The 57,671-nt window shown below is 64.2% G+C and carries 46 protein-coding genes and 4 pseudogenes (2 of these 50 only partly in view); 22 read left to right on the top strand and 28 right to left on the bottom strand.

All coding sequences use genetic code 11. From position 1 onward, the window contains the following. From ACIPR8_RS17015 to ACIPR8_RS16970, 10 genes are all read left to right on the top strand, one after another. On the top strand, positions 1-30 hold the final stretch of the coding sequence (locus ACIPR8_RS17015) for a hypothetical protein (RefSeq protein ID WP_446541786.1). Its footprint begins 165 nt before the window's first position; the window shows 30 of its 195 coding nt (coding positions 166-195); the start codon falls outside the window, past its left edge; the stop codon is at positions 28-30. A gap of 160 nt (positions 31-190) precedes the next feature. After that, on the top strand, positions 191-1,132 hold the full coding sequence (locus ACIPR8_RS17010; RefSeq protein ID WP_446541850.1) for a rolling circle replication-associated protein: 942 nt from the start codon (positions 191-193) through the stop codon (positions 1,130-1,132). Continuing rightward, complete coding sequence (locus ACIPR8_RS17005) at positions 1,129-1,419, top strand: single-stranded DNA-binding protein (protein ID WP_446541785.1); 291 nt, start codon at positions 1,129-1,131, stop codon at positions 1,417-1,419. Before ACIPR8_RS17010 ends, ACIPR8_RS17005 begins: the two co-directional genes overlap by 4 nt. Before the next feature lie 3 nt (positions 1,420-1,422). Further along, positions 1,423-1,668, top strand: a complete 246-nt coding sequence (locus ACIPR8_RS17000) for a hypothetical protein (protein ID WP_446541784.1) — start codon at positions 1,423-1,425, stop codon at positions 1,666-1,668. 24 nt (positions 1,669-1,692) lie between these two features. Then, complete coding sequence (locus tag ACIPR8_RS16995) at positions 1,693-1,830, top strand: capsid protein (protein WP_446541783.1); 138 nt, start codon at positions 1,693-1,695, stop codon at positions 1,828-1,830. 45 nt (positions 1,831-1,875) lie between these two features. Next, positions 1,876-2,034: a capsid protein gene (locus tag ACIPR8_RS16990; RefSeq protein ID WP_446541782.1), complete on the top strand. Its 159-nt coding sequence runs from the start codon at positions 1,876-1,878 to the stop codon at positions 2,032-2,034. A gap of 67 nt (positions 2,035-2,101) precedes the next feature. Then, positions 2,102-3,367: a hypothetical protein gene (locus ACIPR8_RS16985; protein ID WP_446541781.1), complete on the top strand. Its 1,266-nt coding sequence runs from the start codon at positions 2,102-2,104 to the stop codon at positions 3,365-3,367. After that, positions 3,364-3,693: a phage coat protein gene (locus tag ACIPR8_RS16980; RefSeq protein ID WP_446541780.1), complete on the top strand. Its 330-nt coding sequence runs from the start codon at positions 3,364-3,366 to the stop codon at positions 3,691-3,693. The genes ACIPR8_RS16985 and ACIPR8_RS16980 overlap by 4 nt, the downstream gene beginning before the upstream one ends. A 1-nt stretch (position 3,694) precedes the next feature. Beyond that, positions 3,695-5,041, top strand: a complete 1,347-nt coding sequence (locus ACIPR8_RS16975) for a zonular occludens toxin domain-containing protein (protein WP_446541779.1) — start codon at positions 3,695-3,697, stop codon at positions 5,039-5,041. Between the two features lie 71 nt (positions 5,042-5,112). Further along, positions 5,113-5,511, top strand: a complete 399-nt coding sequence (locus tag ACIPR8_RS16970) for a DUF4124 domain-containing protein (RefSeq protein WP_446541778.1) — start codon at positions 5,113-5,115, stop codon at positions 5,509-5,511. Positions 5,512-5,553: 42 nt separating this feature from the next. On the opposite strand, the gene ACIPR8_RS16965 is transcribed toward ACIPR8_RS16970, so the two are convergent. Together ACIPR8_RS16965 and ACIPR8_RS16960 are read right to left on the bottom strand one after the other, a co-directional pair. Continuing rightward, on the bottom strand, positions 5,554-5,805 hold the full coding sequence (locus ACIPR8_RS16965) for a DUF3653 domain-containing protein (protein WP_446541777.1): 252 nt from the start codon (positions 5,803-5,805) through the stop codon (positions 5,554-5,556). Between the two features lie 251 nt (positions 5,806-6,056). After that, the gene (locus ACIPR8_RS16960; RefSeq protein WP_446541776.1) at positions 6,057-6,947 is read right to left on the bottom strand and encodes a DNA-binding protein; all 891 of its coding nucleotides are present in this window, start codon (positions 6,945-6,947) and stop codon (positions 6,057-6,059) included. A 103-nt stretch (positions 6,948-7,050) separates the two neighbouring features. Here ACIPR8_RS16960 and ACIPR8_RS16955 point away from each other — a divergent pair. The 9 genes and pseudogenes from ACIPR8_RS16955 (at position 7,051) to ACIPR8_RS16915 (ending at position 15,817) form a co-directional block, all read left to right on the top strand. Then, a pseudogene (locus ACIPR8_RS16955) lies at positions 7,051-8,135 on the top strand (site-specific integrase). A 295-nt stretch (positions 8,136-8,430) separates the two neighbouring features. Further along, positions 8,431-9,093 carry a hypothetical protein gene (locus tag ACIPR8_RS16950; protein WP_446541775.1) on the top strand — a complete coding sequence of 221 codons (663 nt, stop codon included), beginning with the start codon at positions 8,431-8,433 and terminating at the stop codon, positions 9,091-9,093. Positions 9,094-9,971: 878 nt separating this feature from the next. After that, positions 9,972-10,937, top strand: coding sequence for a CBASS oligonucleotide cyclase (locus tag ACIPR8_RS16945; RefSeq protein ID WP_446541774.1), 966 nt, complete (start codon positions 9,972-9,974; stop codon positions 10,935-10,937). Positions 10,938-10,944: 7 nt separating this feature from the next. Then, the gene (locus ACIPR8_RS16940; RefSeq protein WP_446541773.1) at positions 10,945-11,460 is read left to right on the top strand and encodes an HORMA-1 domain-containing protein; all 516 of its coding nucleotides are present in this window, start codon (positions 10,945-10,947) and stop codon (positions 11,458-11,460) included. Further along, positions 11,460-12,392, top strand: a complete 933-nt coding sequence (locus ACIPR8_RS16935; RefSeq protein ID WP_446541772.1) for an AAA family ATPase — start codon at positions 11,460-11,462, stop codon at positions 12,390-12,392. The genes ACIPR8_RS16940 and ACIPR8_RS16935 overlap by 1 nt, the downstream gene beginning before the upstream one ends. 130 nt (positions 12,393-12,522) lie before the next feature. Beyond that, positions 12,523-13,248 carry a DUF6602 domain-containing protein gene (locus ACIPR8_RS16930; protein WP_446541771.1) on the top strand — a complete coding sequence of 242 codons (726 nt, stop codon included), beginning with the start codon at positions 12,523-12,525 and terminating at the stop codon, positions 13,246-13,248. Between the two features lie 300 nt (positions 13,249-13,548). Then, positions 13,549-13,710, top strand: a pseudogene (locus ACIPR8_RS16925) (integrase); the annotation flags it as partial. A gap of 127 nt (positions 13,711-13,837) precedes the next feature. Next, positions 13,838-14,995: pseudogene (locus ACIPR8_RS16920) on the top strand (IS3 family transposase). A gap of 27 nt (positions 14,996-15,022) precedes the next feature. Further along, the gene (locus ACIPR8_RS16915; protein WP_446541770.1) at positions 15,023-15,817 is read left to right on the top strand and encodes a bacteriophage abortive infection AbiH family protein; all 795 of its coding nucleotides are present in this window, start codon (positions 15,023-15,025) and stop codon (positions 15,815-15,817) included. Positions 15,818-15,846: 29 nt separating this feature from the next. Here the strand turns inward: ACIPR8_RS16915 and ACIPR8_RS16910 are convergent, their stop codons facing one another. From ACIPR8_RS16910 to ACIPR8_RS16870, 9 genes and pseudogenes are all read right to left on the bottom strand, one after another. Beyond that, the gene (locus ACIPR8_RS16910) at positions 15,847-16,530 is read right to left on the bottom strand and encodes a hypothetical protein (RefSeq protein WP_446541769.1); all 684 of its coding nucleotides are present in this window, start codon (positions 16,528-16,530) and stop codon (positions 15,847-15,849) included. A 40-nt stretch (positions 16,531-16,570) separates the two neighbouring features. Continuing rightward, positions 16,571-16,956 (bottom strand): annotated as a pseudogene (locus tag ACIPR8_RS16905) (integrase core domain-containing protein); the annotation flags it as partial. A 234-nt stretch (positions 16,957-17,190) separates the two neighbouring features. Continuing rightward, the gene (locus ACIPR8_RS16900; RefSeq protein ID WP_446541768.1) at positions 17,191-18,192 is read right to left on the bottom strand and encodes a DUF4917 family protein; all 1,002 of its coding nucleotides are present in this window, start codon (positions 18,190-18,192) and stop codon (positions 17,191-17,193) included. A 390-nt stretch (positions 18,193-18,582) separates the two neighbouring features. After that, on the bottom strand, positions 18,583-20,985 hold the full coding sequence (locus ACIPR8_RS16895) for a type I restriction enzyme HsdR N-terminal domain-containing protein (protein WP_446541767.1): 2,403 nt from the start codon (positions 20,983-20,985) through the stop codon (positions 18,583-18,585). Between the two features lie 12 nt (positions 20,986-20,997). After that, the gene (locus ACIPR8_RS16890) at positions 20,998-22,314 is read right to left on the bottom strand and encodes a DUF5623 domain-containing protein (RefSeq protein ID WP_446541766.1); all 1,317 of its coding nucleotides are present in this window, start codon (positions 22,312-22,314) and stop codon (positions 20,998-21,000) included. A 632-nt stretch (positions 22,315-22,946) separates the two neighbouring features. Then, complete coding sequence (locus ACIPR8_RS16885; protein ID WP_446541765.1) at positions 22,947-23,585, bottom strand: SDR family oxidoreductase; 639 nt, start codon at positions 23,583-23,585, stop codon at positions 22,947-22,949. A 19-nt stretch (positions 23,586-23,604) separates the two neighbouring features. Continuing rightward, on the bottom strand, positions 23,605-24,378 hold the full coding sequence (locus ACIPR8_RS16880; RefSeq protein WP_446541764.1) for an SDR family NAD(P)-dependent oxidoreductase: 774 nt from the start codon (positions 24,376-24,378) through the stop codon (positions 23,605-23,607). Positions 24,379-24,419: 41 nt separating this feature from the next. Then, positions 24,420-25,355 carry an alpha/beta hydrolase gene (locus ACIPR8_RS16875; RefSeq protein WP_446541763.1) on the bottom strand — a complete coding sequence of 312 codons (936 nt, stop codon included), beginning with the start codon at positions 25,353-25,355 and terminating at the stop codon, positions 24,420-24,422. 81 nt (positions 25,356-25,436) lie between these two features. Next, a complete protein-coding gene (locus ACIPR8_RS16870) occupies positions 25,437-26,354 on the bottom strand; it encodes an alpha/beta hydrolase (protein WP_446541762.1) in 918 nt (305 codons plus the stop codon). 121 nt (positions 26,355-26,475) lie between these two features. Between ACIPR8_RS16870 and ACIPR8_RS16865 the strand changes: the two genes are divergently transcribed. The 3 genes from ACIPR8_RS16865 to ACIPR8_RS16855 all read left to right on the top strand — a co-directional run bounded on the left by ACIPR8_RS16865 (position 26,476) and on the right by ACIPR8_RS16855 (position 29,653). Next, positions 26,476-27,480 (top strand): LysR family transcriptional regulator, encoded by a 1,005-nt coding sequence (locus tag ACIPR8_RS16865; RefSeq protein WP_446541761.1) that lies wholly within the window; start codon positions 26,476-26,478, stop codon positions 27,478-27,480. A gap of 377 nt (positions 27,481-27,857) precedes the next feature. Then, a complete protein-coding gene (locus tag ACIPR8_RS16860) occupies positions 27,858-28,976 on the top strand; it encodes a serine hydrolase domain-containing protein (protein WP_446541760.1) in 1,119 nt (372 codons plus the stop codon). 131 nt (positions 28,977-29,107) lie between these two features. Next, positions 29,108-29,653 (top strand): hypothetical protein, encoded by a 546-nt coding sequence (locus ACIPR8_RS16855; protein ID WP_446541759.1) that lies wholly within the window; start codon positions 29,108-29,110, stop codon positions 29,651-29,653. A 225-nt stretch (positions 29,654-29,878) separates the two neighbouring features. Here ACIPR8_RS16855 and ACIPR8_RS16850 read toward each other — a convergent pair whose 3' ends face one another. From ACIPR8_RS16850 to ACIPR8_RS16770, 17 genes are all read right to left on the bottom strand, one after another. Next, a complete protein-coding gene (locus ACIPR8_RS16850; RefSeq protein WP_446541758.1) occupies positions 29,879-30,466 on the bottom strand; it encodes an OmpH family outer membrane protein in 588 nt (195 codons plus the stop codon). 60 nt (positions 30,467-30,526) lie between these two features. After that, positions 30,527-31,288 carry a SapC family protein gene (locus tag ACIPR8_RS16845; protein ID WP_313256018.1) on the bottom strand — a complete coding sequence of 254 codons (762 nt, stop codon included), beginning with the start codon at positions 31,286-31,288 and terminating at the stop codon, positions 30,527-30,529. A 230-nt stretch (positions 31,289-31,518) separates the two neighbouring features. Then, positions 31,519-33,237, bottom strand: coding sequence for a putative porin (locus ACIPR8_RS16840; protein ID WP_446541757.1), 1,719 nt, complete (start codon positions 33,235-33,237; stop codon positions 31,519-31,521). Between the two features lie 38 nt (positions 33,238-33,275). Then, positions 33,276-33,974: an energy transducer TonB family protein gene (locus ACIPR8_RS16835; protein ID WP_313256021.1), complete on the bottom strand. Its 699-nt coding sequence runs from the start codon at positions 33,972-33,974 to the stop codon at positions 33,276-33,278. A gap of 6 nt (positions 33,975-33,980) precedes the next feature. Further along, on the bottom strand, positions 33,981-34,391 hold the full coding sequence (locus tag ACIPR8_RS16830) for an ExbD/TolR family protein (RefSeq protein WP_192285713.1): 411 nt from the start codon (positions 34,389-34,391) through the stop codon (positions 33,981-33,983). 10 nt (positions 34,392-34,401) lie between these two features. After that, on the bottom strand, positions 34,402-36,222 hold the full coding sequence (locus tag ACIPR8_RS16825; RefSeq protein ID WP_446541756.1) for a DUF2341 domain-containing protein: 1,821 nt from the start codon (positions 36,220-36,222) through the stop codon (positions 34,402-34,404). Between the two features lie 41 nt (positions 36,223-36,263). Further along, positions 36,264-37,865 carry a ShlB/FhaC/HecB family hemolysin secretion/activation protein gene (locus tag ACIPR8_RS16820; protein WP_446541755.1) on the bottom strand — a complete coding sequence of 534 codons (1,602 nt, stop codon included), beginning with the start codon at positions 37,863-37,865 and terminating at the stop codon, positions 36,264-36,266. 216 nt (positions 37,866-38,081) lie between these two features. After that, on the bottom strand, positions 38,082-38,426 hold the full coding sequence (locus tag ACIPR8_RS16815; RefSeq protein WP_446541754.1) for a hypothetical protein: 345 nt from the start codon (positions 38,424-38,426) through the stop codon (positions 38,082-38,084). Between the two features lie 2 nt (positions 38,427-38,428). Continuing rightward, positions 38,429-38,929 carry a TonB C-terminal domain-containing protein gene (locus ACIPR8_RS16810; protein WP_446541753.1) on the bottom strand — a complete coding sequence of 167 codons (501 nt, stop codon included), beginning with the start codon at positions 38,927-38,929 and terminating at the stop codon, positions 38,429-38,431. A gap of 4 nt (positions 38,930-38,933) precedes the next feature. After that, positions 38,934-51,770, bottom strand: coding sequence for a filamentous haemagglutinin family protein (locus ACIPR8_RS16805; RefSeq protein ID WP_446541752.1), 12,837 nt, complete (start codon positions 51,768-51,770; stop codon positions 38,934-38,936). A gap of 223 nt (positions 51,771-51,993) precedes the next feature. Further along, positions 51,994-52,977, bottom strand: coding sequence for a FecR family protein (locus ACIPR8_RS16800; RefSeq protein ID WP_446541751.1), 984 nt, complete (start codon positions 52,975-52,977; stop codon positions 51,994-51,996). Between the two features lie 112 nt (positions 52,978-53,089). Beyond that, positions 53,090-53,614 carry an RNA polymerase sigma factor gene (locus ACIPR8_RS16795; RefSeq protein WP_446541750.1) on the bottom strand — a complete coding sequence of 175 codons (525 nt, stop codon included), beginning with the start codon at positions 53,612-53,614 and terminating at the stop codon, positions 53,090-53,092. Further along, complete coding sequence (locus tag ACIPR8_RS16790; protein WP_446541749.1) at positions 53,614-54,351, bottom strand: secretin and TonB N-terminal domain-containing protein; 738 nt, start codon at positions 54,349-54,351, stop codon at positions 53,614-53,616. Before ACIPR8_RS16790 ends, ACIPR8_RS16795 begins: the two co-directional genes overlap by 1 nt. Before the next feature lie 170 nt (positions 54,352-54,521). Beyond that, the gene (locus tag ACIPR8_RS16785; RefSeq protein ID WP_446541748.1) at positions 54,522-54,899 is read right to left on the bottom strand and encodes an MmcQ/YjbR family DNA-binding protein; all 378 of its coding nucleotides are present in this window, start codon (positions 54,897-54,899) and stop codon (positions 54,522-54,524) included. A gap of 52 nt (positions 54,900-54,951) precedes the next feature. Continuing rightward, positions 54,952-55,611, bottom strand: coding sequence for a lysoplasmalogenase (locus tag ACIPR8_RS16780; RefSeq protein ID WP_446541747.1), 660 nt, complete (start codon positions 55,609-55,611; stop codon positions 54,952-54,954). Between the two features lie 138 nt (positions 55,612-55,749). Further along, complete coding sequence (locus ACIPR8_RS16775; RefSeq protein ID WP_446541746.1) at positions 55,750-56,361, bottom strand: response regulator transcription factor; 612 nt, start codon at positions 56,359-56,361, stop codon at positions 55,750-55,752. 3 nt (positions 56,362-56,364) lie between these two features. Next, positions 56,365-57,671, bottom strand: partial view of a sensor histidine kinase gene (locus ACIPR8_RS16770; protein WP_446541745.1) — the 3' portion only. Its footprint extends 142 nt past the window's final position; only the last 1,307 of its 1,449 coding nucleotides appear in the window; the start codon falls outside the window, past its right edge; the stop codon is at positions 56,365-56,367.

The following is a 57,671-nucleotide window of genomic DNA, read 5'->3' as shown; positions in this document are numbered from 1 at the left end:
CGTGCGATCAGGGAGGCGCGCCGTGGCTGACGGCTCGCGCGATCGTAGTGCTGAGCGCATCGCCGCTGCACGCGAGGCACGCGGTGACACCGGCTTCATCTATCGCGGCACGTTCTGCGACGTCTGCCACTTGCCTCGAAAGATCGCTACCGATGGCATCTGCGACAAGTGCGGCGCGCATCTGCGCGCCATTCGTAGCGAGCGCGCCAACGCCCAGGCATTCGCGGAGTTCGATCAAGCGATAGGGCATATGCAGGCGCTCGATCGCCGCACGGAAATGGCCTCTGAGGCGCTGCACAAGCAGAAGCGCAGTGGCTCTGCTTCGTTGTCTGAGTACTTCGCAGCGGGTCCGGTTGCATTGACGCCAGAGGGCCAGCGCGAAGCGCTGGCCCTTGGGCTTGTCCATTACAAAACAAGTGGACACGACACGCCGAAACAGGGGCGGGTGTCCATAGAAATTGATCGCGATCTGTCGCGCGCACGACGTCTGCGGAAGAACGTCATTACGAGTGCGAGGTTGCATGATGAAGAAGCGAAAGCCACGGGCTTCCGTGGGGCGTGGTACATGCTCACGCTCACCTACCGAGATGGAAGCCGTTGCAGCCCTCGCGACGTTAGCGAGCTTCTTAGGTTCATGCGGCGCTACTTCAATCGCGCTCGAACCCGCGCCCAACGGTTTGTCGGTCAGGTGTTCCGTTATCTCTGGGTGGGCGAACTCACCCTTGCAGGTCGCCCCCACTATCACCTCCTGATCTGGGTGCCGAAAGGCATGTACTTCGGAAAGGTCGATCAGCGTGGTTGGTGGCCGCACGGCATGTCGCAGATGGAGAAGGCGCGCAACGCTGTTGGCTATCTCGCGAAGTACGCGAGCAAGTTCACAAGCCTCGTAGCAGGCAAGTTTCCGAAGGGCTTTCGCACGTCGGGGTGCGGTGGTCTTAACGATGAATCCAAGCGCGAGTTGCGCTGGTGGAAATCTCCCAGTTCCGCCCGGGAGGTGCTCGGCCCTGATGCCGACATTCGCAAAGCAAAGGGCGGTTGGTTCGACAAGCTCACGGGCGAATTTTGGCCCAGTCCGTGGCGCGTGACTTTTTTCGGGGGCCGAACAATAGCGTGGAAGGTGATAGAGCTATGAAAGTACAGGTGATGACTGAAGCGGTTGAAACCCGCTCGTTTCCGGCTCGCGATGGCAAGCCGGCAGTGAATTTTCGCGAGCAGAAAGCAGCCGTGCTGCGCGACGGTGATTTTCCGCTGCCGTTCAAGCTGACGCTGGATGAAGACCAGCAACCGTACAAGCCGGGCACCTACGAGCTGTGCCCCACGTCGCTGGAATCGAACAAGTACGGCGGCCTTGACTTTGGTCGTCGCATTCGCCTGCTCACGCCGTCGCCCGCGCCGGGCCCGGCACCGGGTAAGGCCTAACCCATGGCCCTGTGCGTAGCCCTCGCCCAGGACGGCATGTTGATCCCAACCGGTCAGCCGGTGGGGGAGTGCACGGGCTACGTGCTGTTGTCCAGCAGCGAACACGCTGTTTACGGGCTCATCAATCAAGCGTTCGCGATGCCCACGCCGGAACAGGCAGGGGGTTGGTTCGTCGGCTCTGCCGGCGCGGTCATCGGATGGTTTGTCGTCGCGCGCATCGCCGGCCGCGTGGCGGGTTTCTTCAAGTAGCCGGCATCAACCAGGAGAAGAGCAATGGATTTTTCGGGCATTTTGGACGGCCTGTCGGCCACCACCGCAACCACCGCGATCATCGGCGCCGCCGCACTGATCGCACTGGTCGGCTTCGCCGGCTGGGCGTCGAAGAAGGTGGCTGGTTTCTTCGGTCGCTGATCCACCGGGGGCGGTTCGCCGCCCCCTTTCTTTTTGGGAGGACGTATGGATTTCCAGAGCATCTACGCGAGCGTGGAACCGGCTGTAGCGGCGCTGGCCGTGCTGGGTGCTGCGGCCATCTATGCGCAGATCAGCTTTTTCCTGTGGGCCGCTCCGAAGGTGGCTCGCTTCTTCACCGCGCGCTACGTCAGGGGGAAGCTGTGATCCTTTGCCTGTTCTGCGGATTCCTGGGCATGGCCTGCGGCGTGGCTGCCGTGAAGGGGCTGGATGCATGATTGCGCGCATTCTGTGTGCTGTCCTGCTCGCCGTTGGCTTGATGGCAATTCCTTCGGGAGAGGCCGCGGCCCAGGACTACTCCGCTTGCTATGACCGGCGGCTTTCCGGTAGCCCTGAGGTGTGTCCTGATCAGGGTACGGCGTATCAGCAAGCGCTCGTCCTGGCTAACTACTTCCTGTCTAGCGGTTGTGCCGGAATTGGTGGGTCGAGTTTGAGCATCGGCAATACGTCAGTCGATGAGTCTGGACGCCTCATCCGTATCTACGTAAAGTGGGTCTCCACCGGCGCGAATGTTTGTTCTGCGGATCGCCGTTGGGTCGCGGGCAAGTCGTGCGCGCAGTCGGCGGACATGGTCAACGTTTCGTATCAGACGACAGCGGGGGGGACATGCTCGGGCGGCTGTGAGTACGTGCCTGTGGTGGGTGCAGGAGAGACGTTCCGAAACGTGACGTTGAAAGGGGTCAGCTTCACCCGTGCCTCGCGAATGGCTCCCAATGGTGGGGTGTGCTCCATAGCGGATTACTCGCCACCTTCGACCGGCGGAGAGGATCAGTGCATTGAGGATGGAACTCTCACTCAGTGCGTCAAGAGCGATGGCACCATTTGCACCGGCAAGAACAAGCAGTTCTGTTTCAAGCCGGGGGAGAGCGGAATCAAGACTTCTGGCAATGAGGCCGCGTCCAATATTCCTGAGGGGAAGGATTCAAAACTGCCTCCTGTGCCACCTGCCAATGGTGGTGATTGGGAGAAGATTGCAGACGCTCTAGTCTCGATATCTGAGACGAAGGGCGGCACCACGACCACGAATAACAGCACCATCAATAATTACAACTCCAGCTACGGGAGCTCGGGCAGCGGCGCGTCTGGCAACGGCGCTTCCGGTGAGAGCAACGGCGGTTCGGGCGATGGCTCCGGCAGTGGTTCTGGCGACGGAGAGGGCGGCGGTGATGGGAATGATCCGGGTGGCGCTGGTTCGGGTGTAGGCACGCTGTACGAGGGCACTGGTGACACGGTTGCCGGCGTGTTTGACCAGTTCAAGGCCCGCGTGGGCAATTCACCGTTGATCGCTGCAACGCGGGATTTCTTTACGGTGCACGGCGGTGGTTCGTGCCCGGTGTTCACGGTTCCTGCTTCCACGTATTGGGAGTCGATGACCTATGACGGTCATTGCTCCGGCGACTTCCTTGCAGCGCTTAAGTCCATTGGCTGGGTGCTGATGGCTATCGCCGCGCTCGCGGCGGCTTACTGGGCACTGTCATGATTCCGATGCATGCAGGGTGGCTGACCGATATCACCAACTGGCTGCGCGAGCTGGTAGAGAAGTTCTGGCAGGCGTTGGAGAAATTCGGCAATGACCTGGTGGTGATCGCGATCGCCAAGGTGCTGGAAGTGGTTGCGCTGGCGTTTGAGTCGCTGCCGGTGCCGGAGTTCATGAGCCAGTACAACATCGGCACGCTCCTGGGCAACGCCGGCCCAACGGTCGGTTGGTTCGTGGAGACGTTCAAGATTTCGGAGTGTATGGCGATTCTCGCCGGGGGCGCGGTGTTCAAGATCACGCGCAAGATCGTTACGTTCGGGAAGTGGTGAGATGCTCGTATTCAACGAAGGCGTGCCGCGCGCCGGCAAGAGCTACGACGCGGTAAAGAGCCATATTCTGCCCAGCCTGAAGAAGGGCCGCAGGGTGTTTGCAAGGCTCAATGGGCTGGATAAGCCCAAGATCGCTGAGTACCTGAAAATGCCGCTGGCGGACGTGGACGCGCTGCTCACGCTGGTGGATACCAAGGATGTGCGGACCATGTTCGCCTGTGTCCAGGACGACACGGGAAAATGGTGTATCCCCGATGAGTTCAAAGACGCATTGGTCGTGATCGATGAGGTCCACGAGTTCTACGTCAATGAGCGCTTGCCGCTGCCGGCACCCATCGAGAATTTTTGGGCGCTGCTGGGCCAGAACGGCGGCGACGCCGTCATCATGACCCAGTGGATCAACCGGGTGCATCAGGCCATCCGGGCTCGCATCGAGCGCAAGAACGTGTTCCAGAAGCTGACCGCGATCGGCTTCAAGAACAAGTACCGCGTCAGCTACTTCCACACCACCAGCCCGGGCAAGTACGAGCGGGTGGGTGGCAAGACTGAAAAGTACGATCCGGCAATCTATCCGCTCTATCACGGGTACGCGCCGGGCTCGGAGAACACCGAGGTCTACGAGGAAGGCGCTACCAACGTGTGGTTGGCGATGCTGCCCAGGGCGGCGATGTTCGGCATTGCCGGCTTGGTCGGTGCGTACTTCTTCCTGAGCTTTTTTTTTGACTTCGGGAAGGGCAAGAAGGAGGAGCCCGCTGCGGCCGCCGCGCAGGCGCAGGCTGAGCCGGTACAAGTCTTTGATGAGAACGGCCAGTACGTGCGCACTGAGGGGCAGGGCGGGGTGGTCGCTGCCGGTGCCAACGCCGTCGAGAAGGTGAAGCCGGATCCTTACGCCGATTTGTCAGCCGAGCAGCGTTACGTGGCCGAGCTGGCTGACAAGGGCCGTGTGCGGCTCGCCAGCCGTGCGGAGATCGGCGAGCGTACCCGTGGCTGGGTGGAGTGGGTGGCGAACGATGGGGAGACGCTGGAATCGCTGGAGGTGGCCGCTGTGGAGGCGCTGGGCTACAGCGTCACCTGGACGATCTACGGCGTGCGCATGTCGGCGGGTAAGCATGTGATCGTTGCCACGCCTTGGCCGCGGGAGATTCGCGTCCGCGAGACCGAGCAGCGGCTCTACAACCTGAGCCCAAGCGGCGGCGCCGCTGGCATTGCGAGCGTAGCGAGTGAGGCCGGCGGTGCTGCTGCGCCGGGTGCAGTGATTGGATACACGGCGGGGAAGCGGGCGGACGTCTTCCCACGTAGCCCGCAGGCCACGATCAGCGGCTACACGCCGCCTACCTCATCCCTTTAAGTGACACGTCACTAAATTATCCCTGAGCCACCATTGGTTATCATCGTGCCCACGTCACCATGGAGCGGGCGATGTACAGGGGATTTTTCGTTTTCACGCTGCTGGCGGTTGCCGGCAGTGTTTCCGCGCAGCAGCAGGTCTACAAGTGCGTTAATGGCAAGCAAGTGTCGTATCAAAGCGATCCTTGTCCAGGGCAAGCGGTAAAGGCGTGGGATGCCACGCCTGAGCCCGTCAGGCCTTATGTCGATCCTCGTTTTGAGCAACGGGCGCAGCCGGAAATGGCCGTATCCATGCCGTCGCGGCGTAGCACGTCGGCACCGGGCGGCCATTCGATTTCCATTGCGCGTGATCGCGATCGATGCGAACAAGCGAGGGCTGGTCGTGCTGCGGCCTATCAGCGTGCTGGTGTGAGCCGGGGGTTTGAGTTGTCGAGCTACTGGGATAACCGTGTCCAGGACGCCTGCAAGTAGCCGGGGTGTAGGGGCATAGCCCCTACGGATACGCTTCACGCCTTACGCGCGTGCAGAACGTTTCAGCGCCGGTAGCATCGGGACCACTGGGCATGGTTCCGCGTTGTGACGCACACCACCTTGCAAACCGCGCTTTTCCTGATCCAGCAGCCGGCGGTATTCCTGGGCAAGTGCAGCGGTCAGCCCGAGCCACGCAAGGTCTTCTGGCAGCAGCTCGCGGCCTTCGGGCGTTACGAGACGGCCACGCTTGAACGAAAAACCGGCCCAAGGGCCGGTTAGTTTGCGATCACGCATGTTGCAGACTCCATGTCCGGGGCCGTCGTCGCAGCAGGAGCCGTGCCACCAGCGCCCGAACAATCCGAACATAATATACATTATGCGAAATGGCATCTTGAGGCGGCTCCGCTGGGTCTGGCTCTGGATCACTTCCTGCGTGCTGTTCACCGCAGAAAACTTAGGGCACTTCGAGCAGAAAAGCTGAGCAACCGACGCAGATGTTTTCGAACAGTTATGTACAGACGTAGACATCTACGGTGCGCGATGAACTATTTTGCCTTTGCCTTCCTAGGGACTGGAAGCTTACGTTTACCACGCAAAGCCGCCTCGATAGCCGCAGGAATCTTGGTCAATTGTTCCTCTAGAACCTGGGATCTCGATCGTTGCCGGTCCATCTCTGTCGCCGCTTCAGTCGCTGCTTTCTGGGCTGCATTCAAAGCACTGGTAAGTGATTGTTCGGTTGTAGTGCGAAGCTTCTCTGCAGAAGCCAATTTGGCCTGCAGCTCTTTGATCTGCTGGCGGGCTTGGTCGATTTCCCTTGCCGCACGATTTTCGACAGATCTGGCATGTTCCATCAGGCTCCCGCGCTCAGATCTGGCCAGTTCCTGAAGCTCCTGTAGTCGGGCTTCCAAGATCCGCCTCGCAGACTCAACTTGCTCCAGTCGCTTATCCCCGGAAGCACGTTGTTGGGCCACCTCCGTGATCTGCGACTGAAGCTGGTCCACGAGTTGCCGAAGCTCCGCCACCTGGGTCAGTGCCAGGCGCTCTGACTGGGCCGAGGCAGTTGCTTTGGCATGGAGCTCGGAAGCCTCCTCGGCAAAGGTCTGCTGTTGCACCCGCAGCTCGTCGTACTCGGCGGCAAGCGTCTGCCTGGCATCAGTGAGCTCCTCGAGAATCGACTCGCGGGCATGTTCCAGCGCCAGTGCCCACCACTGCCCTGCTAACTCGGCCAAGACCGTCGGGGCGTCCTTCAAATCTGGCCGCTTCGGCTGCAGCCGGAGGCCCAGATTTTTCCACCAGGTCTCGAGCCAGCGCGTCACAGTGTTCGGCGAGCCGGTACCCAGATGGGCACGGATGCGCTCCACCGTGGGCCGCTCGCCGTTGGCCACCAGTTCGTCGGCGGCGGTGTGCACATCGGATTCGGTGATGCCGCGGGCCATGAGACGTCTCCTGTATCGGCGCCCTACTCTGTTGATCCTGTACTAGCGATAAGTGATGATTATCGTGGGTATAACATCTATTTCGTAGTATACATTACATAGTATGAAATATAATTCTACGATTCCCGTACTCGCCGCGACGGCTACCTGCTTAGCGCTGCCCGAACAGCTGGCCCGCCAAGCCGCCGACGCGGTCCGCGAACTGCTGGCAGAAGCTGCGGCCGAGAACACCACCCGCAGCTACACCAGTGCCCTGCGCTACTGGGCCGGCTGGCATGCCGCGCGTTATGGGATCGAGCTGAGCTTGCCGGTATCCGAAGCCACCGTGCTGCAATTTGTGGTCGACCACGTGCAGCGCCGCTCGGCCGAGGGCGACTTGGCGTGGGAACTGCCAGCAGCCGTCGACCAGGCCCTGGTGGCTGCTGGCCTCAAGGCCAAGCTCGGTCCGTGGACCTTGGCCACCGTGCGCCATCGCGTTGCCGTGCTGTCCACCGCCACCGACTCAAGCAAGTGCCCAATCCCTGCGAGCAGCCGGCGATCCGCACCGTGCTCAGTCGTGCCGCGCGGGCGGCCGTCAAACGCGGCGAACGGCCGCGTAAGAAGACCGCCATCACCTTGCCCGAACTAGAGGCGATGCTGGCCACCTGCGACGACAGTCTGGAAGGCCTTCGTGACCGCGCCCTGCTCTGCTTCGGGTTTGCCAGCGGTGGCCGTCGGCGCAGCGAGATTGCTGCCGCCGACCTGCGCGACCTCCGCCGCATCGGCGAGGCGGGCTATATCTACCGGCTGGAGCACAGTAAGACCCAGCAGGCGGGCGTCACCGCCACCTCGACGCCGGACAAGCCGCTGCTGGATCGGGCCGCGTTGGCACTGCAGGACTGGTTGGAGGCATCAGACGTCAGCGAGGGGGCTATTTTCCGGCGGCTGTGGAAACAGCACGTGGGCCCTGCCCTGTCCCCGGCCGCCGTCGGCGAAATCGTGCAACGACGGGCACGCCTTGCCGGGCTGGAGGGAGATTTTGGCGGGCACAGCCTGAGGTCGGGGTTCGTGACCGAAGCCAGCCGCCAAGGGGTGGCGCTGCCGGCCATCATGCAACTGACCGAGCACCGGTCGGTATCTAGTGTTGTGGGGTATTTTCAAGCAGGCGTCGCTACTAGTAACCCGGCGGCACGGCTGCTAGAAGATTGATTGCTCAGCAGTTTCTGCAAAAGGCAGAATGCGGGGGGGCCAGCACGGCCAAGAGAAGCGCAATTCCGGCGAGCGGCTACGGAAGGGTCAGGGTAATCATGCTGCGTTCCTTTGATTGAGCCGGCGCAGAGTCACGTCCAGCGCGGCGAGTAGGCCCGTGTTGATCGGCCGGGTCAGAAGCGTCTGGATCACCACCGAATGGCCATGACTCGGAACGATGCATGGAGCGCTTTCCAGGGGCCGGCTAACGGCATGTCGGGCGGGTACGATGACAGAAATCCAACGTGGAAGAACTATGGATATTCGAGGGAAGCAAATTGGCGGATGGGATGCGGTACGAGTGCGGGATGCGCTGCGCGCATTTCTGGATATCGAGACGGTTTTTAGCTTCGAAGGCGGGCAGCTGAGGTGGGATCGTAAGACCGTGAAAGCCGATTTTCTCGCGCAACAGCTGGGTGTGGGGGTGCAACAGGTCGAGGATCTGCTCAATATCCTAATTGCCGACAACTACATCGATGAAGACAAACGGACGCCGACGGAGATGGGCATGGCGCTGGCACATGCTGAAGACCGGAACAGGTTGCCTTTGAGCGAAGCGCACTCGCTCCTCGATCAGTTTCTGGCCGTTGTAAGCCGCGTCAATGCGCGGCCCGGCCTTCGCATGACGATCGACCGCGTCTACGTGTTTGGTAGCTACCACGCCGGCGCCAACACGGTAGGCGACGTCGATCTGCTGATAGAAATGCCAGTCCCTGAAACAGCTGAGGACTTCGACGAGCGCGATACCGTCAGTAAAGAGATCCTGATTTCGGAGTACCTGAGCTTTCACGAAGAAGTCGATGCCGTTGCTGGGCAAGCCGAAAAACGACTGATCTACGAACGAAGCAAAGTAAGCCTACCTCCTGACGGGCTGGAGGATCGTCTGGAATCCTTTACCGGTGCAGACGTGGCGCGATGACTGCACCACCCATGCGAGTCCCGTTCTGCCTTGCTCACCCAGACAATGTCGAAGCCATAGCGCACACGTGAGTTGCGCATCCCATCTAGATGACGTCTCCCGCGCAAAGGCATCATTTGTAAGTTCGCCCGGCTTGTGAATCAGAAGATTTCAGGATCACCTGCCTCCGCGTAGCACATCAACCGACGCATCTCGCGCAGCGACGGAGAGCCGTCGCCACGCGGACGCAAGCTCTTTGGCCAGACATTGCGCCTGCCGCTGCCGGACGCCGCGGTGGTGCAGTTCGTCGTCGACCACCTCGAACGCGACACTGCCGCCGGCGTGCCCTGGGAGCTGCCGCCCGCGCTGGCCCAGGCGTTTGCTGGGCGCGGCCGGCCTGACCGAGGGGGCGCTGTTACGGCGGGTGCGGGGCGATCAGATGGGCGCGGCGCTAAGCGATAGTGCCATTGCCCTGACTATCCAACGCCGTAAGGCGCTGGATTGGCTAGAGGGGGACTTCGGCGGACACAGCCTGCGCTCGAGCTTCATTACCGAGGGGCTCCGCCAGGGCATCGCCCTGCCCGCGCTGATAGCGATGACCGACCATCGCTCCGTAGCCGGCGTGGCGGGGTACTACCAAGGCGGACGTGTGGCAGGTAATCCGGCGGCGCGGCTGCTCGGTGCGGGGGGAGTTCGCGAGGACATGCTCCGTGGGGGTAGCCCTTGATTCTGCAGTGGTCGTCACAACATTGAACCTCAGCTATCCGCTTTCCGGCCCGCGCTCTTCGTAGATCAGTCGCAGCGCCTGCGACAACGTGTCAGCAAGCTAATAGTGGGGATGTCGTACTACCACCTTACCTGTTTGCCGGGCGGTGTGCGCTTGGCTTGGAGATGGATGCATGGGAACGCAGCACGTAGGTCACAGGGAACTTGTCACATTTGCCGAAGATAGGGTCAATCTGCCGCGCGAGATGGCCAATACGCTGCGCGCGCAGGCTCGTGGTCTCCGGGAACGCTTGGAGACCTATCTGGGAGAGCACCCGGATTTCACACTGAGAAAGATGATCCTCTCAGGAAGCTTGGCCAAGGGCACTGCCCTGCGCTCGCTCAACGATATCGATGTGGCCTGCTACATCAGCGGGGCCGATGCCCCCAAGGACATTGGCAGGCTGTTGGAGTACCTGGCCGAGCGCCTCCGGAAGGCCTATCCAAATTTCAAGCCCGAACAGGTCAAGCCCCAGACGTATTCCGTCACGGTCTCGTTCCAAGGTTCTGGGCTGGATGTGGATGTAGTGCCGATCCTCTATGACGGCGATCCTGACTGGTACGGCAATCTGGTCAGCCAGGATGATGGCTCCTTCTTGAAAACCAGCATTCCTCGCCACCTGGAGTTCGCCAAGCGGCGCAAGCAGCTGCAGCCAACTGACTTTGTGCAGGTGGTGCGTTTGGTCAAGTTCTGGGCAAGGCGCATGAAGACGGAGGTTCCCGGCTTTCGCTTCAAGTCCTTCATGATCGAGTTAATTTTGGCAAAACTCTGCGATGAAGGGCGCGATTTCAGTAACTACCCCGAAGCACTACAGCACTTCTTTACTTACGTAGCCCAGAGCGGACTGCGCGAGCAGATTGCGTTCCAAGACTACTACCCGGCATCCCGCATTCCCCCCTTCTCCGAACCTCTGCAGATCATTGACCCGGTTAACGAGGAGAACAATGTCTCCAAGTTGTACCGGCGTGCGCAAGTCGATGCGATTATCGAGGCGGCATTGGACGCAGGCGATGCCATTGATGCGGCACTGGCCGCACCTACCAAACAGGAGACCGTGCGTTATTGGCAAAAGGTCTTTGGCTCTTCTTTCCACGCGTGAGGATCCTATGACTGGCAGCTACACCCTATCCAGCACCAGTACCTTTACGGTCACTCATGCCCGTCACATTGCGGCCAAAGTTGCCGCAGACTTGAAACGCATGCAGCGCTTCTACGGCGTACCTGTCGATGACAAAATCGCTGCCTATGAAGCCGAAGTGGTCGAGCTACTGAAGGCAGGCTACCTCGGCACCGTCACCTATGGCTTCAAGCGAGGTGACAACTGGATCGAGCCGACGTTGCGTTATACGGCTAAAGACTTGGCAGGCATGTCCGGAACGGATGACGATCCAGGCAAGATCCGACCAGGAGCTGATGTGGCCGGGGCTCACTTCTACAACTATTTGACGTACTCCTCCGCCTGGTTCGCGCTATCGCCGACACAGCGGGAGTCGTTTGAGCAAACTCTTCCCTTTCAACGCAGCGGGGCTGCTGAGCCAGGGATAAGCGGAAGCCTTGTCTCAGACCGCAGCTACTCTGCAGGTGGCAAGGGACTCGATCGTTTCAGTGTCAGGAGCTACTGATGAACTCAAAGCCATCCCTCGACGAGTTGTTTGATCAACGTCGTGTCTATCCGGACATCGACGCTCGTACCCGATTGGATCGGTTGATCGGCGTGGACGATCAGAAGGCCCGTTTATCGAAGATTCTTGGCCTGTTGGTCCATCCGGCAGGACTGGAAACATGGGCCAAGCGCCATCATCCAGGAGCCGAGACTGTGCTTGATACAGTGTTGCGCCGCCCACCTTTGGTCATCCTGTCGGGTGACGTAGGATCTGGGAAAACCGAACTGTCTGAGACCATCGGCGATGCAGTGGCACGGCAGGAGAAGATTGATATCACCCTGTTCCCGCTCAGTCTGGCCACCCGGGGTAAGGGCCAGGTCGGCGAGATGACCCAACTACTTACGATCGCTTTCGATTACACGCTTGCGGAAGCAACCAAGCTGCATGCCCGTGGAAAGAGCACTGGCGGGGTCATTTTGCTGGTCGATGAGGCTGATGCGCTCACCCAATCGCGCGAATCGTCGCAGATGCATCACGAGGATCGAGCGGGGGTCAACGCTTTCATCAGAGGGGTCGATCGTCTGGCGCAAGCGAAGGTGCCTGCCGCGGTGATCATGTGCACCAATCGCCTCAATGCGCTGGACCCAGCCGTACGCCGCCGCGCGGCGGACATTCTGACCTTCAGTCGCCCTGGTGCGCCGCAGCGTCGCTATGTATTGGACAATCAGCTGAAGGCGCTTGGTTTTTCCTCTGCGTTGATTGAGAGCTTGGTGGATGCCACTGGAGCGAAGGCGGGTCAAGCATTGGGCTTCACCTACTCTGATCTTACTCAGCGCTTGATACCCTCGATCGTACTGGACGCCTACCCAGACCGCGCCGTTGAGGGCAGGCGGGCGCTTGATATCGCCCACGCAATGAAGCCGACGCCGGCGTTTCAGGATCAAGGCTGAGTAGATTTCTCGGCGGCTGCGATGTCTATTTCTGAGGTCATTGTGTGCCGCCACCGCTGCGTATAGCAAATTCCCGTTCCAGTGTTTGATCAGGCAAGTGCCCGCTGTTACCTGCATGGAGCTCTAGACGATGTCCCAATGGTCGCTTTCCCAATTACTCTCTTCGCTGCATGAAGATGTTCAGCAGCGGCTTGCCACGGTCCGAAAGACGTTCAATCATCCCGGCACGAAGGGGGATGCCAGTGAGAACGTTTGGATAAGCTTGTTGGATACCTATCTTCCCAAGCGCTACCAGGCCGCGAAGGCGCATGTAGTAGATAGTCAAGGAAATTTCAGCCAGCAGATTGATGTGGTGGTCTTTGATCGTCAGTACTCGCCGTTCATCTTCACCTATGAGGGCGAAATCATTGTGCCGGCAGAGAGCGTGTATGCGGTGTTCGAAGCCAAGCAGACCGCGAACGCGGAGTTGGTGGCATACGCACAGCAGAAGGTGGCAAGCGTACGTCAGTTGCATCGCACCAGCCTCCCAATTCCGCATGCGGGTGGCGTCTATCCGCCGAAGGCGTTGATGCCAATCCTCGGAGGGCTGCTGACGTTTGAAAGTGATTGGAGTCCGGCACTTGGAGCGCCGTTGGAAAAGGCGTTGATGGCGGATCTTGACAGCGGGCGCTTGGACCTGGGATGTGTGGCTGCGCATGGACATTTCTACTTGGATCATGCAGTTGAACGCTACTGCTTTCTCAATGAGGCCAAGCCGGCTACAGCATTCTTGTTCAAGCTTATTTCCCAGCTCCAGTATAGTGGGACCGTTCCGATGATCGATGTTGAGGCCTACGGTCAATGGTTAACGAAGTGATACCTTGGCAATTACACTTAGGCGGCTGACCGAAGCGATTGGCCCGCTGGCCTCCACGTCTAATGTCGCGCGTTCAGACTTGGCTGCAACGCCTGATTGCCTCCAAATCCCTCCCGGGACCCGCCAACACGGCCCCATTCCTGAACCAACAGCCGCCCGCATTTCGCTCGCCCCGAGTTATGTCGATCCCGCTTTGTTCAGGGCGATCCTAGACCCAGTGATGACAGATCCTGAAAAGGCGCGACTTACAGTCGCGTTCTTATCCAGTCCTACATGGTGTTACTTAGCCAGCCGTAGCGGCTGGCCACCCGCGACGACACCTTGGAAGGGATTTGTGATCGTGCCCTGCTCTGCTTCGGATTTGCCGGCGGTGGCCGCCGACGCAGCGAGATCGCCGCGGCTAACTTGCGTCGGATCAGTGACCAGGGCTATATCTACCGACTGGAGCACAACAAGGCAAAGTAGGCCGGCGTCGGCGCAAGTTTGATCCCGGACAAGCCGGTGCTGAATCGGGCCGCAGTTGGTACGGGTTCACCCCAGTTTTCACGGACACTTACAAGAAGGCCGATCCAGGCCATGAGGAGTGTTCATGTCAAAGCGTAGGAAGTTCAGTGCTGAGTTCAAACGCGGCGCAGTTGAGCAGGCGAGCCAGCCCGGTGTCACTTGCGCCCAGGTGGCCCGGGAGCTGGGGATTCGCGACACTTTACTGACCCGCTGGAAACGCGAGGCGCAGAGCCCGGGCTCTGTCGCCTTCGGCGGAACCGGGACACCTCGGGATGAAGAGCTGGCCCGCCTCAAACGTGAGCTGGCGCGGGTGAAGAAGGAACGGGATTTTTTGCGAGAAGCGGCGACGTTCTTTGCAAAGGGATCACCCTGAGGTATCAGGTGGTTGAACGTTGCCGCGATGAGTTTCCGATTAGGCTGATGTGCCGCTGCATGAAGGTATCAGCCAGCGGCTACTACGAGTGGAGTAAGCGTCCTGCGAGCGCCCGACAGGTCGACAATGAGCGCCTGGTGGTACGGATGCGCGAACTGCACGAAGACAGCCGCGGTACGTTGGGGGCCGGTCGCATGCGCGAAGACTTGGTTGAGGAAGGCGAGACTGTCAGCCTGAACCGGGTAGCACGCCTGATGGCGGCCGATGGCCTGCAGGGCTGGCCCCGGCGAAAGCGTCGCGGGCAGCGCGGCAGTCCGGCCGTGACGCCGCCGGGCGTGGTTAACCTGCTTGAACGTGATTTTCTCGCGCTGGAGCCGGAAACCAAGTGGGTGACCGATATCACCGAGATCAAGACCCAGCAAGGCAAGCTGTATCTGTGCATCGTGCTGGATCTGTACGACCAGCGCATTGTGGGCTGGTCAATGCACGCTCGGCAGGACCGTCAGATGGTGATACGGGCTGTGCAGATGGCGGTGTGGCAGCGGCAAGGAAGCGATGAGGTAATCCTGCATTCGGATCGTGGCAGTCAGTTCCGCAGCGGTGACTACCAAGGGTATCTCGCGGCTAACGGGCTGATCTGCTCAATGAGCGCTGTGGGGCATTGCGGCGACAACGCGGCATGCGAAGGCTTTTTTTGGGCTGCTGAAGCGCGAGCGCATCTATCGAACGAGCTACCGTACACTGAATGCAGCAAGAGCGGATGTGTTTGACTACATCGAGCGACGCCACAACCCAAGGATGCGGCGAAGGACCGCCAGGCAGGATCAGAAGGTTGCAACTCTTTTAGAACCGTCCGTGATATCGGGGTAGAACCCGGATCGTGATGTCTTCAATGCGGTGGAGCAATATCTCCGCCCAGGCGATGAATGGGCAGACATGGAGGCGGCCTTCGCCGAAATGGATCCAGACGAGATCATCGACGACCTCAGTCACTTTATGGGTTCGTATGGTGATGATGACTGGGGCGACTCAGGACACCACGACTTCCAGTATGAGGTCGGCCTCCTGGTCGAGCGCCTGAGCACGGAACTCCGAAACTTGCTTGGCCTTTGGATCAGACAGTTGCAAATTCCGACTAAACTTCCGGTCCACCAAACCGTCAAGGTGCTGGATCGGACCGGGGCATTTCTTTCGTTCAACTATACGACAACCCTGTATCTTGCCTACGGCATCCCGCGTGAGCAGATCCTCTACATCCACGGTTGTGCAGATCAAGTCGACCAAGACCTGATTCTTGGACACGGTTGGAAGCCGGAAGATCGACGACCTCTCAACGACCGAGCCGATGTGGCCGAGCTGGACACACGCCTGATCGAGGTGAATGACATCTTGGAGAACTATTTTTCCAAGACCTTCAAGCCTTCTTACGAGCTAATCCGTAGGCACGCTGGATTTTTTGACCGGCTTTCATCCGTCCAAGACGTCTATCTGCTGGGCCACTCATTGTCCGATGTCGACGCGCCCTACTTCGAAGCAATGCCTCGAAACCGCTCGGTGCGCCAAGCAAACGTTCACCTAGCGATCCACAACCCTGCGGAAGAGCCTGACCTCGTGGATCAACTGATTGGCTTCGGCGTTCCTAAGACTCAAATCATAACTTATAGCTGGGCGGAGCTGTGCTCACCACTCTAAGTAATCGACAACCTGAGTAGTCCTTAGCGTTAAGGGCCATGCGCGAGCTTTGCTTTTACTTCCAATAGAGCAAAGTCCAATGTCTGATAGACCACACGGACAGCAGCTGCGTAGCCAACTGCGACCACCAACAGCCCGATGAACGAGATTGCGGCAGCGATGGTTGGGAAGAGACTCGTCTCCAAAACATCCTGAGCAATGGTCGGGGAAAGCACGCGTGCCGTGACAAGCCAGAACAAGGCGCCCCAGAGGATGCCAATGAATACGTTGAACCGTGCCATTCGCTCGGTGGTTTGCGTTTTCACGAGCCGCACCCCAGAGGACAAGCGCTCCAACTCCCCTTGATCTTTCACAAGTCCATCGATGGCGCTTACAAGCTCTCCAATGGACTTTGCCGTGACACCAGCAAGGACCGTCCGAGTAGGAAGGCCGAAGTAGACGCTGATAACGCCCAGCGTCAGTGCGACGAGGATCATGACAGGATTGAAAGCCCGCTCGACAAGGAATAGACCAGCGACAATGATCAACGTAAGGACGAAGATCCAGAGCAAACGCTTCCAGATGATGCCGAGACCACTCATGATCAACCACGGGCCGACTAGGAGTTCCTCTGAAAGTGCTCGTAGCACGTCTTCCTTTGTCCGAAGCGGTCGCCGGTTGACGACCGCGTATTCTGCGAGCCTGACCGCTGACCGGATCTTCTCGAACTCCATTCCCCCTCCTTTGAATCGCCCAGGCTTCTGTAGATACTCTTCAGCCGTTTAGTGCGCACTTCCGTTCAAACTCTATCGGGGATAGCCCACCATTGGAACCGTGTCGCTGGGTCGGAGTGTAAAACATCTCGATGTACTGGGAGACATCGGCGCGTGCGTCATCGTGATTGCTGTAGATCCGCCGCATAATACGTTCGCGTTTCAATAGCTTGAAGAGTCTCTCTATTGCTGCGTTGTCGTGGCAGTTTCCCACCGACTCATGCTTCAGACGATGTCGTGCTCGGTCAGAAGGCATTGCCCGCTTTCGCAGGCTAATTGCATTCCTTGGTCAGAGTGCAGAAGCAATCCTGGATCGGGCTTGCGCCCCCATACCGCAGCGAGCAGCCCCTGTAGCACTAGGTTGGTGTGCTGTGTGGGCCGCGATGAGGTTGAGCAGGGTTTCGGCACAAGCCAGCAGCGCAAGACCATGTGCCCCCCCTACCCCCGATAATTCTTCCTAATCTCCACCCCCACGCAATTCCAGCCACAGATCAAAAGTTGACACTCGCCTTTCTGTATACACAGTCTGCTCATGCGGCCCTTTTATTGATGAGGGCAATTGGGCTAGAGACCCGCGGGCTGGGTTCTTCGCAACACATCTAGGAGCAATAGACCCTGACACTACGTGCTCGGGTTATTTAAGCACCCGATACTTTGACTGTCGAAAAAATCTATAGGTACCGCGCCCAGAGCCTCCTGGATGATCGAAGCAACCCGATTACAAAAAATCTGATTTCTGCCATATACGGAGACCGCCACACGGCGGATGCCCGTGCTCCGCATCCGCTGCAGCAGGTGGATGTCCTGATCACCCAAGCCCCAGCCGTAAATGACGAGCGTCTCACGCTCGCAACCCAGCACCTCTCGGTAGACCGTAGAAAGGTAGTAGCTGTTCCTGATCGAACTCACTTTCTGCTCCCAAGTGCCTTCGCTCACAAAAAGCGGCACCACCTCTTCGCTGCGCCAGCGCGTCAGAATTGATTGAAGCAGACCAGAATCTCTATTGTGGATCTTAAACTCCTGCTCGATTCGGTCACGGCACAACGCTAAATTTCCATGCGGATAGAAAAGAAGCGTTGTTGAGCGTTGCCTATAAATGGGCGTTCTAAACCTGCTCCAATCGTCTTGAAATATTCCTCCTGCACCGAAGCAGTCCTTGATGGCATGTTCGTAATCCTGATCATAGCCATACATCAAGGCCCAATAAACGATGAGATCATAGTTCAATGACAAAACAGTATCGAACCGTTTGAGGAACTGATAGATTCCAGGTAGATTCGCTCTGACTTGCTCGAACTCGGGGTGGATTGCCTGAACGCTCTGGATCAGGCAGTCCCTAACCCCTAAATATGCTTCATGCGTTCGACTGTCCTCGATTCCCAATGATTTATTGACGTTGGATGCCTGCCACACGATGCGCAGGATCAACTCGAAGTCCGTCGTCCTAAAAAAATGGAATAGCCGCTCCACGTCCGAAGCGATAAGCTGGCTTGTTCGCGCATGTGCCAACAGCGAACCGTACGAGAAGCTGGGGTTGACCGCAATGCTGGCTCCATTTCCAAGTATAGCGGTTCCATGATAGTGGTTCGCGATATCCGACCACGGCCTAATCACATAAGTCATAAATGTCAATCCGCTGATTTTTTCTATTAGGGCTTACTTCATGCCCTAGTCCGAAGTCGCTGCCTACCGTGGATTAGTACAAAGAACGTGCCCTGCCCTCGACCGGAAGCAGCAATATCTAAGGAGACTATGAATCGCCCATCCTTTCCTAGACTGACCCGCTCGCTGGCCGTACCACTAGCTACTGATTAAGCCGAATTCGAAGGTTACTGCTATGCCTGCGGTTTTTGACCGGTTGCTGGCTGCGAGGCTTACGGGTGGGATGCGACCGCAGCTGCGGTGTGGACCCACATGTTGTAGTCGCGATGCCAATCGGCGATGTGGCCTCCCCCCCGATAAATCTTCCAAATCCATCTGCCCTGAGTCTGCTTTCGACAGGATGCAATAATCTCAATCTGCGTCGTGCGCCGCATCGCTTCCACTGCTGTTCGAGCATTGAATGGAAGCGGTAAGCGTGGGGAGCACGTGCGCCTTGAGCGCCAAGTCAGCCCAATCGGAAAGACCGGGTATGTTGCGCAGTTGCACCGTGCGCAGCGCAATAGTCAAACGATGCAGAAGTGGCAGAGACCCGGTTTCGACCGCGGCATTCACCCACGCATCTGCGTGTGTCCACGTGCGCGAGAATAGATCGGCCATCCCTTGTGTCGCTGCCTCGATGGGGCCTTGATCGTGGCAGAGGACGCGACCGTGATCGCCGAGGTCGTGAACAAGGTGGCCCAGCCCCTCTTCGTTTGCGCGCAGCAACGGGAAAGGACACTGGCCGATGTTCAGCAGAATCCAGGCATCCATGCGTTGGCTGTCGTCGCCAACTATCGCTGTGGGAAGCCTGGCAAGTTGTCCCAGGATCATCCAGGCCGTCGTATTGCCATGCATGTGCGGGCGATCCGCTCCAAGATCCAGAGCTTTGCCGACGACATCGCCGTGGCGATTAGACAGCCAAGCCTTTTCGCCTTCAATCTTCAGATGAATCAACTGACCATCTGGAGCAGCCATCGCAACCAGCGCGTTTCCGATGGGCTCCTCCGTGGGCTCGATGGCGAGAAGGCCGTCGATGATTCCAGAACTGAATCCGCCCGTTTTCTCCGCCATGCTGCGAATCGCCTGCGCACCGATCACGTCCCCGAGATAGATAGCGGCCAAGCGGTGGCCTAGCCAAGTGCCGGCCTCCTGCGGGTCCTCTGCGGCGCGCCGCGCGAGTTCGTCGCCCGTGGCATCGGCAAGCTCTGAAAGGAATGCGGCAGGAATGGTCGGCACGACGATGTCTTCGCCGCCTGCGTGACGGTAGGTGCGCACGGCACCCCTCGATTTAAGTTCGGCTACCGCATCGCGGGCTTCGTCGGAAAGCGCATCTTGTCGCACGACAAACCCGTTGGCTGCTGCGAGGGCTAGTTCGGCAGAACGAGCGCCCTCATCGGCAAGGGTACAACGCGCAAGCATCCGATAGCCGCGAAGCAAGTCTGCCTGATTGGCATAGTTCCGGCGCGCCGCGTCCACAATTTCCATGCCAAGCGCCGGCGGAAGAAGCAACGCGCTGTTTGGGTCTTGGTGCCGTGGGTTACGGGCGGCATCGTCGTAAATCGTCCGAAGCACCCACGGCGCACGGTAGTCCTCCGCGTACTCCGCGCCCCGCTGGAAGTGAATCTTGTGGTTGTCGAGAGTCTGCTGCGCTTTTCTAAACTCCTCTAGCCCCAAAGGAGCGATCTCGATGAACTCTGCCCTTGCTCCCAGTGCTGTCTGCGTGCGACCGTTTGGAGCCTTGACCAGCCGTTCCGAGCGATCGGTGGTCAGGATGACGTTGAGCTTGTTGCCAGGTCGCAAGCTCGCCAGTTCCTCCAGGTCAGCCGCCATTGACGTGCCAGGCTCCACGTCGTCGATGGCAAGCAAAAGTGCTGGCCCCGCAGGCCCGGTAGACATTCGCCGCAGCCACTGGCGGGCATCGTTCGCGGTGAGATTCCACTCAAGCTCGATAGCGAACAAGTTGGCCAGCGACTGAAACAGTCCCGGCCCTGAGCCTCGCAACATCAGGACGGCCAAGTCTTCACTGTCCCGGGTGCGCAAGGAAAGATCGCGCAGACAACTGCTCTTGCCGCTCTGTGCTGCACCTTCGATGATCGTGAAGGTCGTCCCGGCTTGCGCTGATTTGATCGCGGCGAAGGTACTGAGACGAGGAAACAGCAAAAGCTCGGCGAAGGCGCGATCGGACTGGCCGGGTGGGTCAGTCATCTCGGCCAGGAGCCTTTTCGTTGCAGATCGCACGATGGGAACCCAGACTCCGGTTTCCCTCCCCATCAAAGCTTCGGTCGCCCATCGCATATCTGCCGCCGCCAACTTGGCGGCATTGGCAAGCAGACGGGCTACCGCATTCGCGGCATCTTGCTCGCCGGACCAAAGTTGTCCTGTATTGGCGTCGTAGATGCGGGTGTCGCGCCCGTTCGTGACAACGACAAGAGGTGGTCGTGGCGTCAACTGATTCGCGTAGCTTTGCGCTTGCTCATAGTCAGCATGAGTGAGCGCTAGATCCTCGCGCTTGAGTTCCACCACGGCGAGCGGTCGCCCGTCATAAAAGATGAATACATCCGCGCGCCCGCTTTTCTCCCACTGGGCAGCGCTGTCGAAGTCATGTGTCTCGTGACCGAGCCGCACGGTGAAACGCCGCTGTTCGATCAGTTGCTCGCGGGGAATGTTGGGGAAGGCGGCGGACAGCGCCGCTGCCAACCGGCTTTCCAATTCGGCCTCGGGACGAACGGGGGACGAAGGCGGCTGCGCTTGTTGATTTTTTTTTGTGCGAGACATTGCGACGAGCCCTCAATTCCAGTCACGCAAAGACTTGACCGCGGCATCCACCTTTTTCAGCAGCGACCGCAGCGGCGGGCAGTCGGGATAGTGCTCGCCCAGGTGCTTCTTCGCGTGCGCCAAACTCTGCACGTGACGCTCGCGGTCGGCTTCGGCAAGCGTGCGCGCGAATGTCGAACCGGACTCGTGGTAGTACAAGTCGAAGAACTGCTCATTCGGCAGTTCAGCGTGGTTGTACTCGCGCTGCGTCCACTCGTCGAGTTCACAGCGAATCGCGTTGACCCGGTTGTAGACACCCTTGCGGTGGTAGGTGTCCTTGAGCACCGACTTCAGTAGACGGCCGACATGCGCGTGCGCCTCAATCGGCATCCTTCCCTTCGGACGGCGCTGTGGACCAACGAAGGTCTGGACATAGCCGACGGAATTGGGCTGGCCATTTTGCTTACGCGGCGCCTTCGGCTTGTCCTTCGCAGCAGCAGCCTTGGCAATGGTGCCAGGACTCACGAAAAACGGTGTCATTGGTGCGGATTCTCCGTCCCATGCGGCTTCGACAATGGGTGAAGGCAGCTCGTCCAGCGCCGCCGCGAGGGGTTCCAGCGGGATGCCCTTCGTCTCGTCCGCGATCAGGTATAGACGGGAACCGACATCGGGCGCGTACATGCCCGTCCACTCAGGCTTGACGATGACGAAGCCATGTTCCTTCGCCCAGGTCTCGCGCTCCTGCTCCTTACCTTCAACGGCCCTTTCATAGGGCTCGTCCGCAAAGAGGTAGCGCTTCGTCTGACGGTCATACCAGATGCTGTAGTGGTCGCGGCCAGGAACTGCATTGCTCGACCGCCCACCAGGAAAGGCGCGGCTATGGCTCTTGGATGGACGCAGCTTCGTCGCATCCATGAAATGCAGTGCGCGTGCGGCTGCGCAGACCGCCCGTCGCGCCGCCGACTGCGAACTTTGCAGGTGTTCGCGCGCCAGATGGTCAGGCCCCTCGGCACGGAAATCCACCAGTGCGCGATGGTTCTGCAACTGGAGCGCCGTGATGAGATCACCCCATGGAACGGACAGCCAGATGCTCAGCGTTTCGCGTCCGGTCCCGCCACCATCGCGGTCCTTCCAGTAGGAAGTCAGGAAGACACAGTGGCCGGGGCGAGAACGCTCCGTCTTGGGGGCGGCGCGCAGCACATTGCCCGCATGGCGGAAGTTCTGGAATCCCGCTGCCTGCGCGGCGGCATCCAAGGCTTGCGTGTGCTGGATGCCCCGCTCGACCTTGAGCGATTTGGCGAGGCGTTTGATGCCGTCCATCGTGGACGGCCGAATGGCTTCACTCGACATGACAAGTTCTCCGGGTTCATGGCGAAACGTCACCCGTCTGCCGCTTCTCGAACCTGAACATGGCATGCGCAGGAAGAGAGGGAGTTTGCCGGCAGTGCTGTCAACAGCTTTGCTATGACGGGTGGCAGGCTCCTGCCCGAAGCCTTGCCAGCAGCTTATCACGTACCTGAGACGGTTGAGGTGGCCTAAAGCTTCTATCCGCATGCCGCGCCGTAATACAACAAAGTCTCCAGATCCTCGACCAGCAGTACCTTCAAGTTGTGGATTCCCTCAGCATGCATTTGCGTCGGAAGTAGTTCCCTCCGCTACCCCCGATAAACATCCCTAATCTCCTTGTGCGACGGGTATCCGCTTTTGGCCAGCGACGGATACTGCGCAATGCGGATGCGGGCGTACCGCTGGTCAGGGGTTGCAGGCAGCGTACATTGTCACCAGGGGGTTGACGGAGCTTCCCTGTCTCCCCGGCGAAAGCGTGCATCGTTTCCAGCTTGCTCACCGCAACGGTCAACCACTGAGGTATGGGCAATGAGTCATGCCCTATGTTGTCGGCTGAGCAGGTCGCTCGCTGGCGCTGAGCGACCGCCAGCATCGACATGCAAGATGCCCCTAAAGCCGCTCGTTTCCTGTAGCGACTACATGAAGTACGGCTTGTCGCCGTCGCTTCCCGGCTTGTTCACGCCCAGATTTGCGCCAATGTGGCGAGCCGGGTTGACGATGACCTGGCTGATCAGGTCACCCACGCTCCTGCGCGAGACCACGGTGCCCTTGAAGGGCTGGCCCTTCTCCGTGGTCTCGTAGTCCACCTCGTCTTCGTCGGTCAGCCAGGCTGGGCGCAGGATTGTGTAGTCCAGCCCGGAGGCTTCGATGGCATCGGCTGCGCGTCGGAACGGTTTGAGATCCTCGCCAATGATGGCGTTGTTCCATTCGCCGAACTTGCCAGGAACCTCATCGTAGATGCCTAGCGAGAGAACGAAGATCAAACGCTTGACGCCTGTAGCCTTCATGGCCGCGATCACCGCCTGGGCCTGCTTGTCCAGATCTTCGCCCGTCAGGTTGGCGTAGACGATGTCCTGTCCTGCAATTGCGTCCTTGAGCACCTTCTTGTCCAGAACGTCGCCGATGACCACCTTCGCGTTGGCCGGCTCCTTGCCCGTCAGTTTCTTCGGGTCACGTAGAAGCAAGGTCTGCTGAACTTGCGTTTCGGTGGCGAGCGACCTGATGACCCACTGGGCGATCTGGCCACTTGCACCCAGGATGAGAATGTTCTTCATGGCAAAAACTCCTTTGTTGTCAGGCGCCGATGTAGGCGCCGTTGTCCACGACCAGAACCCGGCCGGTTACGGCACGCGATAGATCGCTGGCCAGGTAGAGAATCGCGTTGGCCTGGTCCTCGGGCTGGGTGAACGGCAGGGATTGGTCCGTGTGCTTTGCGATATAGGGAACCATCGTCGATCCCCCCGTGAGCTTGCCTGCAGCCCGGTCGCGGGCCATCGGCGTATCCGTGTTGCCCGGTGCCACCGCATTGCACCGGATACCGGTGCCTGCAAAGCGGACGGCGATGTTGGTGGTCATCGCATTCACCGCTGCCTTCGTTGAGACATAGGCCATCCCGCCCAGTGGCAGCGATCCGTTCACCGACGTGACATTGACGATCGCGCCGGTGCCGCGCGGCATGAAGTGCCCGACTGCCTCGCGGCAGAAGCGGAACACTCCGGCATAGTTCACTTGCACCACTTCGTCGAAGTGCTCGTCGGTGTACTCTTCGATGGACATCATGTCGCCATACCCGGCGTTGTTCACCAGGATGTCGACGTGCCCGAAGGCTTCGATCGCCTTTGCAAACACACGCCCGGGCGCTGCGGGATCGGCCGAGTTCGCCACGATTCCCAGCGCGTGGCCGCCACTGGCCTGGATGTCCTCCACTACGGCATCAAGGCTGGCCTGATCGAGGGCCGTAAGGACGACGCTGGCGCCGTGTTCGACCAACAGCTTGGCTGTGGCCAGCCCGATACCCTTGCTGGCGCCGGTGATGATGGCGGTCTTTCCAGACAGGAGAGCGTTCATGTTCACTTCCTTTGCGTGGCGGTTGGTGGCGTGCCGATCTGTCACAGACGGGCCTTGAAGAACGGAACCACCTGGGCCATCGCAATTGCCACCGGTTCCGGCTTGTCGTACAGGTCGTAGTGCGACCAGCCTTCGGCAACGACGATCTGCTTGTGCTCGGAGGCTGCGCGGCTGTAGATCTCCCAGCCATCACGGTAGGCACCGAAGCCACCAGGCTTGTCACCGATCACCACCATCAGGGGCTGGGTCAGCAGCACCTCGGCGTTGAGGAAGGCATCCCACCCCATCGCCGCGCCGCTGAAGGACATCAGCTGGCTGGTGGCGCCATTGGGCTGCTGGCCGCGAGCGGTCTTGTAGTACTCGGTGGCTTCCAGTACATCGATATCGGTGATGCCTGCAGCCTTGCCCGCTTCAACTGAATCCGGCAACAGGTTGGCTACATCACGCACGGCACCCTGCGCCTGGGCCGTGCGCATACCGGCGATGTTGGCTGCCAGCTCGCGCGGCTTGAACTGTGCGAAACCCTCGCGGATAAGACGGCCGTAGTTCACGCCGGTGATGGATACCAGCGCCTGGATGCGGTGGTCAGTGATGCCCGCATGGATGGTGTAGGCTCCCCCGCCGCAGACGCCGATGGCGCCGATGCGGCCGGCGTCGACATACGGCAGCGACTGCAGGTAGTCGACGGCGAAACGGATATCCGAGACGCGGATCGACGGATCTTCGATGAAGCGCGGCTCGCCGCCGCTGGCACCCTGGAAGCTGGCGTCGTGCACCAGCACCACGAACCCCTGCTCGGCCAGGCCCTTGGCGTAGATGTTGCCTGCCGTCTGTTCCTTGCAGCTGCCGATCGGATGTGTGCTGACGATGGCCGGATACGTCTTGCCTTCGTCGAAATCGGCCGGAAGGTAGAGGTCGGCTGCGATCTGCCACCCCAGGTTCGGATAGCTGACGGTCTTGATGGAAATGGTGCTCATGGTGTTCTCCTGGGTCAGTTGCGGCGCTGTCATATGTGGCGGCAGCGATAGGCCGGCCGGATCAGGCGGCGCACGGGTGGTTCACTTCAGACGGCTCTGGAAGAACGACGCCAGTACCGAAACAGCTTCGTCGACGTAGTTCGGCACGTCGTACAACGACATGTGGTTGGCCCCTTCCACCACGTGCAGTGCCTTGTCCTTGCTTGCGGCCCGCGCCAGCAGGTCATCGCTCATCCACTTGCTGCCCGCCACGCTGCCGGCGACCGCCAGGATCGGCTGGGTCAGGAATGCCTCGGCCTTGTTGTAGGCGTCGTAGGTGATGATCTGGTTGAGGTTGCGGGTCAGCGCGAAGCCCGGGGCGTTGGGATGCTCGGCACGCGGGGTGTGGTAGTACTCCCATGCCTCGCGCAGTTCGGCATTCGGAGCATCTTCTTCGCGCAGCGGTGCCAGCGGGATCGTCGCGAACTCGCCAGAGGCAATGTCGGAGGTGCGCGCATTGGAGCCGAAGTCCAGGTAGCCGACGGCATCGGCGTCCTTGACCGTGTTCTCCCAGCCGTTGCGGAACATCTGGCCGATATTGACCGCGCTCACCATGCCCAGTGCCTTGATGCGGCGGTCGTTGATGGCGGCGTTGGCGCTGTAGCCTGCACCCGCGCAGATGCCCATGGCACCGATCCTGTTCGCGTCCACATACGGCAGCGTGGTCAGGTAATCGATGACCGCGCTCACGTCTTCGGTACTGATGTACGGATTCTCCAACTGACGCGGCTGGCCGGTGCTGGCACCTTGGTAGGAGCGGTCAAACGCGATGGTGACCAGGCCCGCTTCGGCCAGCTTCTTCGCATACAGGCCAGCCGTCTGTTCCTTCACGCCGCCACCCGGGTGGGACACCACGACTGCGGGGTACCTGCTGGATTCGTCAAACCCCTCGGGGAAGTACAGGGTGGCCGCCGTGGTGACGCCTTGGCCATTGAGATTCTTGAACGTGACGTTGCGCATGTGCGTGCTCCGCTATGGGGATGAGGTTGCCGGCGCTTGTGCCGACGAAGCCCATCCTATTGACCACATTGGGCCGGATAAATAATCTTCCGAACACATGAGCCGTAAGTAGAGCTAAACAATGCCCATCGAACCCTCGCTCGTCAGCTCCCTGACCTGGTTCGCCCATATCGCTCGGCACCGCAGCTTTACCAAGGCGGCCACCGAGATGGAGATCACCCGGGCCGCTCTCTCCCAGCACCTGAAAGCACTGGAAGAACGGCTGGACGTCAGGCTGCTGCACCGCACCACCCGCAACATGTCGCTCACCGAGGAGGGGCAACAGCTGCTGGACGTGCTGCAGCCGGCACTGAGCGCGATCGAACGGGCGGTGGAAGAGTTGGGTGAAGTCCATGCGGAACCCTCCGGCGTGATTCGGATGAACTCTTCGCGAATCGCTTCACGCCTGCTGCTGGAACCGCACATGGGGGAGTTCCTGGCGCGTTACCCCAAGCTCCGGCTCGAACTGATCATGGATGACGGCTTCTCCAACCTGGTGGCCAACGGCCTGGACGCCGGTATTCGGTTGGGTGAGAGCCTGGATGAGCACATGGTGGCTGTCCCCGTCACACCGCCTTTGGAGATGGCGATTGTCGGTTCACCTGCCTATTTCGATCGGCACGGCGTACCGGAGAGCCCCGCGGACCTGATCGGTCACAACTGCCTGGCTTACCGGTTCACGTCCAGTGGCACGATCGACCACTGGACATTTGCGGCGCCCGACGGCGAGGAACGCAAGCTGGTGTTCGAGCCGCAGGGCAACGCGGTGTTCAACGACGACGACAGCATGCTGCGCGCCGCGCTGCAGGGGGTGGGACTGATTCGTCACATCGACCTGTGCGTTCGCGAGCACCTCGACAGCGGCGCGCTTGTGCGCGTCCTGGCGCCGTGGTGCCGACCCTTTCCGGGCTTCTTCCTTTACGTGCCATCACGCGCCCAGATGCCAGCGAAGGTCCGGGCGTTGATGGACTTCCTGGTGGAGCGGCGCGAGCAGTTGGCCCCTCCCCAGCCCCGGCGTGTCGCCGCCGAGGACCGTCGCGTGAGGAGACGGCACGGCAGCCGGCGCAAGCCGGTAGCGGGCGACTGAGGAGTACCCGGCTTCGACCAGAAGGCGATAGCCACCCTACCCCCGATATGCATCCCTAAACCCCTACCTTGTTCGAACTTGCCAGGGTTCCACCCTGCTTTCACGGACGCTTGGGTCGATGGTGGCCTCGGAAGTGGGATCGCCACTCGATAGGCTCGTCCCTGGCGAGGTAGCAGTTCACCAATGAATCCAGTAGCCGGCTGATCACCTGGCACGTGTCATCCGGCAAGCTTGATCGAATCTGTGCGGCCTTGCGGCGGGAGTGGTTCATCGCGTGAATGCCAGGAAGATCGACTCGATGCAAAGGAAACGCCAATAGCCGAAGCCACTGGTATCGGTCTACCATCGCCAGCTACGGAACCAACGGCTCACCGCCGATGCAGAACGACCCGACCCGACGCAGCCTGTGTACTGCACTACTCACCGCAGGTGCCGGACTCATCGTGCCTGGCGTGCGAACAGGCAACCGACAGTCGGGGAATCGCCAATCCCTGACTGACCTTCTTGAGGCCGAACACCAGCCGGGATTGGCCGCGGTCGTGGTGGACCGCGGGGAGATAACCGGAATAGGTGCAGTGGGACGGCGCAATGATGCCAGCGATGCGCGGGTCGTGCGGCATACCGTGTTCGAAATTGGTTCCATCACCAAGGTGTTCACCGCCTTGCTGGTATTCCGGCTCCGCCAACGGGGCCTGCTTGATGTGGAAGCCCCCATAGGCCGTTATGTGGCAGCCCTGCCAGCGACATGGGAGGCGATTTCCCTGTCACGGCTGCTGAGCCATACGTCCGGCATTCCGAACTACCTCAACGAGGGCAACTTTCTCGAGGTGATGCCGACCGATCCCGCGCCCAGAGAATTATTGAAGATGGTCGCGCAAGCGCCTCTCGACTTTGCTCCGGGAACACGACATGCCTATTCCAACACCAACTACATCCTGCTCGGACTCGCCATTGAGCAGGTGACGGGCGCGGACTATTGGCAATTCCTGCATGACGAAATCCTGGGTCCGCTGGACATGCGCGATGCCGGGCCTCGCCGCGCCGGCGACCGCCGCAGCGTCGCCCAAGGGCACCTCTACCAGAATGGCCATTGGCTCGATCCACCCATCACCGCGCCGGGCTCCGCGTGGGCGGCCGGTGGACTGCTCGCCAGCATCGAGGACATGGCTCGCTTCGCCATCGCGCTGGACCGGGGCAAGCTGTTGCCCCATGCCCTGTTGCACCAGATGTGGCGCAATACGTTACTTGCCGACGGTACCAAGGCAAGTTGGGGCGCTGGCTGGGAACTGACTGACGGCGGCCAGGTGGTGGGCCATGGCGGCGGAACGGCAGGCTTCACGGGATACCTCCGCCACGTTCCTTCGCTGCGGCGAACCGTTGTGGTGCTCATCAATCGTGCTGGAGACATCAGCCCGCCGGGCATCGCCGAGCGTCTGGATTGGCGTTCGCGCAGATGCAAAGCCAGAGCCGACCGGCTGCTGTCTCACCCTCGATAACACTTCCTGATAAGCGTCGTTAGTTCAATCTGCCACGTCGTGGCCACTACGTTCCTTCTCGAAGCATTGGTGTGATAGAACAAGGGCTTCCCGCGGCCCGGCCGTACCCGGCGAGAAGCACCAGAAGCACGATGACTCCAATCGAACAGTTCCACAAACAGATATGGGCCGCCCTCGGCCCGGTGGACGAGGCTGCCTTCGAGGCGATTGCCGCGCAGCCGCCGAGTGATGCGGAAGTACAAGCGGTTGAGGCTGTGCTCGACGCCACGCTCCCGCCCGAATTCGTCGCCTTCTCGCGGAAGAGCAATGGTTTGCTCGTCGTTGCCCGGACCGAGCTCTGGCCGGAGCCGGAGCTCTACTCAGTCGGCCCTGCCTGGAAGTTCTGGCGCGGCGTCATGCTGTTCGGCTTTGATACCGGGGACCTGCCCGAGTGGGCCAGCCTCACCACGGCGGCGGCGGCGCTGCGCGACCTCGAGGTGAAAGGCGTTGCCCCGGTCTTCAAGGTGCTGGGTGACCACGACCGGATCTGGGGCGTGGACCGCGATGGCGGCGCGGTACTGGTCATGGATGGCGAAGTACAACGTCTGGATGCCCCGATCGTTGAACTTTACGCTGCGGAGATTGCCGAGCTCATGGACCGGCAGCAGGAGTACGTCCGGACAGCCCCGAAGCGGTAGCGTGCGTGGGGCCTGCGGAATGGCCGGCGTTCACAAATGCGGGGTTCCGCGTCGGGCGGGAAACCGCCCTACCCGCTCAACGTTGGATCAGAACGCCCGTGTCGGCGGACACAGCTGCCGGGTGCAGTTCTGTGACGAATCACGAAAAGGCCGTCGTACCTTCCGCCGCCGCGCGCCGGCGTGGCCCGGCGCGCGAGGTATTGCCTTCGGTTGCTACGGGTGCCATCAACGCCCCGCCGGCGCCGCCTCGATGGACACCGGCACGGTGGTGAGCTTGCTGTCCAGGGCCTGCACCACTTCGGCGGTGAGGTCGTTGGCCATGTTGCCACCCAGCACCACGTTGCGATCGAGCAGCAATCCGCAGTTGTGGCGGGCGTAGACCTGCACGATGAGCGGTTGCGCTTCCTCGGAGATGCGCTGCAGGGCCTTCACCCGTGCCTGCTCGATCTGGCGCGCCTGTTCGGCGGCCTTCTGCTGCAGGGCCTGGTGCTTCTGCAGGCCGGCGCGCTGGGCGGCGGTCAACTGCGACTCCTGCACCGGGGCACCGGCCAGGCCCAATGCCTGCAGTTCGGTCGTGAGCGTTGCCTGCTCGGAGCCAAGCTGTTCCTGCGCCCGTGTGGTCAGGCGCTGCAGCTGCTCGGTGACGCTCAGGCCTGCCTTGGCGTTGGCGAAGATGGCCTCACGGCTGATCATGCACACGCCCTGCACTGCCGACCCGCCCAGCGGCGGGGTGGCGGTCTGGGCGTGGCCGGCCAACGGCCACAGGGAGAGCAGCACGACGCCGGGCAGGAGTACGCGCGTGATGGAATTCATGGGATATCGGTTCCTTCGGAAGTAGCGGTCCGGCCAGGCGCTTGCCCGGCCATGTCGGTATCAGTTGCCGCGCAGGTCAGCGAAGCGCGCCAACGACAGCAGGTGCGAATGCACCCGGGCCAGTGCGCCGTTGCGGTGCCAGTCAACCACGGTCTGCTCGGACAGCTGGGCAAACGCCTCGGGCGAGACCACCGAGAAGCCGGTGAGCGTCGATTGCCCCCCCTCCGGCAGGGTGATGTTGGCGGTGCGCTCGATCAGCAGGCCTTCGGCCGCCAGTTGGCCGACGAACGCCTGCGTTGCCGCGCTCTCGCGGGTGAAGGCTTCGCAGAACCGCAGCGCCTGGGTGGTGAGCTCGGTCGGCGTGCTGCCCTCGAACAGTGGCTGCCCTTCCTCACCCCCGGTCGCCACCATCGGCGCTTCGGCGTCGATGGCCAGTGCGTAGCCGCCGGGCTCGTCCACTTCGGCGAACACGAACGGGTAGCGGCGAACGTAGGCCGGCACGTAGGTGTCCTGCCGCCAGGCGTCTCCATCGACGAACTGGTTGCGCTGCTCCAATCCCAGCACGGCCACCGGGGTGTATTCCGGCCCGGCGAAGACGATGGGATAGTGGCGCGCGGCGGCGTCGAACTCGCCGATCATCAACGGCACCGAGTTCGAGCCGGCGGCAAAGGCCACGCCGGCAGGCTTGATCCGCCATTGCGCATGGACGTCGGTACTGAGCAGCTCCGGCTTGCGGTAGAACAACGGCCACGCCGCAGCGTGGGGTGGCTGCGGGCCCGCAGTGGTCGTGGCGGGCTCGCGTTCCTGGACTTCAATCGTCATGACTCTGGATTCCTTGCGTTCGGGCGTCTGCCCATCAATGTCATTGCCCTGCGATCACCTGAGGTGATCCGGCACATGTCGCCGTGCGGGGTTCCTGCCCTTGCCTGCCTGCACGCACCCCGCACAGCCCAACCCGTGCTGTAGCGGATCCTCATCCTGCCCGGATGGCTGCCCGTGCATGGGTGCGTGCAGGCAGGCCCGCTTGCGCCGTGCCTGCTTGCGTGTGGCGGTCAGAACTTCGCGTTGACCTCCAGCTGGAACACATCGATGGCTAGCGGCGGCCCGGATACTTCCTTGGCCGAGAACCAGCTGCCGGTCAGCCAGGCCCGCTTGTCGAACAGCCACGATGCACCCAGGTAATAGCCCTTGGCGTTGGTGCCGCCCAAGTGGAAGTCCGAGTCGTTGTAGCCATCGGGCACTGCATCGGCTTCGACACGGCGGTAACCGAGCCATGCGTTCCAGTTGCCAGGCTGCTTGAGCGCCAAGGTGCCGAAGGTCGCCTGCAGCTGCCATGCGGTGTCGCCGCTGTCGATGTCGCGCGGGCCGGCGATGCCACTGGCCGGGAGGGTCAGGTTGGTGACGATGCCGCCGTTGGCACGCGCCCACATTTCCCCCGGATCGTAGGCAAGGTTGCGGATCCAGTTGCCGTCCAGCTGCAGGCCGTAACCGTTGAACGCCGGCACGGTGTAGCGCAGGTTGACGTCCACCAGCTCGAACTCCGAGGCCAGCCCCACGTACTGCGGCTGCGGCGTGTTGGCCGGGCTCACCGGGTCCAGCGCGATGTTCCGCAGCAGCATCAGCGTGTTGCCCTTCTGCATGAACTGCGGGCGGGTCCAGTCGGTGCTGCAGAAGGTGTCGCCGGCATACAGCGCGCACGGCTCGGAAAGCTGGCCGGTGATGCGGCGGAAATCGTAATAGGCCAGTGCACCGCGCAGGCGATGGTCCTCGTTGAACGCCCACTCCGCGCCCACCTGCAAGCCGTTGAGCCACTTGTCGCGGCTCTTCATCTTCTCGGTGCTGGTGCTCGGGAAGCTGTCGCCGGAGTATTCCAACGGGGTCAGGCCGAGCGTGGCGAATACCGTCAGATCGTCGCTGGCGAAGCGGTCCTGGTACTGCACCGAGACGCCGTCGAAGTTCAGATCGTTCGAGAACAGGGCCTCGGTGGACCAATACGGGTTCTCGAAGCGGCCGCCCACCACGCGCAAGGCATCGATGGGCGTCCATGCAATCCAGGCCTGGTCGATCCAGGCGTCCTTCTTGGCCAACCCGCCCCCGAGGGTCTGGGTGGTGGAGACCGGGCCGTCGTCGTTGCCGGTGGCCAGGCGCACACCGCCCTGCACGTGCTCGCCCAGGTCGGCGGTCAGGCCCAGCCGTGCGCGTATGCGCCAGGAGTTGTTGCGGTCCTGGCGGGTATTGAGCAGCGGCGGGTACGGCAGGTTGGTGTTGCGGTTGACGTCATAGCCGTTGCCGGCATTGATGGCCGCCCAGTTGACCTGGATGTTGCTGTTGCTGTCGGAGTACAGGCGCGACTCGTTGCGTACGCGCACGTCGCCCTCCAGCCGGATCCGCTGCGTCCATTCCGGCACGGCGTCCGGCGCGGCCCAGCGTTCGTCCCTGGCCTGGGCCATGACTTCGGCCTTGACCTCTTCGCGGATCTCGTCGCGCACGGTCTGGGGAATGTACGGAACGCGCACATCGCCCGGCTGTGCCTGCGTCGAGGCGGCGGTCGCCTGCGGCTGTGCCTCGCGACGCGCCTCCTCGATCAGCAGGTCGCCGGCCTCCGCGGTGAGCGCCCCGCTCCCGACCAGGCTGCGGATCAGCTTGACCATGGTGCTGTCGCCGGCGTGTTGTGCCTGCGCATTGCCGGCCAGCAGGGCCAGGCTGATCGCGCCCAGCAGCGCCGTGCGCCGGAGCACGCTGGCGGTGTTGCGTTGTGCTGCAGTTGTCATGAAGGTTCTCGCGATGGGGAATTCTTGGATTGGCGGAGTCATGCCGCTGGCCTCCTGCCCTGCACCAGCACGCGGGCCGGGAAGGTCAGCGACGCCGGTGGCTGCGTGTCGAGCCGGCCATGGCTGCGCACGGCTTCGAGCACGGCCTGGTCGGCCTCGCTGTTGCCACTGCTGCGCACCAGCTCGGCGCGGCTGATCGTGCCGTCGCGCTCCACCCAGACATCCAGGTGCATCTGGAAGGCCTCGCGGCGGACGCGCTCATTGCGCGAGATCGCCTGCTGCAGCACATAGCCCAGGTAACGGCCGTAGCTGGCATTGCCCGCGCCACCGGCACCGGTCCCGGACATGCCGCCGCCGGCGCCCTTCTGGATGCCGAAGTTGTCGGTGCCTGCCTGCGCGTCGGCGTCCATGGTCACCGGGTCGGACGTGTCCGGTTCCGGGGCCTCGTCTTCGGCCGGTGTCGGCGCTTCGTCGAGTGGCTCCGGTTCCGGCAGCGGCTCTTCCTCGGGCTCGGGCGCAGGCTCGGGCTCGGGTTCCGGCGGGGGGGGCGGAGGCGGCGGAAGCATCAGCATCTGCGTGTCCGGCACCGCCCGGCGGGTGGTCGCCGGTTCCTTGAACAGCAGGTACCAGACCAAGCCCGCAAGTACGGCAACCACAACGACGCTGCCCAGCGCCGCCGGCAACCACGCCGGCAATGCCCCTCGCCGTCCATCGGGTTTCTGGGAATGGGTGTTCACTGGCCATCACCCCTGTGGCTTGCCGGTCACCAGGCCGACCTGACGCAGCTCGATCCGGCGCAGCAGGTCCAGGACCTCGACCACACGCGCGTACTGCACCTGCGCGTCGCCGCGCACGATCACCGGGAAGTCCGCGTTGACCGCCTTTTCCTGGCGCAGCCGCTGTTCCAGTTCCGGCAGTGTCACCGGGTAGGCATCCAGGAACACCTGCCCGGCGGTATCGATGGTGATCGCCTTGGTCTGCGGCTTTTCCAGCGGGATGCTGGAGCTGGCCTTGGGCAGGTTCACCTCCAGTCCCGGGATGGTCGCGTTGCTGGTCAGGATGAAGATCACCAGCACCACCAGCAGCACGTCCACGAACGGCGTGACATTGATGCCCTTCTCCCGCTTCTTGATGCCGAATGCCCGCTTGGCCATGACGTCCTCCTCAGCCGCGCGCGGCGGTGGCCAGGGCCAGCTTGCCGTCTTCGGACTCTTCGGCCAGGCGGGCACTGAACTCGTCGACGAAGATCGACATGTCGGCGCCAATCGCTTCGGCGCGCGCCGCCAGCCAGTTGTAGCCAAACAAGGCGGGAATCGCGACGCCCAGGCCGGCGGCGGTACACAGCAGCGCCGCGGCCATGCCCGGTGCTACCGAGTTGATGTCCACCGCACCGGCCATGGCCGCCACCGCGAACACCAGCATGATGCCGATCACCGTGCCGAACAGGCCCACGTACGGTGCGCCCTCGATGGTGGTGGACAGCCAGTTCATGCGCTTGGCCATGCGCTCGGACTGGCGGGTGACTTCGGCATCCAGCGTGGCACGGATGGCACCGATGGCCGAATCGGACAGGCGGGCGGTACCGGTATGGGCCTGGCGTCCCTTCACCTCGTTCAACGCGATGCGGTACAGGCGCCATAGCGTCGAGTTGTCCTGCACGTCGCGGGTGACCTGGCCGGATGCGGCGAGATCGGTCAGGTGCGTGATCGGCTGGCCGGCGGCGCTGCGGTAGTGGTCGGTGAAGGATGCATTGGCCTTTTCGACCGCGCCGAAGTAGCGGCCCTTGCCCAGCATGATGGCCCACGAGGCCAGCAGCATCAGCGACAGCACCGCCACCACCACCCACGCATCGACCGGCATTGCCTTGAGGATGAAGCCGAAATGGCTCACGCCCTCGGACTGTTCGTCCGCGCCGAATGCCACCAGCTTGGCATCGGCCATCTGCCCGGCAACATCGGCCTGGATCAGGCCGGCGCTGCGTGCGACCTTGGACAGGCGCACTTCATCGATCATGCCGGTGAAGGCATTGGCAGGCTGGACCGGCGCCGCATCGGCCGCCAGCGGCACCGCGCCGGCCGGCAATGCGTCGCCACCGACCTGGACGTCGCTGTCGAGGGCCGGCAACGCGGCCTCCAGACGCGCGGCCTCGCTGCCGTTGATGTACAGCACGACCTGGCCGCTGCCGGCCGACAACGCGAAGTGCGTCCGCTGGCCGGCGGTGACGGCGGCGCTGCCACTGGCGCGCACGCCGTTGACGGTGACGAACGGGACACCGGCATCCAGGCCGGCAACCAGGGCGTTCCCGCCGTCGCGTCGTGCATAGACTGCCTGGTTGGCGCCGAGCTGGTCGGGACGGATCCAGGCCGAGAACGTCAGCGCCCCGCCCTGTGCCACCGCCAACGACGGCGACGCCGGGATGGCCAGTGCCTCGCCCTGCAGGCTGGCGGCGCGGCCGATCACGCCGTCGTCCACCAATGCGACGGCATTGCGTGCGTGGTTGCCGTACGCGGTGGTGTCGCGCGGCGCCCCGTCGGCGTCGGCGAAGTGGAACACCGCCACGTAGTCCGGATCGAACGCCAATTGCGCGCTGGCCGGTGCCGGGGCATTGGCATTGCCGTAGTACAGCCAGATGGATTGCGCAGCGCCGGTGCGCAGCGCCGGCACGTCCACCCAGATCGTCGCCATGCCCAGCGCGGCGTCGAACTGTTCGATCTGGTGGTTCAGCACGGTCCTGCCATCGCTGCCGATGAAACGCAGGTCGGCGCCGTCGGGGGCAACGCCGTCGAAGGCGAAGTTGGCGCTGTGCAGGCGCACCAGCACCGTGGCACGGCCTGCGTCGCTGGACAGTTTGGCGGCGGCCAGGTCCAGGGTGATCGGTTTGCGGTACTTCCAGTCGGCCTGCCACCAGGACGACTCTTGGGCGCTGGACGCGCCGGACATGGCAATGCCCAGCAGGAGCAGCAGCAGGGTAAGGACGCGTTGCATGGACGTGGATCTCCGGATCTGGCGGAAAGGAAGGACGGGAATCAGAAGCTCGTACCGATGCTCAGATGCAGCCGGTGCGCGCCTTGCGTGGTGGTCGGGCCATCGCGGAGCGGGTAGCCGTAGTCGAAGCGGAAGCTGAGGTAGTCGAACAGGCGGAAGCTGCTGCCCAGGCCGATGGCGCCGAGCGTGAACGCGTCCTCCTGTTCGGGCATGGGGCTGCGCAGGCGCAGCCACGCGCCATCGAGGTAGGTGTAGATGCGCCAGTCCTGCAAACCCCAGATGCCCAACGGCCGGGTGCGCCATTCCAGCGACGCCAACGCGCCGTAGTCGCCGATGGCTTCGGCCGAGCGGTAGCCGCGCACCGTGTACATGCCACCGGCGGCCATCTGCTCACCCGATACCAGCGGCTGGTCGGTGGCCTGCACCGACAACCGCCCGTGAAGCTGCTCGCCGCCGTCGAAGTTGAACGTGTCGCTGATGTCACCCTTGACCAGCACGAAGCTCGGATCGGCCTTGAAGCGCGCCCAGTCGAACTCGGCCTCGGTACTGCCGTAACCGAGCAGGCTGCGGGTGCCAAACACCACCTGCGCCTCGGTGGAGAGCTGGTGCTTCTCACCCTGGCGGAAGCCGCTGTAGCCCAGGCTGATCGGTGCGTACTTCAGCGGCACGTACTGGACATCCTGGCCCAGCATGCCGATGCGCTCCTCACGGTCGTTGAAGGTGACGCCCAGCGAAAGCCGGTGCCACCAGAGGCCGTTCATCGGCAGCACGCGGTTGAGCTTCACGCCCAGCGCATGACCCTTGCCGGTGACATTGGTATTGCCTTCGGTGAGCACGTTGCTGTCGGAGCTGTAGCCGGACAACTCCAGCGTCCAGTCCGGAGAGCCCAACGGCATTGCATAGGAGCCGGACACGACATTGGCTTCGCCCAGGTCCTCCGGGGCGAAGAACCAGGTCAGCGAGGCCGAGTGTTCCCTGCCCCACAGGTTGTCGTGGCCCACGCTCAGCACCGAGCGCAATGCGCTGGTGTCGGCGCTGTGGTCGTTGTTGAGGGAGGCGCCGAACCGCCAGGGCGACTGGTCCTCGACCTTCAGCTGCACGTCCATGGTGCCCGGCGCGCTGCCCTGCTGCACCAGCGGGATGACCTGGCGCTTGCCGCTGCGGCCGAGCGCACTGAGCTGGGCCTGGGCCTGCGTGAAGTCGGGCACGCTGCCCTCCTGCAACGCCGGCACGCGTGCGCGCAGGGCCTGCGGATCGTTGTGCCGCGCACCCTCCACGGTGACATTGCCCAAGCGGGTTTCGGTGACCTGCAGGAGTACGATGCCGCCGCTGACCTGCTGCTCGGGCAGGTCCACGTACACCGATTGGTAGCCGCCGGACTGGTAGGCCTCCTGCAACGCCGCGCGGGCCGCTTCGATGTCGGCCATGGTCCGGTCCGGGCCAAGGTATGGCGTGACCGCGCGTTCGATCGAACGGGCATCCAGCACGCTGTTGCCGCGCACGATGTACTCGTTGACGTTGACCTTGCGGGTGGACGCGGTGGCCGCCACCGGCTCCTGCGCCGAAGCCACGGCGCAGCACACCGCGAGCATCAGGCCGGTGGCCTGCGCGAGGCAGGCTGGCCTGGTTTTGATTGGGGACATCGGATGGGGTCTCGGATGGCGATATGACAATGATCTGTACGCAAAGCGACAAGCCGATTGCGCAGCGTCTATCCGTAGGACGAATGTCGTGCGCGGAATACCGCAAAGTTTTTTGCGCGACGCGATGAAGCGCATCGTCGACATCGCCGGGTGTGACAGACCGGTGACAGCTGCGGCCACACGCACCGGTCACGTGCATGACGTCCGGGTGCCGGATCAGGGTTTGTGCAACGCCGGCGGCAATGACGTCACGGGGGGCGCTGGGCGCTGCGGCAAGGTGGACTTGCCAAAGGTGTTGCCCATGCGTTGGCGGGTGGCCTCGCGATGCGCCAGGCCCAAGGCCGTCGGTGCGCGCCGGCCCACCGCGTCGGCTTCCAACTGCGGCAGCGGGGCCGCGGGTGTCGTTGCCGGGGTCAGCATCCGCGACAGGCAGGCATAGTCCTCCACGCGCTGGCCGTCGACTTCCACGTCCACGCAGGCCATCGGTGGTCCTCTCTCCTGGGCCACCGCGGTGCCCGCGAGCACCATCGCCAGCAAACCGCAGGCGGGCCAGGCCCCCATCGTCATGGTTCCTGCGTCGCGGCGGGCGCAGGAACGAAGTCGGGATTGGGCTGCAAGCGCAGGCGCAGCACCAGCGGCTGGCGCATGTCCGCCGGTGGCGGCGGCAGCGGTCTGGATGCCAGCAGCGCACGCAGGTCCGCATCGGCCTGCGTACTGCCCAGCGAGTCGAACGCGCTGCGCTCCACCCTGCCCTGCCCGGAGATCCATACCTGCACCATCACCGGTCCCGGCACCGGGTGGTCGGCCGGTTGGGCCAGGTGCGCGTGCAGACGCGTAACCAGTTCGCCGGCGTCTTCACTCAGGCGTGCCTGCAGCGTTGTCCCGGCCTGGCGCGCGTACGCCACCCAATGCTCAGGCGCCACTTCCTGGGCCTGCACCGGCATCACCGCCAGTCCGGCAACGAGCACGGTGCCCGCCAGCCCTCGCGGCCGCGACAGCCGTGCACGCAGTGCGCGTGCCCAAGCCTCCCACCGCTTCTTCCACCTGCGCGGAGATTCGCCCATGGCCTTACTCCTGCCTCAGCAACTGGCGTTGCTCGGGGGTCAACCGCGAAACCACGGTGGGGTCGAGCTCGCCGCCCACGCCAACGAACTGCACCGGATTGGCCGGGTCGTAGGGCATGCGCACGAACTGGCCACCGGACGCGCCGCCGCGCGTGCCGGTGCTGGCCGACGGCGAGCCGAAGCCAAGCACTTCCACGCTGATGACCGACGGGCGCACCTGCTGCGTCTGGCGCTTGACCATGTCCTGCGCCGCCTGCACCGCGCTGTTGGCCGCGGCACTGGCCGAGGTCAACGCACTGATGTTGACCGAGGCGATCGCCGGCAGGCCCACCGACTCGCCCTGCACCTGGATGTTGTCGGCGTTGAGCACCTGCAGTGCGGCCAGGTTGACGTTGCCCGAGACACGGATACCGGCCTCGCCCGCGTCGATGGTGCCCAACGGCGCGATCAGGTCCACGTCGCCCGGTGGCACTTCCGGGATCGGATTGAGGGTGGCGATGCCGGCACCGGAGGATGGCACCTGCGGAGCCAGCATGGCATTGCCCCACTGGTCATAGGTGCGGCGCGGCGGGGTGAACAGCACGGTGGTCTTGGCACCGCGACCGGCGTTGATGTCGCCCTGCTCCGACCAACCCAGGATCGAGCCGCCGAAGGTGGTCATGATGCGCGACAGGCCCAGCGACAGCGACTGCTCGGAGAACAGGGCGATATCGCCGGCGCCCTGCGTCATCACGCCCGCAGAGGCCGGCGGCACTTCACCCTGCACGCCCACCACGATCTGGCCACCCGGTGCCAGCATCTGGATGTCGCCGCCGAAATCGGTGCGCACACCGGCGCCGCCGAACATCACGATGTCGCCGGTACGGGTGATGGTGTCGCCGTCCGCGTCCTGGTCCGGGAACAACGCGGCGATCATCTGCCGCCCCCGCAGGTAGGAGCCGAAGCGGGGGCCATCGGCATCGTTGTACTCGCGGCCACCCTCGCGCAGCTCGGCGTAGTAGACCGAGCGCAGGAAGATCCGCTGTTGCTCCGGCGCCAGTGCGTCGAAGTAGGCCAGTGCCTGTTCGCCGGTACCACTGAAGCCGAAGCGCTCGCCCAGCCAGTCGCCCAGTTCCTTGTCGTAGACCTTGACCACCTTGCCCTCGTTCTGCGGATCGGCCAGCGGTCGGGCCGGATCGGCCAGGTTCCGCGGGTCGAGGTAGCGCGTGCGCACCACGTCCCAGTCCACGTCGGTCATGCCGGCCATCAGCGCCACGCTGGCACCGGCACGCGTGTCGCCGGGAACCACCGGGCCGATCGAGCGGAGGCTGGCCATGTCGTCCTGGCGGATCTGTCCACCGGCGATCAGGTCCAGGTTGCCCGGCCCGGCGAGGGTGACATTGCTCTGCACGATGTCACGACCGGCCTGCAGCAGCGACACATCGGTCACGTGGTTGTTCATCGCCGTCACGTCGACGCCCAGCACGTCGGTGCCGGCGCGCAGCTGCACGGCCTTGGCCATGTCGTACCAGACCGCATCAATCCTGCGCGGCCTGCCGTCCAGCCCGGGTCCGGTGAAGCCGGTCAGCATGCTCCCCACCTGCAGGCGGGTGATATCGCCGTTGACCGCGTAGAACCGCATCGGCTCGGCATCGTCACGGTGCAATGCACGGGTGACGGTGTTCGGCCCGAAGGCGAACAGGTTGTCCAGCCCGTCGTTGGCCCGGTTGGAGAACTGAAGCTCGCCGCGCCAGTTGTTGAACACGAAGGCTGGACGGAACGGCGTGGACAGCACCTCCTGCGACGCGCCGGACATGCTGAACGCATAGCTGATCGTGGAAGAATGGATCGACCCGCCGGCAAGCAGCTCCAACGCGCCGTAAGGCGACGGCGCCAGCAGCAGCGTGGCGTCGTAGCGCTGGCCGTAGACGATCGGCGACTCACTGATGCGGATGTCACCTCCCGGCGCCACCGCACGCAGGATCGACGGGTAGGTGTGGAAATAGCGCGGTCCCACCGACGTGCTGACCTGCGGGGCCAGCAGGTTGCTGCCCAAGACGTTGCCGGCACCGAACGACGCCGGGGCCAGGTCGCCGCCGGCCGAGAACAGGTTGATCGCGGTGCCATCGGTCCACAACGAGAAGCTGCTCTGTCCCTTGCCTTCCAATGCATCCGAGCCGAACGCGTGGGCAATCGTGCCGAACTGGTCAACCAGGCCCGGATTGCCTGCGCCGGACAGCACCAGGTCACCGCGTGTATCCAGCCATGCGGTCGCGTCGCCCAGCATCAGTACCGGCCCGGCGATGGTGTAGGCGTTGCCCATCGCGAACGGATTGCCCGGGCGCAGCCCGCCGCCGTCACCGAAGGTGGGGGTCATGCCACCCATGCCGGCCGCGCTGAACGTCAGCGTGCCGCGCAGGTTGGTCAACACGCCGTTGAGGTCCAGGTTGTCCTGGGTGGCGCCACCGATATCGCTGGCGCTGGCTTGCTGGCTGGCCAGCGCATTGGGATTGAGGCGTCCGCCCAGGCGGATGTCCACGTCGCCACCACCGGTCAGTACCAACTCGTTGCCGACCACGCGACCCGTGGAGCCCACCGCCACCACCAGCCCCTGCGAACGTTCGGCGCGCTGCGTGGTGCGGCGCATGCCCTCGCCCCGGCCATCGACGATGCCCGCGTCGCCGCCGGCCTGGATCGCCACATTGCCGCCCCCCAGCGCGCCAAACCCGGTGAACCCGACCATGCGTGCCGACTTGTCCGTGGTCGAGGCCACCACGTAGGCGCCGAAGTTGATCCACCAGCTGGTGTCGAGCGGGTCCACGCCGGTCGCGCTGCCGGTGCCCTGCCGCCACAGCCAGTTGCCGACGCCACTGCTGGACACCAGCGCGGTGTAGCGGTCCTCGGGTTTGGCCGAGCCTGCCACCGGGCCCATGCTGTCGCCCAGGATGTTGCGGCCTGCCGACACCAGCAGGTTGCCGCCGTGGTCGGGGTACCAGGCCTGCCAAGCGGACAGCGCTGCGTCGTAGGCGCCACCGGCCTGGATGTCGCCCAGCACCTTGCCGTTCTCACCACCGCGCGGCTGGTTGAAGCGGCTGTTGTCGATGCCCTCGATGCTGCGCTGTGTGCCGGCGGTATAGACGCCATAGAGCGAGCGCATGGCGACGTCGCGCCCGGCGACGAGGTTGAGGTCACCGGTCCCGGTGCGCAGCACGCTGTAGGCCGGCGTACCGAACGCGTAGGAGTACTCGCGGATTTCCTTCGGTGGTTCGAACCCGGCCGGTTGGCATTGGCTGGGGTTGGCTGCGCAGAAATCGGGCAGCGTCATCCCGGTCATGTCGGCGAAGGTGGCCGAGTAGGCCTCCATCAACGCGGCGTCCAATGCTGCCGCGGTCAGGCCGACGAAGCGCGCCTCGCCGATCCAGCCCATCGCGCCGTCCATGTTGAGCGTGGGGTTGTCGAACGTACCGGTGCAGTACGGCTCGTTGCCGCTGCTCTTGCAGACGTTGGCCATCGATTCGCCATTGAACGCATAGTCCCAGGACATGCCCCAGTTCTCCTGCATCCAGGTGTCGATCTCCTGCTGCGTCTTGCCCGCCAGCGACGCCTCGCCGAAGTAGGCCAGCGCGCCTTCCTCGTTGAAGGACCAGCTCTTTCCGTCACCAGGTGCCTTGGTCACGCAGCCATCGGGCGCCATGGCGCAGTAGTCGGCCAGCGACATGCCCCAGAAGTCCTCAAAGGAGATGCCCATGTCCGCCATCAGGCGTGCATTCAGTTCCTCCGCGTTGAGGTCGGCATAGGCCGCATCGCCCAGGGCTGCCATGGCACCGTCGGCCGTCAGGACGATGCCACCGCCACCGCTATTGCCTCCCTCGAAACGAATGCTCACCTTGCCGATGGAACCGTAGTGGGTATCGGCCAGCACGATGTCACCGCTGCCCAGCGCATTGCGCATGCGCACGTCGGCCGAGCCCAGGTCGGCGCCGGCCACCAGCGTCAGGTCCCAGCTGGTGGTGCCCTCGGGCAGCATCGGAGCCAGTGCCCAGTTGCGGCCCTGGCGCCCTTCGCTGTCAGCCGGGCGCAGGTTGACCGGCTGGTCGCCCACCAGCTCGACCTTGGTCATCGAGGGAATGAACGCACCACGCGCCAGCGTGGTGTGTTGGCTGGTGGTCAGCGCAACCGGCAGCTTCGCGCCCTTGGGCAGGGTGAACGACCCCACCCCCACCGCATCACGCAGCAGGAAGCCAGCCGCCAGGCGCGCGCCCTGCCCCAGCACCAGCGCGTCGGCCAATACCGTGCCGGCGCGGTACAGGGTGCCGTCGGCGCTGCGCACGTCGGCGGACAGCACCTGCCCGGCCGGCAGCGTCATCGGCCCGGTCAGCGACACCTCGACCGGCACGGTCGCACCGGCCGGCAGGGTCACCGGTTTCACGGTGATCTCGTAGTTCAACACCGCGCCGGCCGGGAACACCGTGCCGGTGTCCAGTACGACGCCATCGATCGGCACCACGATGTCGCCACCGAACGGGGTGTAGCCATTGAAGTAGTAGCTCTCGCGGCCCTCGGTCAGCAACCAGCCCTTGTCGTCCGGCGTGTCGGCCGGCGGGGCGAAGCCGTCGTTGATGCTGCCATGGATGTTCACGTCGCCGGCCGCACGCAGCACCAACATGCCGGGCTCGCCGAAACCCCGGCGGGCCGGATCCACGCGGTTCGCATCCGGGCCATAGCGATAGCCGGACAGGTCGATGTCACCGGCCACGGTCAGGTTGCCGTCCGGGTTGGTGAGCGCGTTGCTGATGACTTCCACGCCGGGACGCAGGCGATACGCCCCCAGGCCCGAAAGCCGCGACGCCAGCGCGGCATTGCCCAGCGCCGCGTCCATGAAGGTGCGGCTGTCGGCGTCGACGCCGTCCAGCCAGGCCTGGGTGACCAACTGCGGGCGCGAGCCGGACACATCCGGCAGCGCCGCCAGCGGGGCATCGTCATAGCGGCGCATGCCGTAGACCGCAAGGGTCTTCGCACCACGCACGTCGACGCTGCCGCGCACATCCACGGCCACATCGTCGTTGCCCACGCGAGGGGCCACGAGCTCCAACGTGCCACGCGCCACGTGGTCGGCGAACACCGACTCGGTGCCGGCACGCAGGTCCACCACCGCACCGCTGCCCAGCACCAGCGCACCTTCGCCGGTCGCCAGCGATACGCTGGCCCGGTTCGGGGCGTCGATGGGCTTGCCGTAACTGTCACGCCGGATGCCGGTGGCATGCGCGTCCAGCGTGCCATGGACGGTGAGGTCACCCTTGGCGGCCAGGCGGATGCTGCCCACCTGTACACCACTGGCGTCGATCCGGCCGTTCACGGTCAGCGCACCACCGTCCAGCGCGATCTGCACGTCGCGTGCCTTCACTTCGTCGCCGATGACCAGGTCGCCCTGCTTGATCTGGACGTGGCGGGCACCGAACACGCCACCCTCGTTGAGCCGTTGGTTGAGGCCCGCGAAGTCTTCAAGTACCTGCGCACGCACGCCGAACCGGCCCGCATCGTAAGGCACCAGCGTGCCGCCCGCGTCGTACAGGCCACTGGCGGTGCCGCGCAGGGTGCCGAGCAGGTCGACGTGACCGGCATTTGCACCCAAGGCAGTCACGTCGATGCTGCCACCGCGGTTGTAGGCGGCCGAGACGTCGATGAGCGAGCCGGCGGCGGCATGCACGTTGCCCTCGCGGCTGTTGATCTGCAGGTCGCCGCCCCAGCTGTAGCGCTTGACGTCGAACAGGGTGATCTCGCGCCCGGCCAGGTCGATCCTGGCGTCATCGCCGAGCGTCACGTCCTGCGCGGCGTCGAGCACCAGCTTGCCGCTGGGCAGCACCACGGCGGTGTCGAGGTGGATGTTGCGGCCGCTGAAGCGCAGTTCCGCACCCAGCTTGTCGCTGGCTGCCGCGCCGCCCGTGCCACCGCTGATGGCGATGTCACCACCGGCGTGCACGGCCAACTTGCCGGCCGAGCCGCCGCTCAACAATGGCGTGGTGATGTTCAGCGCGCCGCCGGAGTAACGCCAGCCCTCGCCTGCGACGTAGCCGTTCTGCTCACGGTAGACATGCAGCGAGCCGTTGTCGGCGTCGGTGGAGATCAGCTTGCCGGCGGTCAGGTTGACCGTATCGAAGCCCAAGGCGATGCGGTCGGAGGGTACCAACCGGACCGGCTGCGCGTTCGGCGCATAACCGAAGCGGATGGTGTCGGCGACGATGTCCAGCGTGCCGCCGCCCAAGCGGTCCAGGATCGCCGCGCCCGGTGGCACGGCGACGGCCTCGCCGGGTCGCGACATGGTGTTCGGGTTGCTCGGGCCGGTGCCGGCCCAGATGAACTCGCCGGTCCGGATCGTGGTGGTATCGCCAGCGGTGCCGTAGCCGTAGATGGCCGGAGCACCGAACACCAGGCGGTCAAGCCGCGACTTGCCGTTGATGTCCAGCGTGTCCAGGGTGACCGAACCGTAGACGTTGAAGCTGTCGCGCACGTTCAACACCAGCGATTGCAGCACCGGCGTGCCTTGCGCGGTGTTGCCGTCGAGCAGGCTCGATAGCAGGTCCTGGTTCAGGGCCATGCCCGGCGGCAGCTGTCCCGCGGCGCCGGCCTGCGCCAGCGCTTGAGCACTACCAAGGTTCACTGCGGAAACCGCCAGCACCAGGTCGCGCGCGCCGTAGCGAACCGAATCACGCAGGGTGAACGCACCGTTGGTGGCCACGCCGAAGGTGCCTTCGGTGAGGATGCGCGTATCACCGCTGCAGGTGTTGCCGGTCGTGCAGCCGCCGATGTCGATGGTCGGCTTCGTCTCACCGTTGGACGGCAGCAGGTTGATCCATCCGTTGGACACCACCAGCGCGCTGTTCGAGGTGCGGAAGTAGTAACCGTCGTCGGAGGAGAACCCCGGCTTGCCCATGCCGACCGTGTCAATGGTCGCGCCCTGTTCCACCAGCACGCCGATGCCACCACTGGCGGCGGTGAGCACCACTTCCGGGGCCCGCAGGCTTGCTCCGTCGCGCACGATGACGCCCTGCGCGCTGCCGGTGATCCCCACTTCCGCCTGCCCGGCGGAGGCGCTGGCCATGTTGCCGCCGATGACCAGGCGGTTGGCATTGAAGGCGTTGAGCTGGCTGGCCTGGATCGCCGCGCCGCTGAGGTTGGCCAGCGGTGCCTGGCCATCGGCCAGGATCTGCAGGTTCGAGGCGCCGGCGCCCTGCGTGCTGACGCTGAGGATGCCGCCAAAGCCCTTGCTGTCCTTGGTCGGGCCGAACAACGCGGTGCCGTCGAAGGTCAGCGCCGGTTGGCTGCCCAAGCCGGCGCCACTGCTGAACGTGAGCGCCAGTCGACGCGCGTCATCGGTCAGCATCCCGCGTGGCGCATTGCGGCGCGCGGCGTCGGCGATGATGAATTCGTTGTAGCTGGTTTCGTTGTAACCACTGTGCCGGCGCACCACATCGGCCGGGGTGAGGATGATCTGGTTGGCCAGCGCGGCGCGGATGTCGGTGTTGGCCGTCCCGAGGTAGCCGGCTGCCACGTAGAAACCGTTGCCGGTGGCACTGACGCCCGGGGGCATTGCCGGCGACGTCGCGCCGATCTCCACGCGGAAGGCTCCGGGCAGCAACGCATAGGACGCTGGCATCAGCGTGTAGGTGCCCGCCGGCAAACCGGGAACACCGTCGCCAAGGGTGACCTGCCGCCCCACCGCCGGTGCGCCCTGCCCCTGGCTGCCGCCGGTCGGCGCATGGCTTCCCGTGTAACCGGGCACCAGCGCGTAGACCGGGTTGCCGGACTGGCTGAAGGTGAAGGCCGGATTGGCATCGGCCAGCGCGGCGTTGAGGATGTCCACCGAACCGCCGCGCCCGCTGACGAAGCCGGCACCCTTCAGGTCGCCGCCGCCGGACATGTCCAATACGGCGCCGGCGTCCACCACGATGCGCTCACCGGCAATCCGCAGTTCGCGCTCGTCGCCAGCGCTCCCACCGCCGATGCTCGGCGGCTTCATCTCCTCGCCGTTCAACACGTACTTGATGCCGTCCACGGTGCCGCCATACGGCATCACCAGGCCTGCACCACTGACCGAGGTCAGGCTGCCGGCCAGGAAATGCACCTCTGGGTTGCGGTAGGCATCACCGATCTCGATCATGCCCAGCGGAGCGCGCAGTACCCCGCCCTGCTCGATCACGCCCGCGTTCACATGCAGCCGGCCGCCCACCGAATACGGCACCGCGGGCGTGGGCCCGCCCCATGAGCGCAGGGTCAACGTGTTGTCCGGGGTGGAGGCCACCTGCACGCCACCATTGGTGTCGCCCACGCCCAGGTAGCCATCGGCACCGCTGGCGGCGTAGATCTGCGCGGCGGTGATGGTCATCCGGCCCGGTGCGAACAGCGTGGTGCGTCCGGAAAGCACCGTGTTCGGCGTGGACAGCAGGCGCAGGTCGCCACGGCTGCTGATCGCCACATCGTTGAAGCCAAGGAACTCGTTGCGGCCGAACACGTCGATGTGCGCGCCGTCCACGCGCAGGCTGTCGCTGCGTCCGTTCAATGCCGGCAGGGCGCCGGCATAGGCGACTTCGGTGCTGCCGTTGGCGGCATACTGGGTCATGCCGAGGGTGAGGTGGGGGGCCGACAGCTGCACCGTGCGGCCGGGCTCGGCGTCGGGGAGCACGCCGAGCGGGCCCCACAACCGCAGGCTCTGCCCCATCCTGAGACTCAGGTCGCCGGGAGTACGCATCGCCGCGTAGATCGACAGATTGTCGAAGCCACCGGCCTGGATCTGCTCCACCGCCAGCGTGGCCTTGCCGTAGGCCAGTGCATCGCCCGGGCGGGTGCCGTCGGCCAGGCTGTCGCCGTCCTTGTCCTGGGTGAGCACCAGCATGCGCGGCGTCAGCACTTCGGCACTGGCCTGGCTGCGGTTGTAGATGCCGCCGTTGTAGGTCAGCGCCAGCGTGCCGCCCGCGGCGCCCTTGCCGCCGGCCTGCGCCTTCAGTGTGCCGTCCAGAAACATGCTGTTGGCCGAACCCAGCACGATGCTGCCGCCATTGCTGGCCACGGTCAGCGCGTTGGACGGGCGACCGTTCTCCGGCGCCGGCTGGTCCAGCACGACGCTGCTGCCGGAGGCATCGAGCACGGCACCGGCGCGGACCACCAGGTGCATGTCGGCGGGACGCCGTTGTACCGGCATGCCGTTCTCCCAATCCAACGCTCCGCCCAGTTGGATGGCGCCGCCGGCCTGGGCAAGCCCGTAGCGTTGTCCCTGTGCATCCAGCGCGCTGTAGGCACGCCCGGCCACGTCCAGCACCGCGTTGTCGCCGATCCAGATCGAGCGGTTGTGCGCTTGCGGCGCGTACAGCGCGGTGTCGGCGCGGATCTCGTCGAGCAGGATCGCGCCGCCCCATGCATTGAGCCGTCCCTCCACGGTCATCTGCATCGGGCTGGCCAGGCGGATCGTCGCACCGGGGTCGACCGAAACCGTCGCGCCCTTGCCGATCTCCACCGCCCCACCCTCACCCAGCCGCTGCGAGCGCAGCGTCAGGTTGGCCCCACCACGCTGCACCAGGCGCCGGCTCTGCGGCAGCTCCTGATGCAACGGCGGCGTCCACAACTCCAGCGCCAACGATGCCGGCGTGCCGGTGGGCGTGCTCAAGCTGGCATCGTTGAACCGATACACCGGTTGCAGCACGTCCAGCGTGGTGCCGTCAGCCACGGTGACGCCGTCCTGGCCATTGATGTCATACGCGGAGAAACCGCTCTGGAAGCGCGTCGTCGCCAGCGCCAACGTGCCGGAGGCCGCTGGCGTTGCATCGCCGATCAGCACCTTGCCGGCAGTGCCCAGCGACAGCTTGCCACCGCCATTGACGCCGTAGCCAAGGACAGCGCCGTCCAGGGTCAGCTGGCCCGGGCGGGCGCTGACCTTTTCGGAACCTGCCACCAGGCTGACACTGCCGCCCTTGCCGCCGCGCGTGCCCAGTTTCGGCAGCACAGCGCCACCCGAGGACACGTCGACCCGGCTGCCTTGCGCAACGCGCACATCCCCGCTGAACTCGATGCCAACCTTGCCGCCATCCAGGTAGGCCAACGTGGACAGGGCTTCCTCACCGTTGTACCAGCGACCGCTGAGATCCAGGACACCGTTTTCCGTGAGATCGAACCGTGCACTGCCATTGCGCAGCAGCGCCTGCAACACCGGCGTCGGCGCGCCGGGCGTGGCATTGACCAGGTTGCCCGCGGTGAACGTGCCGCCATGCGCGGTGAGCGTTGCATCCACGCGGATATCCGCCGCGGCCAGCGATACCGCACCGCCGTCGGCCAGGGTCACATCGCGCGTGATCGCCAACGTGTCGCGCGTGGACAAGTCCAACCGTCCAAGCTGCTGGGCGTTGAGCCAGTCCGCGTCCAGCAACACGGTGCCGGCGCGTCCGGCCGCCAGCGCCTGGCTGGGCGCGGTCATCCCGCCACTGATCGGGGTGAAGCCCCCGATCTCGGTCCGGCTGGCAAACGGCAGATCGAAGCCGACGGTGGCCGCACGGCCCACCACCAGGCCACCGGCACGGGCCACCGCGGTCTGCGCCTGCTTGTAGCCATCGCCCACCGCATCCCGGCCGCGGTTCTGCCCGCTGCCGTTGAACACGCTGGTGTTGATGTCGCCTTCCAGTACCGCGGTCGGCGCACTGACGATCAACGTGCCCGCGTCCCGGCCCACGGTGTAGCCGCTCTCCAGCCGCGACTGCGGCGCGACGAGCGGGTTGTAGAAGTTCTCGGTGACGCCCCAGCGACTGTGGTCCAGGTGATAGCCGGTGTACAGGCCATTGAAAGCCATCCAGGCCGGCGCATCCTTTGCGTTGTAGATCTTGCCGTCGGCACCGCGCAGCCAGGTCTGCGCGACCTGGCCGGTGGCCACGTCCAAGGTGCCGCCGGCAAGGTTGACCTGCGAGCCGCGCTGGGTGATGACCTCGTTGCCGCCCAGCGTGATGGTGCCGCCCTGCGCCGCCCATTCGCCGATGCCATGGCTCTGGTTGGAAACGTAACCGCCCACTTCCAGCAGGCCGCCGGGCAGATACCAGCGATCGGCGTCGTAGCCGCCGGTGCCGGCCGGCACCAGGATCAGGTCGCGGCGGTCCACGGCGATGTTGCTGTTGGCCAGCTTGCCGCTGTCGCGGTTGGCCGGCGAGTCGCGCAACTCGTTGCCCTGCACGTTGACGATGACCGTGTTGGACTCCATCGCCACGTTCACGCCCACCGCACCGGAGACGTCCAGGCGGGCGCCTTCGGCCACGAAGGTGCGGGCGTTGGCTTCCACCGCGACCTGGCCGCCGGTGGCCAGGGTCAGGCTGTCGCCTTCGAAATGCACGTTGCCGCCGGAGACGATTTCCACCCGCGACTGGTCGCCCCGGTCCGACAACCGCGAGAGATTGTCGAAGGCGCCGGCACTGCTGGTCAGGCGCAGCGCGTCCTGCCTGGTCGATGCGGCGATCAGCGCATCGCGCTGGCTGTCCAGTGCCGATGCCGCTGCATCCTTGTCGCTCACGCCCAACGTCCGGGCCAGTTCGCCGTCGTCCTCGATCAGGATGGCGGTGGTGCTGCCCTCGCCCAGGGTGACGCTGCCGCCTGCATCACTGCGTGCGTTGAGCAGGTGCACGGTGCCGCGGTTGTTGACCGTGGTGGTGGCGATGGCCACGCCCTGCTGCTGGACCGTGTGCCCGGCCAACGTGACGTCGCCCTCGCGCGCCACGATCAGGCCGCTGTTGCTTGCCTGCCCGCTGGTGCTGCTGCCGGGGCGACGCACGGCCGCCACTTCATTGCCGCGCGTCGTCGAGGCGGTATTGCCATCGGTGGCCACGCCCTTGCGGATGATGAAGTCGTCGCCCGCGGCCAGCGTTGTCTGGCCCTTGCGGGTGGTGATCTGGCCGGCGTTGTTCACTTCCTGGCCGAGCAGCAGCACGTAACCGCCGCCCTGGGTCACCGATTGCGGCGCGTGGGTCTGGATCAGGGCGCCGGCCTGCACGTCCACCCCGCCCTGCGCCCCGCTGAAGCTGGGTGCGTAGGTGCTGCCGGTCAGCGCCGAGTACAGGCCATTGTCGTTGAACTGGCCATCACTCATGGTCGCGGCGGCCGCGACCAGGTTGCGTACGTTCACCTGCGAGCTGCCACCGAACAGGATGCCGTTGCGGTTGAGGATGAGCACCGTGCCGGGGGCATTGATCTGGCCCTGGATCTCGCTCGGGCGCGCGGTCGGGTCGTTGACCCGGTTCAGCACCGCCCAGTTGGTCTGCTGGTCGAAGTTCAGCGTGGTATTGCGGCCGACATTGAACGTCTCCCAGTTGAGGATGGCCTTGTCGGCGGTCTGCTTGATATCCACGACCACGCGGCCATCCTTCTCCGACTGCACCGGCCCGTTGGCGTTGTGCCAGCCACGGGTCAGAGCGTCATCGTCGATCTGCAGCCCGCCCTGGCCCAGTCCATCGGGAATGCTGGATGCACGCACCAGGGCGGCGTTGCGCGCTTCGCGCTGCAGTGCCTGCTGCAGGGCAATGGCCTGCGCGGCGGTGTTGAGGTTTTCGATCGACGTCTGCAAGCGCTCGCGTGCCGCCTGCGATTGCGGCTGCGGGCCGGTCAGCAGGTTGGCCGGTCGCCCATCCGGCAACAGCCCGGTGCTGGCGGCGGTGCCTTGGGTAGCCCCCTTCTGGTTGAACCATTGCGGGCTGAATGCCTGCTGGGCGCTGGCGCTGCCGATCAATCCGCCCGCAGCCAGGGTCAGCGCGATGGCGTGGGCGATCGGTGCGATCCTGAACCTGCCGGTGGAGGTGGAACTGCTCGCCGTAGGCTTGTCGTTGCGCGCGCGGATGATCATGGGTGTGGTCTGCCGAATGAGTGAGCCGTGGGGGGAGGCCCTGCGCCGGCACGCTCACGCTGCGGCGGGAAGCCCCCTCTGTACGGCTGACGAACGGCGCTGCCCGGATACCGCAAGATTTCTCCACCCCAGGACACCGCCCGCGCCGGCGGCGTCCATGTCACGTCATGGGCGTTTCGGTTTCATGAAACCGCATCGGCCGACGATGCGGGAGCGCCCGTGCTCAGGACAGGATCAACAGCCCCGCCGGCAGGGACCGGGCCTTGAGCTCGAACGATTCCTGCAGCTGCAGCAATGCCAGGTCCAGCGAGGCGATCTCAAAGCGGCCACTTACCGGCCGCTCGCCGGCCGCCTCGTTGATCAGCAGCACGCGGCCGTTGCGGTAGCGGTTGATCTCGTCGATCACCTCGGACAGGCGCGCGTGGTCGAACACCAGCTTGCCGCTGCGCCACGCCGTGGCGGCTTCCAGGCTGACCGCGGCGGTATTGCCGATGGCATCGGCCTCGTACTGCACCTGCTGGCCGGCCATGAGCCCGCGCGTCCCGCCCGGATGCTCCACGGTCACGGCACCAGCCACGCAGGTCACGCAGACCTTGCCATCGAGGTTGCGCACGTCGAAGCGGCCATTGTGGGCGCGGCTGCGGCCGCTACCGGCCAGCACGGTCACGCCCTGCCCGGCGCCGACATGCACCGAGGCTTCACCATTGATCAGTTCGACGGCGGGGCCGTTGCCGGCCTGTCGACGAATGCTGGTACGGGTGTTGAGGGTTACCTCCACGCCGTCGCCGACCGCGACCGTGCGCTGCTGGCCGGCACCAGTGCGCTCATCGGCGCCCCATTCCTGGATCCCCGGCCACATGCCCAGTGGTGGCCGCACCGCGGCGACCGTGGCCACCACCGCGACACTGGCCGCCGCGCCCAGGAACGCACGCCGGTGGTAGAGCGGTACCGGCCGCGGGGGGGCCGGCACGGCGTCGGGGTGCTGCCGCAGCAACTCGCGGGCCGGAGCCTGGAGCTGGTCCCACCGCCGTTTGGCCGCCAGGTAGGCACGACGGTGCGCCGCGCTGGACTGCACCCAGCGCTTGAAGCGCGCGCCATCGATTTCGCGTGCATCACCGGAATGCAGCAGGCGCAGCCACTGCCATGCCTGTGCCTCCAGATCATCACCGGAATGCGGCGCCCCCTGCTCGGGCGGTGGTGTCTTCATCGCGTCATATCCTACGGACAAACTCGGCTGGACGCAGGGTCAAACTGGATGCCTGCGCGTGCGCCCCGGGTCCCTCATGACGAGAGACGAACGGCGCCACCGGAAACCCGCATTATTTCTTTCCATCGTGCGCCGCGGCGTAGGCCGACAGGCGCTGGTGCGCCTTCTGCAGTTCATATTCCACCGTCCGCAGCGACACACCCAGGCGCTGCGCCGCCGCCTTCTGGGTCAGCCCTTCGGCATGCACCAGCAGGGCCACCGCCCGCCGCCGCGCCGGCATGCGGTCCAGCAGTTCCATCAGCCCGGCCAGGTCCGAATGCACCTCGAAGGCGCGTGCCGGCTCCGGCGCCGGGTCGGCTACCCCGTCCAGCAGGGTATCGATCTCGGCCCCGGACAACATGCGGCTGTTGCGGCGCTGCACGTCGATGGCGATGTTCACTGCCATCCGCGTCAGGTAGGACGCCGGGTCACGCACGGCATCGATATCGCCGGCACCGTTGAGGCGCAGCCAGGTGTCATGCAGTGCGTCGCCGGCCAGCTCCCGGTTGCCGAGCCGGCGCACCAGGCGCTGCTTGAGCGCGGCGTAGTTCTGCCCAAAGTAGTCCAGCAGGCTGCCGGTACCCTGTACGTCTTCCATCAGCGTTCCCCCTGTCCAACGTCACATTGCGGGCCACCCGGGTCACTGGGCAGCACCACCATGGTCAAAGCCTCGCGCTGCAGCCGTGCAGGTGCGGTGCCAGGCACCCGCACGCCCATGAGGCGGCGCACCAGCGCGGCATCGCGGGCCGGATTGCCGGTGCCATCCAGCAACGCCGCGTCACTCACCCGGCCGTCCCCATCGATGCGGAATCGCAGCAGCGCCGTGTAACTGCCCGGCCGGGTCAACGGATCGCCGCACAGGCTGCGCCAGATGCTGGCCTGCGCCGCGCCGGCGTAGGCATTGCCGGCAAACAGCGGCGTCCCGATGCTGCGGGTGCCATTGCCCGGCCCTGCAACCGCTTTCAACACGAAGGTGCTGCCGCGTCCCGAACCTCGCCGGACCGCATGGAGCCCGGTACCCTGCAGCAGCATCTGCAGCGCGCTCTCCGGCGCGAACGCCCCCTGCACCGCGCTGGATCTACGCCCCACCAGCAGATCGCTGGGGAAGATCGCCGGGTAGCCGGTGATCTCGGCGTAGCGGTTCAAGGCTTCGTCCAGTGGCAGCGCCGGCAGGTCGAACACCGGATGCGTTTCGGCGCGTGCCTCGACACTGCCATTGCCAGGTTGCGCGCAGGCTTCATCGACGATGGCATGGGCAAGCGACATGACCAGCAACGCGGCGACGATCAGGTCACGGCCGCGCAAGCGCGCGCCGACCGCCCCGCCCCTGCCCATCGGCGGGGGTATCGATCCATTCCCGCTCACGCCATCCAGATCGCATGCGTCCACACTTCGTCAGGGGCCGGCACCCTTTGGTTGGGTCAAGAGCTTGTCAGCCGTTGATGACGGTTTGGCGACAGCCCGGCGTCAGCGCGATCGTGCTCCCGGCACGCGCACGCCTCCCGTCATTGGACTTTCGCGGGCAGCTGCCCGGTGATGACCGACTGCTGCCGCCGGGACAACCCCGACAGTGCTTTGGCGTACGACCAGCCGATCAGTTCCTGCAGATAACCGGCGGGCACCGTAGCGACGTCGACGATGGTCACCCAGTGGAACCTGGCCATGTAGCGGGCCGGCTTGATGCCGGGCACATCGGTCAGCTCCAGGAACCGTTCGGAGGTGGTACGGAGGCTGAAGCGCCATCGCTCCGGCGCGCTGGTCTTGAAGTAGGCGAACTGGCGGCCCCCCACCTGGAACGCCAGCACGTTGCCCGGCGGCCCATGCTGTTTGACGGTCGCGCCCGGGTAGGCACTGCAGTGCTGCTTGACCTGTTCCACGTCCATCGGTGTTCTCCCGTGCATCTCAGGGGAATGGGGCACCACGACCGGCCGCCGTTCAGGCCGCAGCGGCGGCCACGTGCTGGATCGACAGCGCCAGGATGACCTGGGCCACGTAATAGAGCGGCAAGCCCCAGAGGCGATTGATGAAACGATGCGCCACGAAGCGGTCGCGCGCCACGGAAATGTCCGACACGGCGAACGCGATGGCCCCGCCCGCGAGCAGCCAGTTGCCGGACGCCGCGCTCGCGGCGATCGCAAAGGCGCACATCGCGACGATGGCCAGCACATAGGCACCGACGGCAACGCGGTAGAACCCATCCAGATGCTTCCATAGCCAGGCAAGCACGCTGGCACCGATCACCGCCATGGCCGCCAGCCCGACCAGCAGCGCCGGCAACGGGACCCCGACCAACGAGAACGCCACCGAGAACGCCACGTGGGCCAGCAGGAAGCTGGTGATGCCGAGCAGGAAAAGCCGGTTCCGGTGTGACAGCAGGAACACGTCGCCCACCCAGCTGAGCACCAGCGCGGCGAGGATCACGCGCCCATAGGCCGAATGCACCGCATCGAGCTGCAGGGCCAGCGCGACGAACGCGGTGCTGGCGGTGATCTTGGAGATCGCCCGGCCCGGCCGCCATCCCCGGTACTCGCACACCACCAGGGCCGCGCACGCCGCAAGGCACGCAATGATCGTGATTCCCACACCGGTCAACATGAGCGTTCCTGCTGGAGGTCGTATGTAGCGCCCGCGGGACGGGCAAGGCCGGACAATCTACCAGCCCCGCCAGCGTTGGTGACGCCCGCAAGACGGCCTTTCTGGCGGGAACCCTGCGCCCGATCACCGGGCAGCGCGTCAGTCCCTGCGCAGCCCGCTCCGTTCAAGGAACGCAAGCAGCTCCACCGGCGTGCGCACCCCGAGTTTGTGCATCACCCGCGAGCGGTGCACCTTGATGGTCTTCTCGGCGATGCCCAGGTCCCCGGCAATCTGCTTGTTGAGCCGGCCGGTCAGCAGGTAGGGCACCAGTTCCTTCTCGCGCGGCGTGAGCGTCTCGAACAGGGCCCTGGCGTCCTGGTGCTGGCGGGCGTTGCGATGCGCCGCCTCGTCCACGTCCAAGGCCTGGCGCACCGCCTGCAGCAATGCCTCCGCATCCACCGGTTTGGTCAGGAAGTCCATCGCGCCGGCCTTCATCGCGCGCACGCTGCTCTGGATATCGCCGTGGCCGGTAAGGAAGATCACCGGGCACCGCACTCCGTTCTGCTGCAGGCATGCCTGCAGCTCCAGGCCGGTCATCCCCGGCATGGCCAGGTCCAGCACGATGCAGGCGGGAATGCCGGGGACGTGGCTGGCAAGGAACGCCTGCGTGGAGTGGCTGATCGCCACGCGGAAGCCTTCGCTGCCCAGCAGGCGGGCCAGCGCCTTGCAGACATCCGGATCGTCATCCACCACATACACGAGGGATTCCATGGCTCAGCCTTGTGGCGGGAGATTGAAGGACACGCGGGCCCCCTTTGGCAGGACATTCTCCGCCTCGATGGTGCCGCCGTGCGCGCGGATGATGGTACGGCAGACCGCCAGGCCCATCCCAAGGCCGCTGGCCTTGGTCGTCTCGAACGGCGAGAAGATCTGCTCCTGCCTGCCTTCCGGGATTCCGCTACCGGCGTCGGTCACTTCCACGCGTGCCCCGCCCTGCCATGGCCGCGTGCGGATGCCCAGTACGGCCGCCGCGGTGGAGGACTGCATGGCGTCACAGCCGTTCATGATCAGGTTTACCAGTACCTGCTGCAGCTGCACGCGGTCGCCCATGCACGCGGGCACATCCTCGGCCAGGTCCAGCTCCAGCGTGACGCGCTGGTCATGCAGCTCGCTTCGCATCATCCGCACGCAGTCCGAGACGATCTCGTTCACCTCCACCGGCGCATGCGCATAGGTCTCCTTGCGCAGGAAGCCGCGCATGCGGCCGATCACCTCGCTCGCACGGCGGTCGTTGTCGATGATGTCGGCCACGATCTCCTGGATCTCGGGCACATCCACCGCATCGCGACGCAGCAGCCGTTGGGCGGCCTGCGCGTTGCTCAGGATCGCGGCCAGCGGCTGGTTGAGCTCATGCACCAGCGAGCCGGACAGTTCGCCCAGCGTGGTCACCCGCGACATATGCGCCAGGCAGGCGCGCTCGGTGGCCACCTCCTGCTCGGACCGAAGCCGCCGCAACTCGCTCTCCTGCAGTTCCATCACCATCCGCTGCGAGCGGATCAGCTCGCTCACCAGGCAATAGCTGGTGGTCACCACCACCAGCAGGAAGCCGCTTGCCGCCACCAACGGTGGACGCGGCAGCCCGAAGACCATCAGCACGGCCGACGCCACCATGATGCCCATCAGCACGAACCAGCTCCCGGCGACGATCAGCGCGGCACGGCGGTCGGGCCTGGGCTGCCGGACCGCGTGCAGGATGGTCTGGCCGATGTAGACCAGCACCAGCACATTGCTGAGTTGTCCCAGCGCCACCGCCGGGTTGGTCACGCCAATCGGGTGGGACACCGGGACGCCGAACCATACCGACCGGCCCACGTCCGTCACGGTCAGGAAGTTCAGGTTGTCGCCGACCAGGAAGTTCACCGCCAGCGCCAGCAGGCGCAGCGCGGCCGCGCCATAGGCGATGCGCACCGAGCCAAGGCCGAACCAGCGGTGCAGGATGTACAGCAGGGAAACCACCATCACGGTGATGGGCAGGTGCATCCAGCGCAGATAGGTCGCGATCTCCGCCGGCAGCCGCGCGG

It is taken from the genome of Stenotrophomonas sp. LARHCG68 (assembly GCF_052871705.1).
This window is presented reverse-complemented; position numbering and strand designations above follow the sequence as displayed.

Coding starts and splice junctions, on each gene's coding strand:
- ACIPR8_RS16870 (WP_446541762.1), bottom strand. CDS start 26,354: ATGCGCAACGTCACGTTCAAGAATCTCAATGGCCAAGGCGTCACCACG.
- ACIPR8_RS16785 (WP_446541748.1), bottom strand. CDS start 54,899: ATGGACGTGGAACAGGTCAAGCAGCACTGCAGTGCCTACCCGGGCGCG.
- ACIPR8_RS16900 (WP_446541768.1), bottom strand. CDS start 18,192: ATGACTTATGTGATTAGGCCGTGGTCGGATATCGCGAACCACTATCAT.
- ACIPR8_RS16880 (WP_446541764.1), bottom strand. CDS start 24,378: ATGAACGCTCTCCTGTCTGGAAAGACCGCCATCATCACCGGCGCCAGC.
- ACIPR8_RS16995 (WP_446541783.1), top strand. CDS start 1,693: ATGGATTTTTCGGGCATTTTGGACGGCCTGTCGGCCACCACCGCAACC.
- ACIPR8_RS16970 (WP_446541778.1), top strand. CDS start 5,113: ATGTACAGGGGATTTTTCGTTTTCACGCTGCTGGCGGTTGCCGGCAGT.
- ACIPR8_RS16800 (WP_446541751.1), bottom strand. CDS start 52,977: ATGAAGACACCACCGCCCGAGCAGGGGGCGCCGCATTCCGGTGATGAT.
- ACIPR8_RS17000 (WP_446541784.1), top strand. CDS start 1,423: ATGGCCCTGTGCGTAGCCCTCGCCCAGGACGGCATGTTGATCCCAACC.
- ACIPR8_RS16885 (WP_446541765.1), bottom strand. CDS start 23,585: ATGAAGAACATTCTCATCCTGGGTGCAAGTGGCCAGATCGCCCAGTGG.
- ACIPR8_RS17005 (WP_446541785.1), top strand. CDS start 1,129: ATGAAAGTACAGGTGATGACTGAAGCGGTTGAAACCCGCTCGTTTCCG.
- ACIPR8_RS16775 (WP_446541746.1), bottom strand. CDS start 56,361: ATGGAATCCCTCGTGTATGTGGTGGATGACGATCCGGATGTCTGCAAG.
- ACIPR8_RS16940 (WP_446541773.1), top strand. CDS start 10,945: ATGACTGGCAGCTACACCCTATCCAGCACCAGTACCTTTACGGTCACT.
- ACIPR8_RS16935 (WP_446541772.1), top strand. CDS start 11,460: ATGAACTCAAAGCCATCCCTCGACGAGTTGTTTGATCAACGTCGTGTC.
- ACIPR8_RS16950 (WP_446541775.1), top strand. CDS start 8,431: ATGGATATTCGAGGGAAGCAAATTGGCGGATGGGATGCGGTACGAGTG.
- ACIPR8_RS16965 (WP_446541777.1), bottom strand. CDS start 5,805: ATGCGTGATCGCAAACTAACCGGCCCTTGGGCCGGTTTTTCGTTCAAG.
- ACIPR8_RS16960 (WP_446541776.1), bottom strand. CDS start 6,947: ATGGCCCGCGGCATCACCGAATCCGATGTGCACACCGCCGCCGACGAA.
- ACIPR8_RS16910 (WP_446541769.1), bottom strand. CDS start 16,530: ATGGAGTTCGAGAAGATCCGGTCAGCGGTCAGGCTCGCAGAATACGCG.
- ACIPR8_RS16820 (WP_446541755.1), bottom strand. CDS start 37,865: ATGTCCCCAATCAAAACCAGGCCAGCCTGCCTCGCGCAGGCCACCGGC.
- ACIPR8_RS16990 (WP_446541782.1), top strand. CDS start 1,876: ATGGATTTCCAGAGCATCTACGCGAGCGTGGAACCGGCTGTAGCGGCG.
- ACIPR8_RS16980 (WP_446541780.1), top strand. CDS start 3,364: ATGATTCCGATGCATGCAGGGTGGCTGACCGATATCACCAACTGGCTG.
- ACIPR8_RS16875 (WP_446541763.1), bottom strand. CDS start 25,355: ATGAGCACCATTTCCATCAAGACCGTCAGCTATCCGAACCTGGGGTGG.
- ACIPR8_RS16865 (WP_446541761.1), top strand. CDS start 26,476: ATGCCCATCGAACCCTCGCTCGTCAGCTCCCTGACCTGGTTCGCCCAT.
- ACIPR8_RS16815 (WP_446541754.1), bottom strand. CDS start 38,426: ATGGGGGCCTGGCCCGCCTGCGGTTTGCTGGCGATGGTGCTCGCGGGC.
- ACIPR8_RS16985 (WP_446541781.1), top strand. CDS start 2,102: ATGATTGCGCGCATTCTGTGTGCTGTCCTGCTCGCCGTTGGCTTGATG.
- ACIPR8_RS16860 (WP_446541760.1), top strand. CDS start 27,858: ATGCAGAACGACCCGACCCGACGCAGCCTGTGTACTGCACTACTCACC.
- ACIPR8_RS16825 (WP_446541756.1), bottom strand. CDS start 36,222: ATGCAACGCGTCCTTACCCTGCTGCTGCTCCTGCTGGGCATTGCCATG.
- ACIPR8_RS16845 (WP_313256018.1), bottom strand. CDS start 31,288: ATGACGATTGAAGTCCAGGAACGCGAGCCCGCCACGACCACTGCGGGC.
- ACIPR8_RS16945 (WP_446541774.1), top strand. CDS start 9,972: ATGGGAACGCAGCACGTAGGTCACAGGGAACTTGTCACATTTGCCGAA.
- ACIPR8_RS16780 (WP_446541747.1), bottom strand. CDS start 55,611: ATGTTGACCGGTGTGGGAATCACGATCATTGCGTGCCTTGCGGCGTGC.
- ACIPR8_RS16790 (WP_446541749.1), bottom strand. CDS start 54,351: ATGGGCAGGGGCGGGGCGGTCGGCGCGCGCTTGCGCGGCCGTGACCTG.
- ACIPR8_RS16975 (WP_446541779.1), top strand. CDS start 3,695: ATGCTCGTATTCAACGAAGGCGTGCCGCGCGCCGGCAAGAGCTACGAC.
- ACIPR8_RS16840 (WP_446541757.1), bottom strand. CDS start 33,237: ATGACAACTGCAGCACAACGCAACACCGCCAGCGTGCTCCGGCGCACG.
- ACIPR8_RS16850 (WP_446541758.1), bottom strand. CDS start 30,466: ATGAATTCCATCACGCGCGTACTCCTGCCCGGCGTCGTGCTGCTCTCC.
- ACIPR8_RS16930 (WP_446541771.1), top strand. CDS start 12,523: ATGTCCCAATGGTCGCTTTCCCAATTACTCTCTTCGCTGCATGAAGAT.
- ACIPR8_RS16810 (WP_446541753.1), bottom strand. CDS start 38,929: ATGGGCGAATCTCCGCGCAGGTGGAAGAAGCGGTGGGAGGCTTGGGCA.
- ACIPR8_RS16855 (WP_446541759.1), top strand. CDS start 29,108: ATGACTCCAATCGAACAGTTCCACAAACAGATATGGGCCGCCCTCGGC.
- ACIPR8_RS16805 (WP_446541752.1), bottom strand. CDS start 51,770: ATGATCATCCGCGCGCGCAACGACAAGCCTACGGCGAGCAGTTCCACC.
- ACIPR8_RS16890 (WP_446541766.1), bottom strand. CDS start 22,314: ATGTCGAGTGAAGCCATTCGGCCGTCCACGATGGACGGCATCAAACGC.
- ACIPR8_RS16895 (WP_446541767.1), bottom strand. CDS start 20,985: ATGTCTCGCACAAAAAAAAATCAACAAGCGCAGCCGCCTTCGTCCCCC.
- ACIPR8_RS16830 (WP_192285713.1), bottom strand. CDS start 34,391: ATGGCCAAGCGGGCATTCGGCATCAAGAAGCGGGAGAAGGGCATCAAT.
- ACIPR8_RS16795 (WP_446541750.1), bottom strand. CDS start 53,614: ATGGAAGACGTACAGGGTACCGGCAGCCTGCTGGACTACTTTGGGCAG.